The organism is Brachybacterium hainanense (genome assembly GCF_042434575.1).
GTDB lineage: Bacteria > Actinomycetota > Actinomycetes > Actinomycetales > Dermabacteraceae > Brachybacterium > Brachybacterium hainanense.
In genome coordinates this window covers 1-56,719 of sequence record NZ_JBHLSV010000019.1, presented here as the reverse complement: position 1 = coordinate 56,719, position 56,719 = coordinate 1, and the positions used below count along the sequence as shown (strand labels likewise).

Here is a 56,719-nt window from a genome sequence, read left to right as displayed (position 1 = left end):
ACTCGCGCACCGCATCCGAGGCCCCGGCTTCCTGCGCGTAGGCGAAGATCTGGTCGTCGTCCAGGCCCGCCGACCCCTCCGCCGGCTGATTCGCGAACATGAGCTGCAGGAAGGGGATCGCATTGTCCGGGTTCTCGTCGTACACGCAGGCGAGCGCGTTCGCGCTGCGCGAGGAGTAGTCGCCGGTCGTGGACTGGGCATCCAGCAGCCGGCGCGGCACCAGGTGCAGGGTGATCTCGTCGTCGGCGACCATCTGCGCGACGTCTTCGCCGTTGATCTCCTCGAACTGGCCGCAGAACGGGCACATGAAGTCGAGGTGCACCTCGAGCACCGGCTTGCCCGAGTCATCCGGGGCCCCCAGCAGCAGGTGGGGCTGGTCCTGGGCGACGCCCTCCGGGGTCGCCACCGGTCCGTCGGGCTGCACGCTGCGGTAGATCACGTAGCCGAGCCCTCCCGCGAGCGCGACCGCGATGATCACGATGACGGTGATGACCAGGGTCCGCACGGACCGCTGCCGCTTGAGCTCGGCCTGCCGCTGCTTGCGCAGGGCTTCTCGCTGGGCCTCGCGGCGCTCCTGCGCCGACTTCGACGAACCGGACGTCGCCATGGATCCTCCTGGCCGCCGAGGGGCAGCGGTCTCGAAACAAGCAGTTTTCGCTGGGAGTGTAACGGCGGAACCTTCACGAACCCGGAGGCCGCGGGCCCGGGCCCCGGAGTCCTCTCAGCCCCGCCAGGGCAGGAGGTCGCCCAGCCGCCACTGGCCGAAGGGGAAGTAGTCGACCTCGCCGCCGCGCACGAGGATCGTCGCGCCCACCGCGATCCCGATCAGCAGCAGCAGGCCCAGCACGACCGCGCTCCACAGGCGGTCCGGGGCGGCCGCGTCGACCATCCGGTGGGCGCCGTCGCGGGTGGTGCGCGAGCCCAGGCCCACCCACACCAGCAGCAGCGTGATCGCGAAGGCGGTCGCGAAGAGGACGCCGTCGGGCAGGGTCGTGCCCGCGAGCGCGGCCGCGCCATCGACCGCGACCCCGATCAACAGCCCCAGGACCAGCGGGAAGATCCCCTGCAGTGCGATCTCGAGCAGCCCGGCCAGGAAGCGGAACGGGCCGGCGGTGCCGACGGCGATGCTGCTCCCGGCCCCCGTGGACCCGCGGGCGCGCCGTGTCTCGAGGGCCCGATGCGACCTCTCCCAGGTCCGCGCGGACGCCCCCAGCAGGAGCATCATCGCCAGAGCCATGTAGGGCGCGATCGCGGACAGCCCGATGAGGATCGCGTGGCCCGCCCAGACGAGGACCGATCGGCGCGGCGCGAGGGGCCGCTGCCACGGCTGGGGCACGATCTGCTGCGGGGCCAGCTGCTGGGCGTACGGCGCGGGCTGCGGGGACGGCTGCGGATAGGGGGACGGCTGCGGGGTCGCGGAGCGCTGCGGGTACGGGGACGGCGCGGGCACCGCCCCGGTCAGAGGCGGCGCCGGCTGTCCCGGGGCCGCCCGCACGATCGGCATGACCTGGGTGGGAGCGGGCTCCGGGACGGGAGGCAGCACCTGCGTGGCAGGCTCTGCGACCACGGGGATCAGCTCGGTCGCGTCCTCGGTCCGGGCGGGCGTCGCCGCACCGGGCGAGGCGAGGGCCGGCAGCACCGCGGTGGAGTCGGCGGATCCACGGGGGCCGATGCCGAGCGCCTCCGTCGGGGCCGGCGCGGCGCCGAGCAGCTCGGTCCGCTCCCCGGGCGCCCCGGCGGGCAGCACCTGGGTCCGCTCCCCGGGCGCCTCGGCGGGCAGCGCCTGGGTCCCTGCCGCGAGGAGCTCCGTCTCCCCCGGGTCGTCGTAGATGCTCAGGTCGAGCTCGTCGAGCCGGGCCAGCATCTCCGCGGGGTCGGGGCGGTCGGCGGTCTCGGCCTGCAGCGCGGCGCGCAGCCAGGCCGCGAGCTCGGTGGGGACGCCCTCGACGTCGAGCTCCCCGCGCTCGGCGCGCAGGAACACGAGGTCGGCGCGGCCCGTACCGAAGGGCGGCCTGCCCGTCGCGGCGAAGGCCAGCATCGCCGAGAGCGCCCACCAGTCCCCCGCCTTCCCGGAGTGGTTGGTGCGGACGACCTGCGGGTCGAGATAGCTCGCGGTGCCCATCACCAGGCCCGTCGAGGTCAGCCGCGACTCCTCGGCAGCCATCGCGATCCCGAAGTCGATGATGACCGGATCCAGGCCCGGTCCCTCGGGGTCGTAGCCGATCAGATCCTCGGCCTGCGCCCCGCGCAGCATGACGTTGGAGGGCTTGAGGTCGCGGTGGATGACCCCGGCCGCGTGGATCTCCTGCAGGGTCTCGCCGAGCACCAGCCCGATCTCCCGCACCGCCTCCGGGTGGAGACCGCCATGCTCGGTCGCCGCCTCCTCGAGGGTGGGCCCGGGGATGTACTCGGTGACGACGAAGGCGTCGGGCGAGTCGAGCTCGGCATCGAAGATCTTCACGATCGAGTCGCTGCGGACCCGCTGCTGCGCGGCGACCTCCCGGGCCAGGCGCTCGCGGGCCCGCGGATCGCCGGAGATGTCGTGGCGCAGCAGCTTGATGGCGACGGCGGCGCCGTCGGCGTCGTGGGCCCGGTAGACGATGCCCATCCCGCCGGAGCCGATCCGCTCATGGATCGTGTACCCGGACTCGGAGGCGAGCGCTGCCAGGCGCGGGTCCTGGAACGGAGCGCCTCGGGAGCCGTCTGCGCGGTCGGCTGCTGGATCGGACATGTCCGCCATGCTATCCACGCCCCGGCGTCGACCTGGCGATCGGCGGCGCTCGCGGGCTGACCTCCTCCGGACCTCCCCACACCGGACACGTCGCCCTGGGGACTTCTCCCCGTGGCTCCCCGCCCTCCGCCGTGGAATGATGCGGACGACTCCCCCGGGGACCCTCCCCGCATCACGAGAGGACACGCGCATGCGCAGCAACCTGTTCGACGCCTCCAACCACGAGCGCCAGACCACCGACCGCTGGACGCTCCAGTCCTCGAAGATGCTGCGCTGCTCGCTGCAGCCGCAGGCCCCGGAGATCATCTCCGCGCAGGGCGCCATGGTCGCCTACCAGGGCCAGATGGACTTCTCCTACCAGGGCTCGGGCGGGGGGATGAAGCTGCTGAAGAAGATGGCGACCGGTGAGGGCGGCAACATGATGCGCACCCGGGGCCACGGCGAGATCTTCTACGCGCGTGCCGCCGAGGAGATCTTCCTGCTGCAGCTCGAGGGCGATGCGATCACGCTGAACACCAAGAACATGCTCGCCTTCGACTCCTCGATCCAGTGGGACATCCGCTCGCTGGGCGGCGCGGGCTTCATGGCCGGCGGCCTGTTCAACCTGCTGCTGCAGGGTCACGGCATGGTCGCGGTGACCTCCGACGGTCCGCCCATGCTGCTGGACTGCTCGCAGCAGCCCACCTTCGTGGACCCGCAGGCGGCGGTGTGCTGGTCGGCGAACCTGCAGCCGCAGATCAAGAACGACTTCAAGATGGGCTCGCTGATCGGCCGCGGCTCCGGCGAGTCTTTCCAGCTGGGCTTCCACGGCCCGGGCTTCGTGGTGGTCCAGCCCTCCGAGGGCCGGCCCGTCGTCGCCGCAGGCTGACGGACCGCCCCGCACGGCCGGGGCCCTGCACCGAAGGTCCAGGTCGCAGGGCCCCGGCGGCGCCTGCGGCGATGTGAGGACCCCCACGCGACCCGGTCGGCCGCGATTATCGCGTATACGCTGGTTCGTAATTCATGTCCGGAGAAGAGACTCGAGGTCCGATGTCCCCCACCCAGCCGCTGCGCCTAGCCGTCGTCGGAGCCGGCCCCGCCGGCATCTACGCCGCCGAGACCCTCGCCCGCACCCCGCGCGTGAAGTCCGGCGAGCTGACCGTCCAGTGCGACATCTTCGACGCGATGCCGACGCCCTTCGGCCTGATCCGCTACGGCGTCGCCCCCGATCATCCGCGCATCAAGGGCATCATCACCGCCCTGCACCGGATCCTCGGACGCGGGGACATCCGTTTCATCGGCGATGTCGAGATCGGCACCGACCTGAGCTTCGAGGAGCTGCGCGAGCGCTACGACGCCGTCATCGTCGCGACCGGAGCCCTCAAGGACGCGCACCTGGACGTGCCGGGCGTCGACCTCGAGGGCTCCTTCGGCGCGGCGGACTTCGTCGCCTGGTACGACGGCAACCCGGACTACCCGCGCACCTGGCCGCTGACCGCGCAGCACGTCGCCATGATCGGCAACGGCAACGTCGCCCTGGACGCCGCCCGCATGCTCGTGAAGTCCGCCGACGAGCTGCTGCGCACCGAGATCCCCGCGAACGTGCATGCGGGCCTGCGGGACGCGGCGACCACGGACGTGCACGTCTTCGGACGGCGCGGACCGGCCCAGGCGAAGTTCTCGCCGCTGGAGACCCGCGAGCTCGCCCACCCCCACGGCGTGCAGATCGTCCTGGATCCGCGCGACTTCGAGCAGATCACCGAGGAGGAGTGGGAGGCGATCCGCGCGGACAAGCGCACCGACCAGATCGTCCAGACCTTCCTGGGCTGGCTCGAGGAGCAGCGACGCCGAGAGGCCGCCGGGGACGAGCCGACCGATGCCCACGGCGGCCCGGTGCGCCGGCGGCTCCACCTGCACTTCTGGCATCGGCCCGTCGAGATCCTCGGCGAGGACGGCCGCGTCGCCGGGATGCGCTTCGAGCGCACCGAGCTCGACGCGCAGGGGGTCCTGGTCGGCACCGGCGAGATGCTCGACTACGAGGTCGGGGCCGTGTACCGGGCGATCGGGTACTTCGGCTCCGAGGTCCCGGGCCTCCCCTACGACGAGCGCCGCGGCGTCATCACCAACGACGCAGGGCGTGTGGTCCGGGAGGGCGAGCCGATCCCAGGCGTCTACGCGAACGGCTGGATCAAGCGCGGCCCCGTGGGGCTGATCGGCGCGACCAAGTCCGATGCCGTCGAGACCATCGCCTGCCTGCTGGAGGACTACGACGCCGGCGCGCTCCCCGAGGCCCCGGACCGGGACGCCGACTCGATCCTCGCGCTGCTCGCGGCCAGGGGCGTCGAGTACACCACCTGGGACGGCTGGATGGGCCTGGACGCCCACGAGGTCGATCTGGGCGCCGCCGAGGTCGATGCCGAGGGCGCACCCCGCCCTCGCGTGAAGGTCGTCGACCGCGAGGAGATGGTCCGCGTGGCCCGGGAGGCCCAGTCCCGCGGCTGAGGGCGGCGAGGCCGGCGACGGCCCCGAGCACCCGCGACGTGAGCGTGGTGAGCCGAGCACCTGAGATCTCGGCTCGCCAGGCTCACGTCGCCTGGGCGGCGCCGCTCAGCGGCGGATGCCGGCGAGGAAGTCGGCGATGCGGTCGATCGCGTCCTCGAGCACCTCGACGCTCGGCAGCGTCACCAGGCGGAAGTGGTCCGGTTCCGGATAGTTGAAGCCCGTCCCCTGCGTGACGAGCAGCTTCTTGGCACGCAGCAGGTCGTAGGCGAACTGCTCGTCGTCCTCGATCCGGTACATCTCCCGGTCCAGCCTCGGGAACATGTACAGCGCGCCCTCCGCCTTCTGCACGCTCACGCCGGGGATGGCGCTGAGGCCCTCGTAGGCGGCGTCGCGCTGCTCGAGCAGACGCCCTCCAGGCAGGAGCAGCTCGGTGATGGACTGGTAGCCGCCGAGCGCGGTCGCGACCACGTGCTGGGCCGGGACGTTCGGGCACAGGCGCATGTTGGAGAGGACGTCGAGGCCCTCGATGAAGTTCTCGGCGTGGTCCTTGGGCCCGTACAGCGCCATCCACCCGGCGCGGAAGCCGGCGACCCGGTAGGCCTTGGACAGGCCGTTGAAGGTGATGGTCAGCAGGTCCGGGGCGAGGGAGCCGATGGGCGTGTGGGTCACGCCGTCGTAGGTGATCTTGTCGTAGATCTCGTCGGACAGGATCAGCAGGCCATGCTTGCGCGCGACCTCGATGATCTCCTTCAGCACCGACTCCGGGTAGACCGCTCCCGTGGGATTGTTCGGGTTGATGACGACGATCGCCTTGGTGCGCTCGGTGACCTTGTCCGCGATGTCCGTGACATCGGGCCACCAGTGGTTCTCCTCGTCGCAGCGGTAGTGCACGGCGGTGCCGCCGGCGAGGGAGACGGAGGCGGTCCACAGCGGGTAGTCGGGCATCGGGACGAGGACCTCGTCCCCGTTGTCCACGAGCGCCTGGCAGACCATCTGGATCAGCTCGGACACGCCGTTGCCGAGGTACACGTCCTCCAGCTCCATGCCCGGCATGCCGCGCACCTGGTAGTACTGCGCGACCGCGCGGCGCGCGGAGGGGATGCCCTTGGAGTCGGAGTAGCCCTGCGCGGTGGGGAGCTGGCGGATCATGTCGACGAGGATCTCGTCGGGCGCCTCGAAGCCGAAGGGCGCCGGGTTGCCGATGTTCAGCTTGATGACCTTGTGACCCTCGGCCTCCATGCGGGCTGCCTCGGCGGGGACCGGTCCTCGGATCTCATAGCAGACGTCGCGCAGCTTCGAGGACTGGTTGAGGATCATCGCGGCCTCCTGGCCTGGTCGGGAGCGGCCAGCATATCGCCGCCCCCCGGGCCTTCCGCGGGCCCTTCCGCGGCGTGGTCAGCCCTGCTCGAGGCGGGCGAGGATCTCGTCGATCCAGAGGTCGACCTCGTCCACGGAGTAGCCGGAGCGCAGGCGCGTGGTGGGGAACCGCGCATCGAGGGCCTCCTGGGCCGTCATCGGGGCGCGGCCCTCGAGAGCCGCGCGGACGCGGTCGACGAAGTCGTCCACCGCGGCCATGTCGTAGCCGGGGGCGAAGCGGACGGCGGTGAAGCGGGGATCTTCCATGGGGAACTCCTCGGAACGGGGGCGCGTCCACGCTATCGCGGAGCCGTCCGACATGTCCGTGCTGTGACCCACGTCGCTTCTCGGATTTACTTTCATGCTGTAATTTATTCGCAGCACCACTCCGCCCGCGCCTCAGGAAGAGAGCCCCATGCCCTCCCGCACCGCCGCCGCGCACCTCGCCGTCACCTCCCCCGCTCCGGGGCTCACGCACCGCCTGCACCTGCGGGCGGCCGGGGTCAGCGTCCTGCTGGACGTGACCGACGGCCGGGTCCCCGCGATCGTGCACTGGGGCGGCGACCTCGGACCGCTCTCCCCCGCGGAGATCGACGAGGTCGCCCTCGCCGGCATCCCCTCGACCCCGCTGAACGCCGTCGACGTGCCCGTGCGCATCGCGATCCTGCCCCAGTCCGCGGACGGCTGGATCGGCCGGCCCGGCATCATCGGCTCCCGCCTGGACGGCGCCGGCTTCGCCCCGCGCCTGGCGGTGACCGGGATCCGCCGCGCCGACGTCACCGGGCCCGGGACCTCGGAGCGGGCCGAGCTCGCCGGTCCGCCGGAGCCCCTTCGGGCGCGACAGCTCGAGGCCGGCCCCTCCCGCGTCGAGGTCGACCTGGCCGATGCCGAGCTGGGCCTCGCCGCGACCCTCGAGATCGAGCTGCTGCCCTCCGGGCTGCTGCGCCAGCGCGCGAGCCTCACCAACCGGGACGAGAGCCCCTACCAGCTGCAGGAGCTCACCGTGAGCGTGCCCGTGCCGGGCGACGCCGCCGAGCTGCTCGACTTCGCGGGACGCTGGGCCAAGGAGCGCACCCCGCAGCGCCGCGGCTTCGAGGTCGGCACGCATCTGCGGGAGAACCGCCGCGGCCGCACCGGCGCCGACTCCGCCTACGTCCTGCACGCCGGCACCCCCGGCTTCGGCTTCCAGGAGGGCGAGATCTGGGCGGTCCACACCGCCTTCTCCGGCAACCACCGCCACCTCGCCGAGCGCAGCAGCAGCGGGCATCAGATCCTCGGCGGCGGAGAGCTGCTGCTGCCGGGCGAGGCCGTGCTCGCGCGCGAGGAGTCCTACCGCGGGCCGTGGCTCTACGCCTCCCACGGGCACGGCCTCGACGCCGTCGCCGCCCGCTTCCACACGCACCTGCGCTCGCGCGCGCACCATGTGGACACTCGCCGTCCCGTGACCCTGAACGTGTGGGAGGCCGTGTACTTCGACCACGACCTCGACCGCTTGAGGGATCTCGCCGACCGGGCCGCCGCCCTCGGCGTCGAGCGCTATGTGCTCGACGACGGCTGGTTCGGCTCCCGGCGCGACGACACGAGCGGCCTCGGCGACTGGGTCGAGTCGGCCGATGTCTGGCCGATGCCCGAGGGCCTCGCCCCGCTCGTCGACCACGTCACCGGGCTCGGCATGCAGTTCGGCCTGTGGTTCGAGCCGGAGATGATCAGCGAGGACTCCGAGGTCGCCCGCGCCCACCCCGAGTGGATCATGGCGCCGTCCCCGGACCGGCTCCCGCTGCGCAGCCGCAGCCAGCAGGTCATGAACCTGAGCATCCCCGGCGCCTACGCCCACGTCCGCGGGCAGATGCAGGCGATCCTGGACCGCTACGACATCGCCTACCTCAAATGGGACCACAACCGCGACCTCATCGAGGCCGCGACCCGCGACAGCGGCATCCCCGCCGTGCACGCCCAGACGGAGGCCTTCTACCGCCTCGTCGACGAGCTGAAGCGCGACAACCCGGGCCTCGAGATCGAGTCCTGCTCCTCGGGCGGTGCCCGCATCGACCTCGAGGTCCTCGAGCGCACCGACCGCGTCTGGGTCTCCGACTGCATCGATCCCCTGGACCGGCAGCAGATGAACCGCTGGACCAGCCAGCTGGTCCCGCTCGAGCTGATGGGCAGCCACATCGCCTCGGGCCGCTCCCACACCACGGGGCGACTGCACAGCCTCGACTTCCGGGCCGCGACCGCGCTGCTGGGCCACCTCGGCATCGAATGGGATCTCGCGACCGCGACACCGGAGGAGACCGCCGCCCTGCGCCGCTGGATCACGCTCTACACGGAGCGGCGCGAGCTGCTGTTCACCGGGCGCCTGGTGCGCGTGGACCGGGGCGAGGACGTGCTGTGGGTCCACGGCGTCGTCTCCCCCGACCGCGAGCGCGCGCTGTTCGAGGCGGCGTCGATGACCCGCTCCGGCGAGGCCCAGCCCGCCCGGCTCCGCCTGGCCGGCCTGGACCCCGAGCGCCGCTACCGCGTGCAGGTGCTGCTGGGCGGCGACCGCCCCAGCGGCCTGCGCGCCCCCGCGTGGATGGAGCGCGCCCTGGCCGGCGAGGAGGTGGTGCTCCCCGGCGCCGCCCTGCTGCGCTCCGGCCTGGACGCTCCCGTCCTCGACCCCGAGCAGGCGTTCCTGCTCGAGCTCACCCCGCACGAGGCCTCGGCCTCCTGACACGAGGAGGGGCGAACCCCTCCGGACAAGGAAGTGCGCATGTCCACCGCGACGACGACGACGCGACGACGCAGGCGCGATGACACGGCCCTCGCGCTGCTGTTCATCGCCCCGGCGACCCTCGGGATGCTGGCGTTCCTGATCTGGCCCCTGCTGACCGGCCTCTACTACTCCTTCACCGAGTACACGACCCTGACCCCGCCCGTGTGGGTGGGTCTCGCGAACTACCGCGAGATGCTCGCCGACCCGATCTTCTGGAACTCGCTGAAGGTGACGATCCTGTACGTCGTCATCAACATCGGCGTGCAGACGATCGTGGCCCTCCTGATCGCCGTGCTCATGCAGCGCCTGACCCAGTCGACGCTGCTGCGCTCCCTGGTGCTGACCCCGTACCTCGTCTCCAACGTCGTCGCGGCCATCACCTTCCTCTGGCTGCTGGACACGCAGCTCGGCATCGTCAACCGCCTGATCGCGGCGATCGGCATGGAGCCGATCCAGTTCTGGTCCTCGGAGGCCTGGGTGATCCCCACGATCGCGCTCGTGAACGTGTGGCGCCACATGGGCTACACGGCGCTGCTGCTGTTCGCGGGCCTGCAGTCGATCCCGCAGGGCCTGTACGAGGCGGCGAGGACCGACGGCGCCGGCGAGATCGCGATGTTCCGGCGGATCACCCTGCCGCTGCTGCGCCCGATCCTCGCGCTCGTGCTGATCATGACGATCATCGGCTCGTTCCAGGTGTTCGACACCGTCTCGGTGACCACCCAGGGCGGCCCCGCCGACGCCTCCCGCGTGCTGCAGATGTACATCTACCAGAACGCCTTCGGGGAGTACGAGTTCGGGTACGCCTCCGCCCTGTCCGTGGCGCTGCTGATCATCCTCATGGTCATCACGTTCGCGCAGTACAAGCTCACCCGCGCCGGCCAGTCCGACCTGAACTGAGAGGAGAGCAGCCATGTCGGCCACGACCACGACCGCAGCGCCCGCGGCGCCTCCCGCGTCCCACGACGCCCGCCGTCGCCGCCCCGTCAGCTGGGGGCGGCTCATCGCCTGGATCGTGATGATCCTCGTCCTGATCATCACGCTGTTCCCCTTCTACTGGATCCTGCGGACCGCCCTGTCCTCGAACACGGCGCTCGGCACGGACCCCGGCAGCCTCCTGCCCGTGGGCTGGAACCTGGGCGGCTTCGAGCGGGTGTTCGGCCTGCAGGACGTCGAGACCGCGATCTCGCAGGGCGGCTCCGGCGCCTCCATCAACTTCTGGCGCTACCTGCTGAACTCGGTGATCGTCGCGACGACCATCACCGTCGTCCAGACCTTCTCCTGCGCGCTCGCGGCCTACGCCTTCAGCCGTCTGCGCTGGAAGGGCCGCGACACCGTCTTCCTGGTCTTCCTGGGATCGCTCATGATCCCGCAGATCTTCACCCTGCTGCCGAACTTCATCCTCATCAAGAACCTGGGCCTCGTCGACACCCTCGCCGGGATCATGCTGCCGGCCCTGTTCATCTCGAGCTTCGGCATCTTCTTCCTGCGCCAGTTCTTCAACAACATCTCGCACGAGGTCGAGGAGGCGGCGCTGCTGGACGGCGCCGGGAAGATCCGCGTGTTCTTCACGCTCATCCTGCCGATGGCCTCGGCCTCCCTCGCGACCCTCGCGCTGCTGACATACATGAGCTCGTGGAACGAGTACTTCTGGTCGCTGATGGTGTCCTACACCGACCAGTCCCGCGTGCTCACCGTCGCGCTCGGCGTCTTCCGCGCCCAGTCCCCGGGCACCGGGCCCGACTGGTCCGGTCTCATGGCCGCGACCCTCGTCGCCGCCGCCCCCATGCTCATCATCTTCGCGGTCTTCGCGAAGAAGATCGTCAACTCCATCGGCTTCAGCGGGATCAAGTGAGGAGCGCACGATGACCCAGCACCGCACGCATGCAGCGCACAGGACCGCGGCGTCGCGGATCGGACGGCCCCGGATCCCCCGCCGCACCGTCCTCGCCGGGGGCGCCGTCCTCGCCGCCGGGGCGACGGGCACGGCGCTCGCCGGCTGCGCGAGCGGCCCTGCCGCCGACGGCGCCACCGAGATCGACTACTGGCTGTGGGACGCCAACCAGCTGCCCGCCTACTCCGCCGCGATCGACCTCTTCATGCAGAAGAACCCCGACATCCGCGTGCGGATCACGCAGCTGGGGTGGGACGACTACTGGACCAAGCTCACCGCGAGCTTCGTCGCCGAGTCCGGGCCCGACGCCTTCACCGACCATCTCGGCAAGTACCCGGAGTTCGTGAAGCTCGGGGTGATCACCCCGCTGGACGGGCTCGGCGACCTCGACGCGATCCCGGGCAGCCACTTCCAGGAGGGTCTGCAGGAGCTGTGGACCGGCCCCGGCGGGGAGCGCTACGGCATCCCCAAGGACTACGACACGATCGCGATCATGTACGACCGCACGCGCCTGTCCGAGGCCGGGCTGACCGAGGAGGACCTCACCGGGCTGACCTGGAACCCGCAGGACGGCGGCACCTTCGAGAAGGTCCTCGCCCACCTGAGCGTCGACGAGAACGGCGTGCGCGGCGACGAGGACGGCTTCGACCCGAAGAACGTCGCGACCTACGGGATGGCCGCCGGCGCCGGCATCGACTACACCGGGCAGTCGGCATGGTCCGCCTTCGCCCTGTCGACCGGCTGGACCTTCACCGACAAGGCCACCTGGGGCCGACGCTTCAACTACGACGACGAGCGCTTCCAGGCCACCATGGACTGGTACTTCGGCCTCGTCGACAAGGGCTTCTTCCCGCCCCACGGCACCTTCGGCGACTCCACCCCCGAGCAGGTCCAGATCCAGTCCGGAGCCAGCGCGCTCGCGCTGGCGGGGTCCTGGATGATCGGCACCTACAAGAACCTCGACGGCGTGGACCTCGGCATCGCCCCGCTGCCCGCGGGCCCGGTCGGCACCCCGATCTCGATGTTCAACGGCCTCGGCGACTCGATCTCCTCGCAGTCGGAGAACAAGGAGGCGGCGGCCCGGCTGATCGGCTTCCTCGCCTCCGACGAGGCGCAGGAGATCATCGGCTCCTACGCCGCGTTCTTCCCGGCGACGGACGTCGGCACGGACGCGGCGATCGCCGCGCACGAGGCCTCCGGGCTGGACGTGTCGCCGTTCACGGACCGCGTCGCCGAGGGCGAGACGGGGCTCTACCCGCTGGTCGAGAACTCCGCGGCGATCAGCGCGATCATGCAGTCCGCCTTCGACAAGCTGTGGATGCGGCAGATCACGGCCGCCGACTTCACCGCCTACAACGACCGCGTCAACGCCCTCTTCGCCTGACCGGCCCCGTCCCCTCGAGCCGGCGCCGCCCGACCGGGACCCCGCCCCAGGCAGCCCACGCGGCCCTCTCTTCCCGCCCCGGTCGATCGGCCCGGGACGATGAGCGGGACGAACCGAGAATGCTGCTCTCTGGTTCTCCCCGCTCATCGGCCTGGGCGGTCCATGGGCCGTGGTGGGGCGGGGGCGGATCGCCGGCCCGTCCTCCCCATCGATCAGCACCCGCTGCGCGGCGTGCCTCGCGTCGACCGCTCGGCGGCTCTCCACCGTCGGAGCGCCTGCGCCCCCGCGCGCCCCTCAGCACCGGCGCGCGTCCCCGCTGCGGCTGCGACAGCACGCCGACGAGCCGCGACGGACGATACCCCCGGCTGCCCGCCAATGAGGCAGAACAGACCACAGCCCTCACGACTGCCCGGCAATGAGCCAGAACACGCCACCACTGACACAAACACGGGCACCCCCGGCGGCGCGCCCCACGCCCCTGCCCGCCGGTGAGCTGCTCAGCCGGGTTCGCGGCCGGTGATGAAGCGGCGCACCGCGATGACGGCAGCGCCGCGGGCCCAGTCGTCGAAGTCCGCGGGAAGGAAGCGGATGACCACGTCGCGCTGGGCGGCGGTGAGCCGGGCGCGCAGGAAGTCGGGGAAGTCCCCGTCGATCCGCAGCAGGTCCACCGCCTCGCCGCCCAGGATGAGCGCCTCCGGGTCCAGGACCCCGACCAGGCCCGCGCTCGCCACGGCCACGGCATGGGCCACGTCGTGCACCGTCTCGAGCGCCGACCCCTCCCCCGCCCGCGCCCGGTCCACGAGCACCTCGAGGCCGTCGCCGTCCCCGATCGCGCCCCGGCGCCGGGCGGAGCGCAGCACGTGCGCGGTGCTCGCGGCCTCGCGCAGCGGCACGCCGCGCCCGTCGCGGGTGATCGTGGGGAGGCTCCCGGTAAGCCCCGCCAGATGGAGCCGGCCGCGGTGCACCGCCTCCCCCTCGACGCTGCCCACGCCCACGCCCGCGCCGATCGTGACGACCGCGAAGCTGCGGTGGCGCCGGCCCACCCCGAACCACGCGAGCCCCTCGAGCAGGGCGTGGAAGTCGTTGCTCACGCTGACCGGCAGGCCCAGCCGCTCCTCGAGCACGGCACGCAGCGCGAAGGGCTCGTGCCAGTCGAGCATCGCCGAGGCCCGGATCGTGCCCTGCCCGTCGACCTGGGCGCCGATCCCGACACCGACCCCCGCGACCCGTGGATGCGCCGCGACCAGCGGGGCGCACAGCGCGACGGTCTGCTCGAGCACGGCCTCCGGGGTGACGGGGCCGAGCGTCGCGCTCAGCTCCTCGAGGGCGACGCCGCGGACGGTGACGACGGCGGCGTAGACCCGCTGCGCGGTGATCTTCACACCGATGAAGCGGGCGTGATCCTCGGCGACATCGAGGGGCTGCTGGGGACGGCCCTTGATCTGCGGCTGCGGCGGGAGCTCCCGCAGCAGCCCCAGCTCGAGCAGCTCACGGGTGAGACGGGTCAGCGTCGGCGAGGACAGGCCGAGCCGCCGGGCCAGGTCGGTGCGAGCGTGCGGACCCCATCGGACCAGGTGCTCGTACACCTCGCCGGCGCTCGCCGACGGGGGCTGCGCGGGGACGGCGGGCCGGGGATCCATCGGGCCATTATCCGTGATCGCCCGCCTGTGCGAGGGCTGGCCGGGAGAGAGCGCGGAGGGGAGCAGCGGTGCGTCCCCGGCGCGCAGCCGCCGGCGCAGCCGAGGCCGCCCGATGGGCGGGGGCGCGGTGGATAGGCTGGGGCCATGGTCACCGTCGGCTCCCCCGCTCCCGTCCCAGGTCCCTCCGGCGCGGAGGCGGGCCTGGACGGGAACCCCTTCGCCCGCGCCTCGACGCTGCCCTACGGCATGCCGGACTTCGCGGCGATCCGCACCGCGCACTTCCGTCCCGCCTTCGCGGCGGGCATCGCGGAGCAGCGCGCCCTGATCGCCTCCCTCGCCGCGAGCACGCAGGAGCCGACCTTCGCGACCCTGCTCGAGCCCCTCGAGCACGGCAGCGCGATCCTCCGTCGCGTCTCGCGCGTGTTCTTCCACCTCGTCGGCGCCGACGGCACCCCTGAGCTGCTCGAGATCGAGAAGGAGATCTCCCCGCAGCTCGCCGCGCTGGAGGACCTGCAGCACCTGGACGCCGCCCTGTTCGCGCGGCTGGACGCGCTGCATCGGGCGGCCGTGGCGGGCACGGCGGAGCTGACCGCGGAGCAGCGGCACATCCTCGAGCGCACCCACCAGAGATTCCTGCTGCGCGGGGCACGTCTGGACGCGGTGCGACGGGAGGAGCTCGCGGCGCTGAACCAGGAGATCTCGCAGGCGCAGACCGCGTTCTCGCAGGCCGTGAAGGCCGATCTGAAGGCCGCGGCCGTGCACGTGGAGGACGAGGCGCAGCTCGCCGGGCTCGACGCGGGGCAGAAGGGCGCCGCCCGTGCCGCGGCGCAGGAGGCGGGCCGGGACGGATTCCTGCTGACCCTGATCCTCCCGACCGTGCAGCCGCTGCTGTCGGTCCTCGAGGACCGCTCCGTACGGGAGCGCCTGCACCGCGCCTCCGTCGAGCGGGGCGGACGGACCTGGGAGCTCGCCGCGCAGATCGCGGCGCTGCGGGCCCGCCGCGCCGAGATGCTGGGCTTCGAGGACTTCGCGGCCCTCGCCGTCGCGGACCGCACCGCCGCCCTCCCGGTCGCGGTCGAGGACCTGTTCGGCCACGCCATCGGCCCGGCGATGGCGAATCTCGAGCAGGAGCGGGAGCGCATCGCCGCCCGCGCCGCCGCCGACGGCATCACCGAGCTCGCCCCCTGGGACTGGCCCTTCTACGCCGAGCGGATCCGGCAGGAGGAGTACGCGGTCGACCGGGCGGAGCTCGCACCGTACTTCGTGCTGGACCGCGTGCTCGAGGACGGGGTCTTCCGCGCCGCCGGCGAGGTGTACGGCCTGCGCTTCCTCGAGCGCGAGGATCTGGTACCCCCGCATCCGCAGGCGCGGATCTGGGAGGTCCGCGAGGCCGATGGCACGGGGATCGGCCTGTTCATCGGCGACTACTTCACGCGCGACACCAAGCGCGGAGGCGCCTGGATGACCTCGCTGTCGGTCCAGTCCCGCCGGGAGGGCACCTCCCCGATCGTGCTGAACACGATGAACGTGTCCGCGCCCGCTCCGGGAGAGCCGGCGCTCGTCAGCCTCGACGAGGTGCGCACCATGTTCCACGAGTTCGGGCACGCGCTGCACGGCCTGCTCAGCGACGTCGAGCACCCCTCCGTCTCCGGGACGGCGGTGCCGCGCGATGTCGTCGAGTTCCCCAGCCAGGTCAACGAGATGTGGGCGCTGCGACCGGAGATCCTCGAGCACTGCGCCCGTCATGCGGTCACCGGGGAGAGCGTGCCCCCGCGGCTCGTGGCGAAGGTCGAGGCCGCCTCCCGCTGGGGCGAGGGCTTCGCGACCGTCGAGTACCTGGCCGCGGCGGTCCTGGACTGGCGCTGGCACCGGATGGGGGCCGATGTCGTGGTCACGGATCCGCGTGCCTTCGAGGCAGAGCAGCTGGAGGCCGCAGGGCTCGCGCATCCGCTGGTCGCTCCCCGCTACCGCACCGGGTACTTCGACCACACCTTCTCCGGCGGGTACGCGGCGGGCTACTACTCGTACCTCTGGGCGGAGGCCTTCGACGCGGACTCGGTCGCCTGGTTCGAGGAGCAGCTCGCCGCGGGGGTCCCGCTGCGCGAGGCGGGCGAGGCCTTCCGGGCCGGGGTGCTCGGCATCGGCGGCTCCCGCGACCTGCTCGAGGCATACCGGGAGTTCCGGGGCCGGGACCGCGACGTGCGCTTCCTCCTCGAGCGCCGCGGGCTGCTCTGACGTCCCGGCGCGGGGCGGGGCGCCGATGGGGAGAACTCCCCATGGGTCCCGGATGCGCGTCCCCGTCATCTCTGCCATGCTCGGGAGGGACTTCCGACCATCGCGCGCCCCGGCGCGCCGACCCCCTGGGGTGAGACATGACCGAGGCCGCCGCGCCCGTCGCCGAGGACACGCAGACGATCTACACCGCCTACGAGATCGATTTCATGCTCGGGCTGCGCAGCACCGAGTCCTCGCGGATCACCCGCGAGCAGATCAGCCTGCGCAGCGCCCCCGAGGCCGCGGCCGAGTACGTCTCCGCCGCCGTGGCCGCGGGCCTGCGCGCCCGCGGGAAGGTCGAGCAGGCGCCCGACGGCCAGTGGCTGCTGGGCCGGGAGGGACAGATCATCGCCGGCACGCTCACGAGCGCGGACCGCTGGCTGGGGGTGGCGCTCGCGCAGGACGGGGCGATGCGGATGGCGTTCATCGTCGCCGCCGAGGAGTCGGTGCTGCTGCTGACCCAGGACGAGCTGGACACCTTCCAGATCACGGCGCTCGCCTCCCGCGAGCACGTCCCGGACGCGGTCGCCGACATCTCCCGCGCCTTCCTCTCGCAGGGCGCCGGGACCTCCGTGTCGATGCGTCGCTGCGACCTCGCCGATCCCGCCACGACCGTGCCGCTCATGCTGCATGCGGAGGCGGACGGCCGCTGGCAGGCCGGGCATGAGCCGGTGACGGACGAGGACGTCCTCACCGTCTCCGAGATCCAGCCCGCGCAGGTCCTGGGCCTGGTCACGCGGCTGTGGGAGGACGGGGTGAGCGCCGCTCCCGCCTCCTGAGCCGCCTGTCCGGGCCCGCGGCGGCCCCGTCAGTCGGAGCCCGCGGCGGCCCCGGCGGGGCGGCGGCGGCCGCGCAGGCCGCGGTAGACCCGATGCAGCCGGATGATCAGGAGGATGCCCAGGGCGAGCAGGGCCAGGGCGAGCAGCCCCGCGATCGCCGGCAACGCGATCGCGAGCACGCCCATCACGAGGACGGCGACGTCCTCTCCCGCGGAGACGAGGGTGTTGGAGACCGGCTCGGGCGACATGTTCACGGCGGCCCGGGTGGTGGTCTTGGCGGCGTGCGCCCCGAACGCGGCGGCCGCTCCGATCACGGCCATGACGATCGCGGTGGTCGTGCTCGTCTCCCCGCCCAGCAGGTAGCCGATCGCGCCGCCCGCGACGGGGCGCACCACGGTGTGGATCGCGTCCCACAGCGAGTCGAGGTAGGCGATCTTGTCCGCAGCGAGGTCCACCAGCAGCAGGATCCCGGTGATGACGAGCAGGTCGGTGCGCTGCAGGACCGCGGGCACCTCCTCGAGTCCGAGGATCCGCCCGGACAGGCCCAGCAGGAAGATCATGAAATACGGCCGCACCCCGCTCACCCAGCCCGAGCCGAGGGTCATCATCAGCGCTTCCATCAGCGGTCTCCTGTCGGGTCGTGCCGGGCGGCGCGGGCCCGGAGGTCGCGGATCGTCCGGTCGGAGGGCCGATGGTACGTCCACAGCGGCCGGTCGAACAGCGGCATGATCACCCGGCCGCCGCCGCGCAGGCGCAGCGCCGAGGTCAGCCCGTGCACAGGATGCAGCACCCGGCTGTCCACGGCGACGATCTCCGTCCACGGCACGCGGCGGGAGCCGAAGGGGCCGAACACCGTCACAGCCTGCGCATCCCGCTCGAGCCGGGAGCGGACGGCGGCGAGCGCGAGCACGGCCCAGCGCGCTCCCGCGGCCAGCAGCGCGAGCGCGCCGAGGATCAGCACCGTCAGGATCAGGAGCAGCTCCACGCGCGGCGAGCGTCCGGCGGGGATGCGCAGGATCAGCGCGGTCGCGAGCACCGCGGGGGTGAGCCCGGCCCACAGCAGGAGCCCGGCGACGACCGCGCGCAGCAGCGCCGTGCGCGCGGCCCGCGAGGAGGAGATCACGCGCACCCCTGCGGCATCGGCGCTGCCCGGGGCGGCGCTGGCGACCGGGCGCGTCTCGAGCGCGGGGCCGTCGTCCAGGGAGCGCAGCATCCGCTCGATGGTCGCGGCCGAGCGGCGGAAGTCCGGCAGGACGCGGCGCGGGCCGCTCTCCGGCTCCAGCCGGCGGGGGATGCTCATGGCCACACCGTAATGGCCGAGAGGTCAGCGCGCGTACCATCTCCTGCATGACTCCCGCCCCGTCCTTCCGCCGCCCCGCATCGCTGTTCCCCTCCACGGCGGAGACGATCCCGGGCGCCCCCGATCCCGCGCAGACCGCGGATCTCGCCCATGACAGCGCCGAGGCGCTGCTGCACGGGGTGTTCCACAGCTCCGATCAGGAGGTCGTCCAGCGGATCCTGACCCTCGTCGAGCGCGAGGGGCTCGGGGACCTGGCGACCCTGTGGTCCTCGGCGCCGGCGACCTCGCTGCCCGGGGCGCTCTGGCGCCTCTACGTCCTGCACACCTGGGTGCAGCGGCAGACCGAGGAGGTCGCCCTGCGGTATCGGGAGGGGTCGCGGACGGTCCCGGGTCTGCGCTATCTGGCGGGGTTCGAGGAGCCGCCGAGCCTCGAGCAGACCCGGCGGACGATGGACCAGATCCTGCGCGGAGCCTTCACAGGGGATCTGTCGATCGCGCTCGCACGGGCGGGAGCCGTTGCGGTGATCACGGCGCACGGCACCGCTCACCTGGCCGATGCGGAGACCACCGAGGCCGCCCAGCACGCCCTCACGGTCCAGGCGGAGCGCCTGCTCTCGACCGGGGAGGAGCTCGCCGCCGCCGGCCGCGCCGCGCGGGAGGGACGGCTCGACTGACATGCAGGTCGTCGGGTCGCGCGAAAGGGGTGGAGCGGCGGCCGGGGCGCGAAGCAGGGCAGGGCGCATCGGGGACGGACACAGCACGGACGGACGCAGCGGGGGCGGACGCAGCTGAAACGGACACAACAAGGGCGGACACAACAGGGGCGGACACCGCGGGGGCGGACGCAGCAGGGGCGGGCCCATCCGGCACAAGACCACGCAGCGGAAAGACCGCTGACCGTGTCTGTGCCACCTCCCCACGGTTCTGACACAGACACGGTCACCCGCCGCGCCCTTCCCGCGGATCTGGCACAGATACGGTCACCCGCCGCGCCCTTCCCCCGATCTGACACAAACACGGTCACCCGCTGCACCCCTCCCCGCGGATCTGACACGGACACGGTCACCCGCCGCACCCCTCCCCGCGAATCTGACACAGACACGGTCACCCGCTACGGCCTTACCCCGCTCTGACACATACACGGTCACCCGCTACGGCCTTCCCCCGGCTCTGACACAGTCACGGTCACCCGCTGCACCTTTCTCCCGCTCCGACACCGGCACGGTCACCCGTCCGGGCCGGTGCGGTGCTGAGAGGCCGATCCCGACGCGAGGGGGCGCATCGGACCTGTTCGCGGGCCGCCGCGGCTCCGACGTGGTCGATCCCGAGGCGCGGGCATCGTCTCCGCTCGGTTCGAGGAATCCCACATCGGCGGTGCCCGGATCTCCAGCGCGGGCCCGATGTGCTCTACGATGGTCCATGCGCCGGGCCGCGGTTGCCCCGGGCTCCAACATTTGCCGCTTCGAGCGGCCTTCGCGCCGACAGGCGCATCCCGGTCCGGCGCGTCCGCTTCCTTCTCGCCCTGCGGCTCCGCCGCCGTCCATCCGGGCGGCCGCCGTCCCCGGGCCCCGCATTCGGAGGGCTGGTGCGTCTCTTCCCACGGCAGTTCGAGCGACCGCTGTACAGCCTGCTGAACGATCTCGCGCAGCTGCTGACCGGAAGCGCGGAGCTCGTCTCGCGCACCCTCGGCCAGCCCGCCCGCGACCGCTCGCGCGCCCTGCCGGCCCTGCACGAGAACGCCACCCGTGCCACCGAGCTGACCGGCCGCATCGGCAATCGGCTGGCGGAATCGCTGATCACGCCGTTCGAGGCGGAGGTGCTGTACGAGCTGGCCCTGTCGATGGGGGACGCGGTCGACGCGATGGAGCGGATCGCCGAGCTCACCGTGTCCTTCCGCCTGGGCCGCATCTCCACGTCGATGCTCGAGGCCGCGCAGGTCCTCGAGCGCGCCTGCGATCTCACGGTCGAGGCCTGCTGGGGCCTTCCCGCGGTCGCGCAGCTCGGCGCGTATCACCGGGAGCTGCGGCGTCTGCGCCGGCACGGGACGCGCCTGGTCGAGCAGTCGATCGCGGAGCTGTACAGCACCGGGGGCGCCGCCGCGGATCTGCTGCGCGGACGCGATGTGGCCCAGGCGATGCTGGACGCGCTCGCCCTGCTGGATCGGGCGGGACGGCAGGCGGATCTGCTGCGCATCAAGGACACCTGAGGATGGTCCCCGAGCCGCTCGTCGGAGCGATCCTGCTGCTGACCGTCGTGCTCGCCTACGTCAACGGGTTCCATGACGCCTCCAACGCCGTCTCGACCACGATCACGACGGGCACGCTGCGGGAGCGGACGGCTCTCGGCATGGCCGCGCTCCTGAACCTGCTGGGCGCCCTGCTGGGCATGGGACTGGTGACGATGAGCGGGGCGTGGGCGTTCTCGAAGATCCCGCTGGGCGGACTCGCCGACGACGGCGGCTCCCCGCCGCACCTCGTGCTGTGGGTCCTGCTGGCCGCCGTCGCGACGACCGTCCTGTGGGATCTGGCGACGTGGTGGCGGGGCATGCCGTCCTCGAGCTGGCATGCGCTGTACGGCGCGATCGGCGGCGCCTCGCTCGTGCTGGGCTGGCACGCGGACTGGTCCGCCTTCCTGGGCGACGCCCTCATGCCGACGGCCTTCGTCCCGCTCCTGGGAGCACTGGCCGCCTATCTCCTGATGCACGGGATCACCCGACTTCTGGCGAAGGACCGCCTGGTCAGCGGGCATGTGCGGTTCGCGCAGACGGTCTCGGCGGGCGCGGTCGCGACGGCGCACGGCCTGCAGGACGTCCTCATCCCGATGGCGGTCGTGGTCGCCGTCTCCGCGACGGCGCCGGTGCCGCCGGCGATGCTCGCGGCCGCTCCGTTCGTGATCGCCCTCGCGCTCGCGACCGGCACCTACATGGGCGGGCACCGGATCATCCGGACCCTGGGGACTCGGCTGACGGATCTGAGCTCCCCGCAGGGCTTCGCCGCGGAGGCGTCGACGGCGGCGCTCATGGGCGTGGTCACCCTCGGCTTCGGGATGCCGGTCTCGTCCTCCCACGCGATCGCGGCCGGGGTGATGGGAGCCGGTCTCGCACGGGGGCGGCGCGCCCTGCGGCTCCCGGTCGTGTGGAGCATCCTCGTCACCTGGATCGCGACGCCGGTGGCCTGCCTGCTGCTGGGCATGACCATCGCGCGCCTCGCCCAGACCCTGCTCGGGGCCTGAGCCTCCCCGCCGCCCGCGCCCCGCTCGGGAACCATCGCCGTCGCGGCCCGCATCGTCTCCCCGCCCCGCGCCGCCCACGCCCCGGGAAGCTCCGCCGCGACCGGCCCGCCGGCCCGTTCCCGGGCCTGCCTGGGACCCGCCTCCGGGTCCGCTCGATATCCTGGCCAGGCAGACGGGCTCCCACGCCGCCCGTCCTGCGCGCCTCACCCCCGGCGCCCGCCGCCGTCAAGGAGATCCGATGTCCGAGCAGGATGGCCGCCCGCCCCGCTCCCGCCCCGTCTACGGCCTGCCCGCCGAGCAGGCCCCCGCGCCTCCCGCCCCCGGCGGTCCGGGCCCCTTCGGGCAGCCCGGCCCCGCTGCCGAGGAGCCGGCCTGGCGGCCTCTGGAGCAGCCCTCCGGCGCCGCCCCCGTCCAGCACGGCGCGCCCTCGCAGCCACTGCCCGGCCCGACCGGCGCCCCCGGCCGCCGGAGCCGCAGACCGGGCGTGATCTGTCTGGTCCTAGGGCTCGTCTCGCTCGTGGTCCTGTCCCCGGCGGCCCTCGTGCTCGGCTTCGTCTTCGGCATGGGCGGGCTCGTGGGCGATGCCGCCGAGGGCCCCACCCCGTTCCCGGGGGAGAGCGTGTCCCTCGAGACGCCGGCGAACTCGATGGTGATCGTGTACGTCGCCCAGGCCGATGCCGCGACCGCGAGCTGCACCGCCGAGTCCGACGGCTCCGCCGCCCTCACCCCGGTCCCCCAGTCCGGCACGGTCACCTTCGGCGACGGCAGCACCTACCAGCAGGTCCTCGGCGTGGCGGCGCATGGCGACACGACCATGACGATCACCTGCGAGGGCACGACCTCGCCGCCGGCCTACCTCGGCCCCTACGGCATGGCCGCCTTCATGGGGCCGCTCGCGGCCGGGATCATCGGCGGGCTCCTGCTGGGCCTGATCGGCCTGATCCTGACGATCATCGGCATCGTGATCCTGGTGCGACGCCGCCGCAGCTGAGCCCCGCGCGGCCCGCGCCGAGGACGAGGCCCCGCGACCGACCGGCACGGGCATCGGCCCCCTCCCTCGCCCGGGAAGGGGGCCGTCTCATCTCCCGGCGAGCTGTCCGATTCGCCGGGACGAGCACCTAGAGTGACGGCATCATCGACCCCCGTGGAAGGGAGCGACCCGCATGCATCCTCGTGCAGGCAAGAAGGCCCAGTCCGAGGACCTCATCGACGTCGACGAGGTCCTGTCCGCGTATTACGACCTCCACCCGGATCCGGCGATCCCCGACCAGGCCGTCTCCTTCGGCACCTCGGGGCATCGCGGCTCCTCCCTCGACACCGCGTTCAACGAGGACCACATCGCCGCGACGACGCAGGCGATCGTCGAGTACCGCGCGGCGCAGGGGATCCGCGGCCCCCTGTTCATCGGCCGGGACACCCACGCCCTGTCCCATCCGGCCTTCGACACGGCGCTCGAGGTCCTGGCGGGCAACGACGTGACGGTGCTCGTGGACGCGATGGACTCGTACACGCCGACCCCCGCGGTCTCCCATGCGATCCTCACCCACAACCGCGGCCGGAGCCCCGAGGACCCGGCCCGGGCGGACGGCATCGTCGTCACCCCCAGCCACAACCCACCGCGCGACGGCGGCTTCAAGTACAACCCGCCCCACGGCGGTCCCGCGGGCTCCGAGGCGACGACCTGGATCGCGGACCGGGCCAACGCCCTGCTCGCCTCGGGCCTGCGGGAGGTCCGCCGCGTCGACCGCGCCAAGGCGGCCGGCCACGCGCAGCGCTACGACTACCTGCACACCTACGTCGAGGACCTTCCGAACGTCGTCGACATCGCGGCGATCCGACGGGCCGGCGTGCGGATCGGCGCGGATCCGCTGGGCGGCGCGGCCGTCGACTACTGGGCGATGATCGGCGAGATGCATGATCTGGACCTCACGGTCGTGAACCCCGCGGTCGACCCGCAGTGGTCGTTCATGACCCTGGACCGCGACGGGAAGATCCGCATGGACTGCTCGAGCCCGTGGGCGATGGCCTCGCTGCTCGAGCAGAAGGACGTCTACGACATCGCCACCGGCAACGACGCGGACTCCGACCGCCACGGCATCGTCACCCCCGACGGCGGCCTCATGAACCCCAACCACTACCTCGCGGTCGCCATCCGGTACCTGTTCTCGCACCGCCCGCAGTGGCCCGCCTCCGCGAAGGTCGGCAAGACGGTCGTGTCCTCGAGCCTGATCGACAAGGTCACGGCGTCGCTGGGCCGGGAGCTGTACGAGGTGCCGGTGGGCTTCAAGTACTTCGTGCCGGGGCTGATCGATTCCTCGGTCGGCTTCGGCGGCGAGGAGAGCGCAGGCGCCTCCTTCCTGCGCCATGACGGCTCGGTATGGACGACCGACAAGGACGGGATCATCCTGGCGCTGCTGGCCTCGGAGATCCTCGCGGTCACGGGACGCACGCCCAGCCAGCTGCACGGCGAGCTCGTCGCGGAGTTCGGGGCGAGCGCCTACGACCGCATCGACGCCCCCGCGGGCCGCGAGCAGAAGGCCCGGCTGAAGGCGCTCAGCGCGGAGGAGGTCACGGCCACCGAGCTCGCGGGCGAGGCGATCACCCAGAAGATGACGGTCGCCCCGAACGGCGAGGCCATCGGAGGGCTCAAGGTCTCCACGGAGTCCGCATGGTTCGCCGCCCGTCCCTCCGGCACGGAGGACGTGTACAAGATCTATGCGGAGTCCTTCCGCGGGCCCGAGCACCTGCAGGCGGTGCAGGAGGAGGCCAAGAAGGTCGTCGATACGGCGCTGACCAGCTGATCCTTCCCGCCTTCCCCACCCGGGCCCCCACGGCGATACGGCCTCCGCTATCGTGGTGGGGGCCCGGGGCGTCCTGCCGCGGGATCTCGCACGGTGGGGGATGATCCCCCACCCCCAGGGTGGGATCGTTCACGGGAGCTTGAGTATGCTCCGATGACACGCCACCCTGAGACGCGGACCAGCCGTCGGGAGCGTGCTCCCGGACCGTACGGGACAGACCGTCGGACGTGATCAGCAGGAGAGGGGGCCGTATGCGGAGCTCTGCGCATGCGCGCGCGGCCGTGGCCGTGGTCCTCGCCGCGAGCATCGTCCCCTTCGCCCCCGCGACCGCCGAGTCCCCCTCCCCCGCCCCTGAGGACTCCGGGATCGTCGAGCCCCTGCTCCGTCCCGCCGAGGATCCTCCGCCCGAGGACGAGGGCCACGCGGAGGAGGACGGCGCAGACCGCACGGACGACGACGAGCCCCTGCTCGAGATCGAGGTGCCGCGACCGGACGCCCCCTCCGCACCGGGGTCGGCGACGCCGACCGGCACGAGGACCGAGGAGCCGGAGGAGACCCCGACGCAGATCCCCTCCGAGGAGCCGTCGTCGGAGCATCCCGAGCCTTCCGATGCCCGGCAGTCCTCGCGCCCCCCGAAGGACCCGGCCGCCTCCCCGAAGGCCCCGGTCGCCTCCCCGAAAGATCCGGTCGCCTCCCCGGTGGAGACGCCGACCTCCGAGCCCCGACCATCCGAGTCGGCGGACCGCCCGTCCTCCTCCGCCCCGAGCACCCCCGCCTCCGAGGCTCCTATCACCGATCCGACCACCTCCCCGGTGGAGCAGCCCTCGCGACGGCCGGGCGCCGCCGTCCCGCCCCCGACGTCCGCGAGCGCCTCCCCCTCGACCACCCCGGGCACCGGCACCCCGAGCACGCCCGCCGCAAGCCCCTCGACCTCGCCCGGCGCAACCCCCACCGCCTCGCCCAGCGGGACTCCCACGACCACGCCCAGCGAGACTCCCACGACCGCCTCCCCGTCCCCCGAGGAGCCGTCGACCTGCGCGACGACATCCCCGGCGCCCACGGAATCTCCCGAGGCCACCGAATCTCCCGCGCCCAGCACAGCGCCCACGCCTTCGGCTCCCCCGGTCGGCGACGGCTGCGAGCCGACCCTCTCCCCGCCGCCGAGCACGGGCACGCCGCCTACGGAGACCACCGCGCCGCCCGAGACCACGGAGCCGCCCGAGACCACGGAGCCCGCGCCGCCCACCGGCGGGACGCCTTCGACCCCGGCGCCCACCCCGACGGAGCCGTCCACGAGCGCGCCCCCGGAGCCGACGCCGACCACCGCGCCGTCCACACCTCCTGAGGAGCCCTCCTCCGAGGGGAGCGCCTCGGACGAGGCCGCGGAGGACACGGCCGCGCAGACCGAGGCGCCCAGCACACCGGCCGAGCCCTCGACCGCTCCGGTCCCGCCGACCCCGAGCCCGTCCTCGCAGGCCCAGGCGCCCTCGACGCAGGCACCCAGCACGCCCGCGGACGTCTTCTCCCCCGATGCGCTGCCCAGCCGCTCCTCCGACCCGTCGGCCAGCGGGGAGAGCACGGCGACGAGCGCTCCCGCCGGGGAGGACGCCGCGGAAGCGCCCGATCAGGAGGAGACCTCCACGGCTCCTGTCGTCCCCGTCGACAACGAGGACGACGATCCTCTGGTGAACCTGCTGAACACCTTCACCCGCAACTCCGACACGACGGCCGGGCGACTGCGTCAGATCATGGTCATCACCCTCGGCGTCGGCTTCCTCACCGCTGCCGGGTTCGTCGGGGCGACCTGGCACGGCCGCCGCAAGACCGCGATCGCGGAGCGTCGCGCGGCCCGCCGGGCCGCGCGCGGCCCGCAGTGACCCGCCGCCGCGGCGCCGGGCCCCCGCCTCAGGCCTGAGCCGGCTCCTCGTCCCGAGGACGGCCGGCGAGCAGGGACACCAGATGCTCTCGCAGACCCGGCAGCGCGGCCCGCATCCGGGCGACGGTCCGGTCGAACTCCTCCTGGCCCTCGTACCACGGATCCGGGACCGAGCGCTCCTCGTCGGAGGCGTCGCCGGGAACGGCGGGATCGAAGGCGAGCCACAGCGCGATCTGCGGGACGGCCTGTTCTGCGGGGACCTGGTCGGCCTTGCGCCGCAGAGCGGCCTCGTGATCGGTCGTCATCGGCAGCAGCAGATCCCAGCCGGGGAGCTCGGACTGGTGGATGCTGCGGGCGGTGTGCTCGAAGGGCTGGGTGTAGCCGGCGTGCTCGAGCGCGAGGACGGTGCGGGAGTCCATCGGCTCCCCCTCCGCCTCCCAGCTGAGCCCCGCGGACTGGACCTCGACCTGCCCGGCGAGCCGCGCATCCGCGCGCACCTCTTCTCGCAGCATCACCGCGGCGGCAGGTGAGCGGCACACATTTCCCGTGCAGACGGTGAGGACGCGCAGAGCAGGCACAGGCCCATTCTGACAGCTCCACCGAGCGGGGAGGACCACTTCGCCTCCGCGGAGGTCTCGCTTCCATATCCTTTCGGGATCGGTCGGCTCCTTGCGGGAGCGATCCGCGCGAGGGGTCGGGGACCCGCGGGAGCGGACCGGGGAGGCGATCGCCGGGGCGAGGTAGGCGATCGGGTCCCGGCTGTGGCACAGTGAAGGGGCCCCTCGTCCCCGTATGATGGCAGGGGACACGTTCCATGCCATCCGCGGCAGGGTCCGTGGCACCCGACCTGCATAGGAGGACAGCCTTGGCCGAGATCATCCGCGCGAGCAGCGAGAACTGGCACCTTGTCCGGGAGATCCGTCTGCGCTCCCTGAGCTCGGACCCGTCGGCCTTCGGACAGAGCTGGGAGAAGGAGTCCACCTACGACGATCGCGCCTGGAAGCGCCGCGTCGACGAGGCCGCCTGGTTCCTCGCCCTCGACGGGGACTCCCCCATCGCCGTGGTCGCCTCCCGTCACGAATCCGACTCCCCCGCCAACGAGCGCGAGCTCCAGGCCATGTGGGTCTCGCCCTCCTCGCGCAAGGGCGGGCTCGCCCAGGCTCTCGCCGAGGCCGTCTTCGCCTGGGCGAAGGAGGACGGCGCCGACACGGTGACCCTGTACGTGGGACCGAACAACGCCCCGGCCCGCAAGCTCTACGAGGCCCTGGGCTTCTCCGACACCGGCGAGCGCTGGCAGGTCGTCGAGGACGACCCGGAGTCGTCCTGGATCAAGATGGCGCGCGCGATCTGAGCCGGACCTCGGGTCTCCCCGCGCAGCATGTCCGCTGAGCCGAGCTCGTCCCCGATCGTGCGCGACCGCCCCCACTGGGCGGCACGCACCGAGAACACAAAGAACCGCCTGGTGGGCAGGGCGCTGCGTCAGGTGGGGTGGGACGTGCGCCTCCAGCCCTTCCACGGCTACGGCACGCCCGGACGGATCCGCGTGCTCGCGAAGGTTCTGTACGCCTCCCCGACGTCCCCCGCGGACTACCACGACCAGCCCGTGCACGACATGCGCACGATGGCGGTGCGCGGCTGGCGCAGCTTCGCCTCCCAGGTGGCTCCCTTCGCCCTCGTGACGGTGCGGGCCGGCGACGAGGAGTTCCTCGTGCGGGCCGACCGATCGGGCATCATCGACGCGGACCTCGCGGTGGACCTGTCCCCGGGCCTGCACGAGGTGGTGCTGTCCACGCATCCGGGCAACGCCGTCACCGCCGAGGTCAGCGTCTTCGGCCCCGAGCCGCAGGTGGGCCTGGTCAGCGACATCGACGACACGGTCATGATCACCTGGCTGCCACGGCCGCTGCTCGCCTTCTGGAACGCCTTCGTCGTCCATCAGTCCTCGCGGCGGGTGGTCCGCGGCATGCCTGCGCTCTACCAGGAGATCCTGCGTGCGCATCCGGGGATGCCGGTGCTGTACCTGTCCACGGGCGCCTGGAACGTGTTCCCGGTGCTGCGGCGGTTCCTGTTCAAGAACGGGTACCCCGACGGGCCGATGCTGCTGACCGACTGGGGGCCCACCAACACCGGCTTCTTCCGCTCGGGCCGCCAGCACAAGATCCGCACGCTCGCCCGTCTCGCCGAGGAGCTGCCGCAGGTGCGATGGATCCTGGTGGGCGATGACGGGCAGCACGACCCCGACACGTACCGGTCCTTCGAGGCCGCCCATCCCCGCTGCGTCGAGGCGATCGCGATCCGCCAGCTCACCGAGCCCGAGCAGGTCCTCGCCCACGGCAGCCGTCGTCCTCTCCCCGATCCGATGGGCCGCCTGGAGGGTGACTCCGAGCGCACCGTCCGCGCCCCCGACGGGCACGGCCTGGCCCGGGCGCTGCGCCGTCTGGGGGTGCTCGCATGAGCCCGCGCCGGATCCGGGAGGCGGGCGCGGCGGACGTGCCCCGCATCGTCGAGATCGTCGAGGCCGCCTACCGCGGCCGCGGCGGCTGGACGACCGAGGAGGGGCTGGTGCGCGGCGACCGCACCTCGGCGGACGAGGTCGCGGCCATGCTCGCGGAGCCCGCGGTGCTGCTGCTCGTCGCCGCGGACGAGACGGGACGCGTTCTGGGCTGCTGCTACACGCGCCGCGCCGGCGAGCGGGCCGAGTTCGGGCTCTTCGCCGTCGACCCTGCCGCGCAGGCGGGAGGCATCGGCCGCGCCCTCGTGGAGGAGCAGGTGCGCAGGCTGCAGGAGGCAGGCGTGGTCGAGCTCGAGCTGCACGTGCTGCAGGGGCGCACCGAGCTGATCGCCTGGTACGAACGCCGCGGCTTTTCGCCGACCGGGGAGACGGCCCCGTTCCCCCTGGACACGGCGCTGCTCGCCGATCCGTCCACCCGGTTCGACGTGCTGGTGCGCGATCTGCGCAGTCACTAGGCTTCGGCCATGAGCGAGGACGCCTACACCCCTGACCCGCATCGCTACGACACCACGGCCTTCCGCCGTGCAGGACGCTCCGGCGTGCTGCTGCCGCCGGTCTCGCTGGGCTTCTGGCAGAACTTCGGCGAGGACCGCGACCCGGCGACGCTGCAGCGGATCGTCCGCCGCGCCTTCGATCTGGGCGTGACCCACTTCGACCTCGCGAACAACTACGGGCCGCCTCCGGGCAGCGCGGAGACCCACCTGGGCCGGATCCTCGCCCGGGACTTCTCCCGCCACCGCGACGAGCTGATCATCTCCACCAAGGCCGGATACGAGATGTGGCCGGGTCCGTACGGCGACGGCGGATCCCGCAAGTATCTGCTGTCCTCGCTCGACCAGTCTCTGGCACGGCTGGGCCTGGACCATGTCGATGTCTTCTACCATCATCGGCAGGATCCGCAGACCCCGCTCGAGGAGACGATGGGCGCCCTCGCCCAGGCGGTCCGCTCCGGGAAGGCCCTGTACGCGGGGGTGTCCAACTACTCGCCGGAGGCGACGCGGGAGGCCGCGGAGATCCTCGCGGGCCACGGCGTGCCGCTGCTGCTGCATCAGCCCTCGTACTCGATGTTCAACCGGCATGTGGAGACGGGCCTGCTGGAGACGGTCGAGGAGCTCGGGATCGGGATCGCGGCCTTCTCGCCGCTGCAGCAGGGGCTGCTGACCAGCCGGTACCTGCGCGGGGTGCCCGCGGATTCACGGGCCGCCGGCAGGAGCCGCTTCCTGTCGGAGACCCAGGTCCAGGACCCGGTCTATCTCGAGCGGGCACGGGGCCTCGCGACGATCGCGGAGCAGCGCGGGCAGAGCCTCGCCCAGCTCGCCCTCGCCTGGGTCCTGCGGCATCCGGTGGTGACGACCGTGCTCGTGGGCGCCTCGACCGTGCGCCAGCTCGAGCAGAACGTCGAGGCTCTGCAGGCGCCGCCGCTGAGCGAGCAGGAGCTTGCCGCGATCGAGGTCTTCGCGGTCGACGGCACGGGACGCTGAGGCCCCGGACGCCGGGGGCCGTGCCCGCCACGGACCCCGCGCTCCCCCGTCAGCTCTCCAGGGGCAGCGAGGGGGCGAGGGTCCGCAGGCGCGCGTTCGCGGGGGCGAGGGCGTCGTAGAGCTGGTCGAAGACGGGCAGCAGCGTCGCGTACACGCTCGCGGAGGCCGGATGCGGAGCGACCCGCGTGGCCAGGGGGATCCTCTGCTCCGCCACGTCGATCGAGGCGATGAGGCCCAGCGCCTCCATGCCGAGCAGGGCGGCGCCGAACCCGGAGCCCTCGTGCTGCGCGGGCAGGCCGATCTCCAGGGCGAAGGCGTCGGCGAGGACCTGCCGCCACAGCGGATGCCGCATGACGCCGCCGGTCGCCCGGATCTGGTGGATCTCCAGCCCCGCCGCTCTCAGCGACTGCAGCACGAGGGACAGCTGCAGCCCCACGCCCTCCACCGCGGCCCGCACCAGATGCTCGCGTCGGTGTGCCCGGGTCAGCCCCACGTAGGCACCGCGGGCGAGGCTGCTCCAGTGCGGGGCACGCTCGGAGAGCAGATAGGGGAGCATGAGCAGGCCGCCGGAGCCGGCCGGCACCTGCTGCGCGAGGTCCAGCAGGGCGGCGACGTCCTGCGGCGCATCGGCCGCGATCTCGGAGCGGACCCAGTCCAGGGTGACGCCGCCGTTGTTGATGGCCCCGCCGATCACCCAGCGCTCCTCGGTCAGGGCATAGCAGAACACGCCGCCGCGCGGGTCGACGGCGGGGGCGTCCACGGTGACCCGCAGCGCGCCGCTGGTCCCGATCGAGCAGGCCGCCATGCCCGGCCGCACCGCGCCGACGCCCAGGTTCGCGAGCGGCCCGTCGCCCGCGCCGACGACGACGGGCGTGCCCCCGGGCAGTCCCAGCCGCGCGGCGGCCTCCGGGGTGAGGCCCTCGAGCACGCGCGTGGTCGGGACCAGCTCGGGCAGCTGCTCGGCCCGGATCCCGGCGAGAACCAGCGCCTCCTCGTCCCAGGCGAGCTGGTGGATGTCCATCATGCCCATCGCCGAGGCGATGGAGTGGTCCACGACGAGCGCCCCGCACAGCCTCCACAGCACCCAGTCCTTGATACCGCCCCATACGGCGGCGCGACGGAACACCTCGGGCTCCTGCTCGCGGAACCACATGAGCTTGGGCAGCGGGGACATGGGGTGCACGGGCGTTCCTGTGCGGCGGTGCAGCGCCAGTCCCCCGGCGCTCGCCCGCACCCGCTCGGCCTGCACGGCGGCGCGCGTGTCCGCCCAGGTGACGACCGGGGTCATGGGCACGAGCTCCTCGTCCAGGGCGAGCAGGCTGTGCATCGCGGAGGAGAAGCACAGCCCGGCCACGCGCTCGGGGCCGATGCTCGCGGCGACCTCGGCGGTCGTCGCGAGGACGGCCTCGAGGATCTCCTCCGGTTCCTGCACGGCGTGCCCGGGATACGGCTCGTGCAGCGGGTATCCGCGGGAGGCGGAGGCCAGCTGGGTGCCGTCCGTGCCGTAGGCGACGGCCTTGGTCGCGGTCGTGCCCATGTCGACGCCGATCACGATGTCCGCTCGAGAGGTCCCCATGTGCGGTGCTCCTTCCTCAGACGACGGCCGTGATGCCGCCGTCGACGACGATGTTCTGTCCCGAGACGAAGTCGGAGGCGGATGAGGCCAGGAACAGCAGCGCCCCCGTGAGCTCGTGCACCTCTCCCCAGCGCCCTGCCGGGGTGCGCTGGGCGAGCCAGGTGCTGAACTCCTCGTCCTGCACGAGGGTCTGGTTCATCTCCGTCGCGAAGTACCCCGGAGACAGGGCGTTGACCTGCACGTTGTGGCGGGCGAGGTCCGCGGCCATGCCCTGGGTCAGCAGCACGATCCCGCCCTTGGAGGCGGAGTACGGGGCGATGGTCTGCCGGGCGAGGCGCGACTGGACCGAGGCGATGTTCACGATCTTCCCGGAGCCGCGGCGGACCATCTCGGGGACGAGGAAGCGGGAGACGTAGAAGGCGCTCGACAGGTTCGTCGCGATCACCGCGTCCCAGTCCTCGACGGGGAACTCCGGCATCGGGGCGCGGCGCTGGATGCCGGCGTTGTTCACGAGGATGTCCGGCGCCCCGTGCTCGGCGAGGAGCTGCCGGGAGCCCGCCTCGACGGCCTCGGCATCGGCCACGTCGAAGCGGACCGCGGCGGGACGCCGACCGGTGCGCTCCTCGAGCAGGTCCTGCGCGGCGGCGAGGGCGGCCTCGTCGCGGCCGTGGAGGAGGACGCGTGCTCCGGCCTCGGCGAGGGCGCCGGCGAGGGCGAGCCCCAGGCCGCGGGAGGAGCCGGTGACCAGGGCGAGGCGATCGGCGACGTCGAAGAGGGATGCGGGAGAGGTCATCAGAACACCAGGTAGACGACGAGGACCAGCACGAAGGCGAGGACCGACTCGAGCGCCTGCTGGACGGTCCAGGTCTTGAGGGTCGTCTTCACGTCCATGCCCATCAGGCGGCCCACGAGCCAGAAGCCCGAGTCGTTGACATGGCCCGCGAAGACGGAGCCCGCAGCCGCGGCCAGGGTGATCGCCGCGGTGTCCACGACGCCGAAGCTCCCCGAGAGGACGGCCGGGGAGAGCAGTCCGGCGGTGGTCACGAGGGCGACGGTCGCCGAGCCCTGGGCCACACGCAGCACGAGGGCGATGACATAGGCGGCGACGATCACCGGGAGGCCCCAGCCGTCGAGGGTCTCGGCGAGCGCATCGCCGATGCCGCTGGCGCGCAGGACGCCGCCGAACATGCCGCCGGCGCCGGTGATGAGGATGACGGAGGCGACCTGGCCGAGGGTCCCGTCGACGAGCTTCTCCAGGGCGGAGCCGTTCTCCCCGCGGAAGCGGCCCAGCACCAGCAGCGCCACGAGCACGGTGATCAGCAGGGCGACCGGGGAGTTGCCCAGCAGCTGGAGGGCCTGGACCCAAGTCTGCTCGGCGTCGACGACGCCGGCGGAGCCGAGGGCGGACAGCCCGGTGTTCATGAGGATGAGCACGAGCGGCAGCGCGACGATCAGCAGGATGGTGCGGGCCGCGGGCGGGTTCGCGGGCTGATCCTCGTCCTCGCCGAACAGGTTCGGGACGAGCATCGGGATGCGGCTGTTCACGACCTTCGACCACAGGTAGCCGGCCCCGTACCAGACGGGGAAGGCGATGATCAGGCCGATCAGCATGACCACGCCGAGGTTCGCGCCGAAGAACTCGGAGGCGGCGACGGGTCCGGGATGCGGGGGCACGAACACGTGCATGACGGAGAAGGCGGCGGCGGAGCTGATGCCGTACAGCAGCATGTTCTTCCCGCCGATCCTCCGGGCGACGGCGAAGATGATCGGCAGCATGACGATCAGGCCGGCGTCGAAGAAGATCGGGAAGCCCAGCAGCAGCGAGGTCACGCCGAGGGCGAAGGCGGCGCGCTTCTCGCCGAAGGTGCTGACCATCATCTCCGCGACGACCTTGGCGCCGCCGCTGGATTCGATGAGGCGACCCAGCACGGCGCCGAAGCCGATCAGCAGGGCGACCGAGCCGAGGGTCCCGCCGAACCCGTCGACGAGAGTCTCGACGACGGCGGAGATCGGGATGCCGGTCGCGATCGCGGTGAGGAGCGAGACGATCACGAGCACGAGGAAGGCGTGCAGCCTGATCTTGATGACGAGGAACAGGATGAGGGCCACGGCCACGGCGGCGATGCCGAGGAGCGGTCCTGCACCCAGCGTCTGGGTCCAGTCTTCCATGGGATTCTCCGTTGAATGCGGGATGGATCGGGGGCGGTGGCTCCCGGAGCTGATCGAAAGGTACTACTTTTTAGGCCTGTAAGGTAGCACTATTGAGCCATGAGGTGGGTCACTCGCCCGGGCTCGCACCGTCCGGCACCCGCCGGAGGACACATCGACGGGGCCGAGGGCGCCCCCGCAGGAGGCCGCAGCGATGACCCTGGGCATGCACCGCGACGTGCTCGACGACCTGGGCGGCCGCATCGCCGCCGGCGATCCCCCGCCCGGGAGCGTGCTGACCCTGTCCGGGCTCGAGCAGCGCACGGGGGCATCCCGCACCGTCGTGCGAGAGGCCGTCCGCGTCCTCGAGTCCCTCGGCATGGTGACCTCCCGTCGTCGGGTGGGCATCACCGTACAGCCTCGCGAGCACTGGGACGCCTTCTCCCCCCAGCTCATCGGCTGGAATCTCCACGGCCCCTTCCGGCAGCAGCAGCTCGAGGCCCTCGCCGAGCTGCGCGTCGCCGCCGAGCCGATGGCCGCCCACCTCGCCGCCCGCCGCGCCACCGCTGCCCAGCGCGCCGAGCTGCGCCGCCTCGCGGACGTGCTCGTCGACCTCGGCGAGCGCGGACTCGGCGACACCGAGCCCTATCTCGCAGCCGATGTCCGCTTCCACGCGCTCCTGCTCGCCGCCTCCGGGAACCCCCAGCTCGCAGCCCTCGCGCGTCCCGTGCAGGCCGTCCTCGAGGGGCGCACCCGGCTCGGCATGACCCCCGGCGTGCCGGCCCCCGGCACCCTCGAGGAGCACCTGCAGCTCGCCCTCGCCATCGGCGAGGGAGACGCCGAATCCGCCGAGCAGCACTCCCGCACCCACATGCGCACCGTCTGGGGCGAGCTCGCGGGCCAGTGACCCCGCCGCCCGACCGCGGTGCCGGAAAGCGTCGCCTCGTGGTTCGCGGGGCGACGATCTCCGCCACCGAGCCCCGGCGGGCATCCGGGGGTGATCGCCGGTGGCCCATCGGCCCCGCAGCGCGCCGTGCGCGGAGCGGCTTCAGAGCACCGAGGCCAGGAAGCCCTTCAGCCGCTCCGAGCGGGGACGCTCGATGACCTCGGCCGGCGGCCCCTGCTCGATGATCCGGCCCTCGTCCATGAACACGACCGTGTCCGCGACCTCCCGGGCGAAGCCCATCTCATGGGTCACCACGACCATCGTCATGCCCTCGCGGGCCAGATCCTGCAGCACCGCGAGGACCTCGGCCACGAGCTCCGGATCCAGAGCGCTCGTCGGCTCGTCGAACAGCATGAGCTCGGGCTTCATCGCGAGCGCACGGGCGATCGCGACCCGCTGCTGCTGACCGCCCGACAGCTCCGCCGGATAGTGGTCCGCGCGATCGGCCAGGCCCACCCGGGCGAGCAGCTCACGGGCGGTGGCCTCCGCCTGCGCCTTCGGCTCGCCGAGCACGTGCACCGGCGCCTCCATGACGTTCGCGAGCGCGGTCATGTGCGGGAACAGCTGGAAGCGCTGGAACACCATGCCGATGCGCGAGCGCTGGGCCGCGATCTGCTTCGGCGACAGGCGCTGCCACCGGCCATCGGGCAGGGGCTGCTCCGCATAGCCCTGGGTCACGCCCTCGACCCGGATCCGACCGGCGGTCGCGTCCTCGAGCTGGTTGATGCAGCGCAGCAGCGTCGACTTGCCGGAGCCGGAGGGCCCCACGAGCACGGCGACCTCGCCGGGCCGGACGGTCAGATCGCAGCCCTTCAGGACGTGCAGGTCGCCGAAGGACTTGTGGAGGCCCTCGATCTGGATCGCGGGGACCTCGGCGTCGGGATTCTGGGCGGCGGGATTCTGGCTCATCACAGCTCCACCTCGGGGAGCGGGTTCTTCGGGGTCGTGCCGGCGCTGTTCACTGCGCTCTGACGGGAGCGGCGGCCGCCGCGGGCGCCCGGCGCCCGGTCGTCGAAGCCGCGGCCGAAGTAGCGCTCCAGGTAGTGCTGGCCCACCATGAGCACGCTCGTGATCGCGAGGTACCACAGGGCGGCGACGATGAGCAGCGGGATCGGCGTGAACAGCTTGTTGGCGATGCCGTTGGTCGCGAAGGTGAGGTCCAGCGTGAACGGCACCGCGAGCACGAGCGAGGTCGTCTTCAGCATGCCGATGGTCTCGTTGCCCAGCGGCGGCACGATCACGCGCATCGCCTGCGGGACGATGATCCGCCGCAGGATCAGCGAATCGCTCATCCCCAGCGCCCGGCTCGCCTCGGTCTGCCCGCGGTCCACGCTGTTCAGGCCCGAGCGGATGATCTCCGCGAGGTAGGCGCCCTCGTTCAGGCCCAGACCGATCACGGCCGCCCAGAACGCGGTGAACAGGTCGCGGGTCGAGAAGGACAGCAGCTCCGGCCCGAACGGCACGCCGATCACGATCTTCGGGACGATCACGGTGAACAGGCCCCAGAACACGAGCTGCGTGTACACCGGGGTGCCGCGGAAGACGAAGATGTACGCCCAGGCCACGCCGCGCAGGACCGGGTTGTCGCTGCGGCGCATGATCGCGGCGAGCAGCGCCATGATCGTGCCGACCACCATCGACAGCACGGTCAGCAGCAGCGTCCAGCCCACGCCCTGGACGACCTTCACATCGAGGATGTAGGTCGCGACCGTGCCCCAGTCCAGGACGGGATTGGTGAGCAGGAAGTTGATCAGGGCGAGGACGAGCAACCCCACGATCACGGCCGCGATCCAGGTCCCCGGGCGCGGGGCGGAGCGGGCGCGGATCGGGGTGAAGGCGTCGGCGTGCGCGGTCGGGCCCGCGGGAGAGGTCGAGGTGCTCACGGTTCGGGGTTCACTTCCGCGGTCGGGATCATGCCGGATTCGTTGCCCCAGGCGGCGAGGATGCGCTCCATGTCGCCCGAGTCGATGAGGTGCTGGACGGCAGCGCGGATCGCCTCGGCGAGCTCCGGCTGATCCTTCGCGACGACGATGCCGTTCAGGGCGGACTCCTCCACCTCGCCGATCGCCTCGAGCGTCCCGCGCGAGCGGATGATCGCGTAGGCGGTGACGGGCGAGTCGGCCATGAGGATGTCCGCCTTGCCGCCCGCGACGTTCGTCGCGGCGTCCGAGTTCGAGGCGTAGGCGAGGATGTCGAAGGCGCGCCGACCGTCCTCCCGGCACTGCGCGGACCGCTCGATCGCGAGCTCCTCCTGGAAGGTGCCGACCTGCAGCGCCACCCGCGCCCCGCACAGCTGCGCGGGATCGATGTCATAGGGGTTTCCGGTCTTCACGGCGTAGGAGATGCCGGCCTGGAAGTAGGACACCATGGTCACGGCCTCGAGCCGCTCGGCGTTGATCGTGAAGCTGGACATGCCCACGTCATAGGTCGTGCCGATGGCCGGGATGATCTGGGCGAACACGGCCGCCTCCGTGCGGGTCGCGAGACCCAGCACACGGCCGATCGCGGCGAGGATGTCGATGTCGTAGCCGATGGCCGTGCCGTCGTCGCCGATGAACTCCCCCGGCGCATAGTTCAGCGCGGCGCCGTTGACGAGCTCCCCGCGCGCCCGGATGTCCTCGGGGACGAGGGCCGCGATCTCGGGGACCTTCTCGATGCCGGACAGATCTACCTGAGGGACGGCGTTCGACTCCGCGTCCAGGCGTTCGCTCGCATGGGTGCAGGCGCTGAGCGCGCCGATGCCGAGCACCGCGGCGGGCAGGGCGCGCAGCAGGGTGCGCCGCGGCGGGCCGGAGGTGCGGCCTGCTCGGGGCCGGGCGGGGTCGACGATCACACCTGAATAGTATTCAAACCAGTGCATACTCCCCAAATCGGAACAGGGAGAGAAGCGCCACCCACGCCCGGTCTCGGACGGCTCGGCCGGGCGGGCCGGGTCAACGGTCCCGGACGTCGGAATCGGCGCAGGCCGGATCGGCAGGACGGACCGAGTCAGCGGCGCAGGCCGCGGGAGTCGGCGTAGGCCTCGACCGCGCGCTTGGCCTCTGCCAGGCCGGTCCCGGTCGCGGTGCGGTACTCCTTGATCGCGGCGATGAGGTTGCCCCGCTCGAGCTCGGTGCGGACGGCGGAGGGCATCGAGGCCTCCTCCGCCTGAACGGCGAGGGGGCCGAGGTCCACGCCGGCCCGCTGCGCGAGGAGCTGCAGCATCTGCTCCTGCTGGGACAGCCGACGCTGCAGCTGGGCGATCTGGGACTCGAGGCGCGCGGTGCTTCCGAACATGCCGTTCACCCTATCGGCCCGCACCCGCTGCCCGCCCCGCCGGCCGGCACCCGCTGCCCGGCGCACCTCCCCTCGACTGCCCGGCGACCCTTCGACTGCCCGGCGACCCTTCGCCGTCGGTACGCCTGCGCCCTCACCCGTCCCCACAGCACCGTCGCGCTCCGTGCTGCAGCTGCGACGGCTCGCCGACGAGCCGCAACCGGCCATGTTCCACACCTGCCCGCCGATGAGCCAGAACACCCGACCACCCCGACGACTGACCGCCGATGAGGCAGAACGCCCAACCACTGACACGAACACGGGCACCCCCGGCCGTGCACCCCACACCCCTGCCCGCCGATGAGGCAGGACACACCACCACCCCCACAACTGCCCGCCGACGAGGCGGAACGCCCAACCACTGACACGAACACGGGCACCCCAACGGCGCAGTCCGCCCCCTGCCCACCGATGAGGCTGCATCGGCGTCCACCGCCTCAGCCGCGGGGAGACCGGCGGTGCCCCTGCCCGCGCCTCCGTGCGCACGCCTCGACGGCGGAGCGGGACGGCCGCCGCGCCGCGAGGCGACGCCGTGCCCCGGCACAGAACAGCGTGAGCGCGGCGGACCGGAATCCCTGGGATCGGTCCGCCGCGCTCGTGACGTGGTCTGCGGGGCAGCGCTCACATGCCCGGCATCATGCCTCCTCCGCCCCCGCCGGCGACGGCGGCATCCGCTGCGGCCTCGGCCTCGGCCGCCTCCTCGGCGTCGATGTCCGCTGCCGCCCCCTCGAACTGCGAGCGGTACAGGGCGGCGTAGGCGCCGTCCGCGGCGAGCAGCTCCTCGTGCGTGCCCTGCTCGACGATGTCGCCCGCCTCCATGACGAGGATCAGGTCCGCGTCCCGGATCGTCGAGAGGCGATGCGCGATCACGAAGGAGGTGCGCCCCTCGCGCAGCCGGTTCATCGCCGCCTGCACGAGCACCTCGGTGCGGGTGTCCACGCTCGAGGTCGCCTCGTCCAGGATCAGCAGGTTCGGCTGGGCGAGGAAGGCGCGGGCGATGGTCAGCAGCTGCTTCTCGCCGGCGGAGATGCTGCCGCCCTCATCGTCCAGGACCGTCTCGTAGCCCTCCGGCAGGTGTCGCACGAAGTCGTCGACGTGCGTGGCGACCGCGGCCGCGCGGACCTCCTCGTCGGTCGCGTCGAGGCGGCCGTAGCGGATGTTCTCCATGATCGTGCCCTCGAAGAGCCACGTGTCCTGGAGGACCATGCCGGTCCGCGCGCGCAGCTGCTGGCGGGTGAGGTCGCGGATGTCGACGCCGTCGATCGTGATCCGGCCGCCGTCGATCTCGTAGAAGCGCATCACGAGGTTGACGAGGGTGGTCTTGCCCGCCCCCGTGGGTCCCACGATCGCGACCGTGTGGCCGGGATCGGCGACGAGCGACAGATCCCGGATCAGCTCTCGGTCCGGGGAGTAGGAGAAGCGGACGTGGTCGAACTCGACCCGGCCCCCGCGGATGCGCTGGACGGCGCCGGCGACCTCCTGCTCCTCCTCCTGCTCCTCGGCGTCCAACAGCTCGAAGACCCGCTCCGCGCTCGCGACGCCGGACTGCAGCATCGTGGCCATCGAGGCGATCTCCGACAGCGGCTGGGTGAACTGGCGCGAGTACTGGATGAAGGCCTGCACGTCGCCGAGGGTCATCTGTCCCGAGACGATCCGCAGACCGCCGACGATGGCGATCGCGACGTAGCTGAGGTTCCCGACGAACATCATGAGCGGCATGATCAGCGAGGACACGAACTGGGCACCGAAGGATGCCCGGTACATCTCGTCGTTCTTCTGGGCGAAGCGGCGCCCCACCTCGGCGCGGCGGCCGAAGGCGGTCACCAGCGTGTGACCGCTGAAGGCCTCCTCGACCTCCGCGTTGACCACGCCGGTGGCATCCCACTGCTGGGCGAACAGCTTCTGCGAGCGGGAGCCCACGACCGCGGTGATCACGAGGACCACCGGGATCACCAGCAGCGCGATGATCGAGAGCTGCCACGACAGCATGAGCATCATGACGATCACGCCGATCGCCATGAGGAACGAGTTCACCAGTCCTGTGATCGTGTTGATCAGCGTGTTCTGGATGTTGTCGATGTCGTTGGTGACGCGGGAGAGGATCTCGCCGCGCTTGGTGCGGTCGAAGTAGGACAGCGGCAGGCGATGCAGCTTCTCCTCCACCTTGCGACGCAGGCGGTACACCATGCGGAAGATGATCCGGTTCAGCAGCAGACCCTGCAGCCACATGAGCAGCGCCGCCCCGACGTACAGGCCCAGCGCCAGCAGCAGCACCTGGTGCAGTGCGGGGAAGTCGATGCCCTGACCCGGTGTGAAGTCCATGCCGCTGAGCATGTCCGCGAAGGTGTCCTGGCCCTGTGCGCGCAGACCGGCGATGACGTCCTCGCGGCTGGTCCCCGCGGGCAGACGCTTCGCGATCAGGCCGGAGAAGATGAGGTCCGTGGCCCGTCCCAGGATGCGCGGCCCCACGACGGACAGGATCACGGAGATCACGCCCAGCAGGATCGCGCCGACCATGTACTTGCCCTCGGGGCCCATCTCGCGGACCAGCCGCTTCGTGCTGGGCCAGAAGTTCTTCGACCGCTGGCCGGGGCGCAGGCCGCGGCCCGCGTCCTTCTCCGCCGCGATCTGCGCGGCTTCGCCCGCCTCGTCCCCGGCGAGGGTGGGATGCTTCTCCTCGGTCATGCGACCTCCTCCTCGGCGCCCTGGGAGCGGATGATCTCCAGGTAGGTCTCGGAGCTCTCGAGGAGCTCCTCATGGGTGCCCGAGGCGACGACCTCGCCATGGTCCAGGACCAGGATCAGGTCCGCGGTGACGACGGTCGAGACGCGCTGGGCGACGATCAGCACGAGTGCATCGCGGGTCTCGGGGGCGAGCGCGGCTCGCAGCTTCGCATCGGTCGTGAGGTCGAGCGCGCTGAAGGAGTCGTCGAACAGGTAGATCTCCGGCTTGGCGACGAGGGCCCGGGCGATGCACAGCCGCTGACGCTGGCCGCCGGAGACGTTCGTGCCGCCCTGGGCGATGGCGGAGTCGAGGCCGTCGGGCATGGCGGCCACGAAGTCCCGGCCCTGGGCGATGGTCAGCGCGTGCCAGAGCTCCTCATCGGTCGCCTCCGGGTTGCCGAAGCGCAGGTTGGAGGCGATGGTGCCGGAGAACAGGTACGGCTTCTGGGGGACGAGGCCGGTGCTCCGCGCGAGCAGCTGCGGGTGCAGCTCCTCGACGGGGACGCCGCCCAGGAGGACCTCGCCCTCGGTCGCGTCCAGCAGGCGCGGCACCAGGTTCAGCAGGGTCGACTTGCCCGAACCGGTGCCGCCGATGATCGCGACGGTCTGCCCGGCGCGGGCGCTCAGGTCGATGCCGTGCAGGACGGGGCGCTCGGCTCCGGGGTAGGTGAAGCTGACGCCCCGCAGGTCCAGACGGGTGGGGCCGGGGATCTCCGCGATCGTGGCGCGCGCGTCGCGGCCCGAGTCGTCGACGTCGAGGACCTCGCGGATGCGCTCGGCGGAGACCATGGCGCGCGGGATCATCATCGTCATGAAGGACGCCATCATGACGGCGATGAGGATCTGGATCAGGTAGGCGATGAAGGCGGTGATCGAGCCGACCTCCATCTCGCCGGAGTCCACGCGCGGCGCGGCGAACCAGAGCACGAGCACGCTGGAGACGTTGAGCATGAACATGATCAGCGGCTGGATGATGATCATCAGCAGGCCGACCTTGCGGTTGAGGTCCGTCAGCTCGGCGTTGATGTCCTCGTAGCGCTCGCGCTCGAGGTCCTCCCGGGTGAAGGCGCGCAGCACGCGGATGCCGGTGATCTGCTCGCGCAGCACCCTGTTGATGACATCGATGCGGGACTGCATCTTCCGGAACAGCGGGGAGGCGAGCGCCACGAGGATGCCGACCGCGACCAGCATGATCGGCACCATGACGGCGATCAGCCAGGCCAGGCCCGGCTCGACCCGGAGCGCCAGCACGATGCCGCCGATGCCCGTGATCGGCGCCTGGACCAGGAAGTTCATGCCGAAGAAGATCAGCATCTGCACCTGCTGCACGTCATTCGTGGAGCGGGTGATGAGCGACGGGGCGCCGAACTCGTGCATGCGCTGGGTGGTGAAGCCCTGCACGCGCTCGAAGACCTCCGCGCGCATGTCGCGGCCCGCCCCCATCGCGGAGCGGGCGGCGAAGTAGTTCGCGGCGATCACCGCGAGGATGTTGCCGAAGGCGACCAGCAGCATGAAGCTGCCCAGGCGCCAGATCGCGTCGATGTCGCCCTGGGCGACGCCGTCGTCGATGATGTCGGCGTTCAGCGTGGGCAGGTACAGCGAGGCGATCACGCCGATGATCTGGAAGACGACCACCGCCGCGACGGCGAGCCGGTACCGTCTCAGGGAAGACAGGATGAGCCGTAGGAGCGTCACAGGATTCCTCTCGTAGATCGCGGGCGCGGAAGCGGCGGGGCTCGGCCGATGACTCCCGGTCGATGGCATCGACCGCGAGGCTCCGACGCGCGCGACCCACGAAGCCTACCGAGAGGCGCCGACGGAGCACAGCTCCTTATCGGCTCCGGCCCCGGGAATCGACCTCCGTCGACGCCGCCCTCCGCCGGAAGTCGGAGCCGCGCCGTCCAGCCCGGTGCTCTACCGTGTCGGGGTGAGCAAGCGGATGCAGAGAATCGTGATCCTGGTGGTCGCCGTCGCCATGCTGACCTCCCTGGGCGCGGTCGGGGTGGGCTCCCTGCTGGGCGGCGGCCCCCAGGACCCCACCACCTGGAGCTCCGCGGAGCATCCGCGGCCCGAGATCGCGAAGCCGGAGCTGCCCGCGCCCGTGCATGAGCAGACCACGACCGGCGCGACGGAGACCGTCCACGCGCTGCTGGGCTCCTACACGTACATGATGACCACGGGCGACACCTCGGTCTGGTCGGAGCTGGTGGATCCGGCCTGCTCGGTGTGCGTGCAGTTCATGTCGAATGCGCAGCAGCTCAACTCCCAGGGCGGATACCTGCTGGGCGGAGAGTTCGAGGTGGGCGAGGTGAGCTTCGACGGCACCGGCGACCCGCCGGCCACCGGCATCGCGGTCGCCGAGTTCGCGCAGGCCCCGAGCGCGATCATCGAGGAGGTCGACGCGGAGCCTCTGGGGCTGGACGCCGTCACCGGCACCCTCGAGCTCTCCCTCGCCTGGGACGGGAAGGTCTGGCGCGTCACGGACATGACGCTGCGGCCCGACGAGGCGGTCGCCTCCGACGGCGGCGGGGCCTCCGACGCCGGGCAGGGCTGATCCGGCGGTCCCTCACTCCCCCGCGGTCGGCGCGAAGAGGAACAGGTCCGTCCGGTAGGGCAGGCCGATGATGCTGCCCGGGGCATGCCCCAGGTGCTCGTGCAGATACCAGTCGAGGTTGGCGAGGACCTTCTCGCGCTGCGCCGGCTCCGCCGTGATGACGTAGCTGCGGGTGCGGGCGAGGTCGATGACGTCCTGGGTCGGCATCGGGTCCTCCCAGCTGTGCACGGACCGCTCGCGCAGGGTGAACGGGGCGGCGACCTCCGGCACGAAGTCCTCGCGATGGATGTCGCCGGCGTGCATGATCCGCGAGAGCCGGTGCACCCACGGGATCGTCACGTCGAGCATGTTCCAGACGAGGGCGAGGACGCCGCTCCCGCCCAGCAGGCGGGCCGCCTCGGCGGATGCCGCGGGTGCGTCGAACCAGTGCCAGGCCTGCGCCGCCGTGACCAGATCCGCCGCCCCGTCCGGGAGCCCCGTCGTCTCGGCTGAGGCGACGCGCGTGGTGATCGGCGACCCCGCTGCGGCATCCCGCCCGTCGACGCCGCGCGGCGCCCCGGCCCGCCGCGCGGTCTCGAGCATCTCCGCGCTCGGATCGACCGCGGTGACCTGCACCCCCTGCGCGGCGAGCGCCCAGGACAGCTTGCCGGTCCCCGCCCCCAGGTCCACGGCGCGGACCGGCGCGGACGGCGGCCCGGAGGGCGCATCGGCGCCTGCGGATGCCGCCCCGGGCAGCTGCGCGAGGATCGCCGCCACGACCTGCGGCGGATACCCCGGGCGCAGCCGGTCGTAGTCCTCGCCCTGGCTCCGGAAGGCCGCGGCGAGCGCCTGCTTGCGCGCCTGGCTGCCGAAACGGGGCGCATCCTTCGCGGAGATCGGCGGCACCGGCGGATGCTGCGGGGCGTGGGCGTCGGTGCGGGCAGGATGCGAGGAGGGCATGCCCTGGATCCTAGCGACCGGGCAGCAGCAGCTCCGCCCGCCCGTCCTCCACGCGCCAGAGCTCGTCCCCGTCCTCGAATCCGATCTCCTTGTGGGTGATGACGACGACGAAGCGCTCGGCCCCCGTCTCGCGCAGCAGCGCCAGGAAGTCGGCGTCTCCGGCGACGTCGATCGCGCTGGTGGGCTCGTCGAGCACCCACATCGGCCGATCCTGGAGCAGCAGGCGAGCCAGGCACAGGCGCTGGAACTGGCCGCCCGAGAAGGCGGCCCCGCCCTCGTAGGCCTCTCCCATCCGCTGGTCCAGCAGGCGGGGAGCCGCCTCGAGCAGCGAGCCGAGCCCGGTGCGCCGCAGAGCCGCGCGGATCTGCGGATCCGAGGCCTCCGTCCCCATCCGGACGAAGTCGCGCACGCTCAGCGGGAGCATCGCCTCGTCCTGGTGGAGCACGCTCACGTCCTGCCAGGACGGCGGAGCGGAGGTGCCGTCGGCCCGTTGCCAGCGGACGATGCCGCGATCGGGACGGAGCGCCCCGGAGGCGAGCTTCGCCAGGGTGCTCTTGCCCGCGCCGTTGGGCCCGGTCAGGATCACCAGGCCCGATGCGGCGAGGCGGAGGGAGGCTCCGCCGATCGCGGCGGCGGCGCGGCCGCGGTAGGTGAGGCTCGCGTCCTCCAGCACGACGGCCTGAAGAGGGGACGGGGCCGCGCCCTCCCGGGACGGAGCACCGAGGGCCCGCTGCACGAGCGGCGCATCGAGGTCGCCGACGAACTGCGCGACCTCCGCGCAGCCCGAGGCCCAGACCACCAGCTGGTTCAGGGTCGCGAGGGCTGCGACGGAGCTGGCGACGATCGCCATGTCGCCGACGGAGACATCCCCTCGGCGCAGCAGGACCAGGAGCGCGGCGGTGACGAAGACTGTGGTCAGGAGCGCGCAGACCACGCACAGCAGCGCCTCCGTCCGCTGCGCGCCGAGGATGAGCCCGCGCACGGCCCGCCACATGCGCATCGACTCCCCGCGCACGCGGCCTCCGCCGCCGTGCTGGAGGATCGCGTCGAACGCGCGGGGCTGCGCGCCCAGGTGGAACAGGTCATCGTGCACGCGCTGCGGCGCGGCGGCGTCCTCCTGGGCGCGCTGCCAGGCGCGCCGGATCCGGTGCATGACCACCAGCGGGGAGACCGCCCCGGCGCACATGAGCAGCGCCACGATCGGGGAGACCGAGAACAGCACGCCCCCGACGCCGAGCGAGGTGGCCGCGGCGACGAAGACGTTCAGGAGCGTGTCCAGCAGGCCGCGGCTGCGGCTGTCGGCGCTCTCGCGGCGGATCCGCAGCTGGTCCTGGACCTCGGGGTCGGAGAGGTCCCCGGGGGCGGCGTCGACGAAGATCCCGAGCTCCTTCTCGAGCAGATCCCCGGAGACGTCGGTGTACAGCTGTTCCCGGAAGGGGATCTGGATGCTGTTGACGACCGTCGAGAGGCCCAGCGTGAGCCCCAGCAGGACGATGGGCACGAGGCTGATCCGGTCCTGCTGCCCGACGCCGTCGACGAGCAGGCCGAGCACCCGCAGCTGCACCGCCGGCATCAGGGCGAGAACGAGCGCCATCACGACGACCAGCACCGTCAGCCCCGGATGGTTGCGCAGCGCGGTCCCGATGACGATCCGGATGCCCCGGCGGACACGCCCCCGGGTCCGCGGCGCGTCCGTCCCCGCAGCTGATCCCATGATTCCCCCGTGCTCGCCGTCGCGTCCGCGTCGGGACCCGGCTCGTCCGCATCGACCTCCGGCCACCATCCGTCGCACCAGACATCCTATCTTTCAGCCGGCATCCGGGAGTCGATTCGCGCCGAGACCCTCACGTGCCCGGAGGACGGGGCGCGCATCGGACGGAGCATCGCTGCTCCTCCCCATCCTGGGTCCCGCGCTGCGACGCCGGCCCGACGACGATCCGGTGCCGCCCCTGCTGACGGTGCTCGAGCATGGTGCCCGCTGTCTGCCGATCCCGGAGGCAGCGGGCATCGTGGAATCCGCTCTCGAGAAGGGTCTGCTCTCCGGGAGCGGGCTCGAGCAGCTGCTCGCACGCCTCCCCCGCGACGTGCGGCGCGCCCTGTCGCGGGTCCGCGGCGATGCGGGCTCGGGAACCGAGACGACGGTGCGATGGTGGTTCAAGTCGCGCCGCATCCCGGTCCGCGCCCAGGTGACGGTGCCCGGGGCCGGCCGCGTGGATCTGCTGGTGGGCGAGAGCTGGGTGATCGAGTGCGACAGCCATCGTTTTCACGAGATCCCCGGGCAGTACGCCGAGGACCGCCGCCGCGACCTCGTCCTGCGCGCCCTCGGCTTCACCGTCACCCGCCTCACCGGGGAGCAGGTCTTCCTCAGCTGGCCGCAGACGGCCCGGATGCTCGAGGCGGTCTACCGCCGCGGGGATCACCGCCGCCCCGTCGCCGACCCGGCCCTGCGCACCGCGTGAGGACGGGATCCGGCGAGAGTCGGGATCCGCGGGACCAATACGGGGACACAACCCCGAAATCGAGCTCATGTCCCCGTATTGGTCCCGTGGATGCGCGGCGCCGCTCGCGCCCTACCGCTCCTGACGGTGCGCGACCCACGAGCCGTGCAGGCCCGCGTAGATGCCGCCGATCTCGACGAGCTGCGCATGCGTGCCGTGCTCGACCAGCGCACCCCGGTCCAGGACGAGGATCTGGTCGGCGCGCTCCGCGGTCGAGAGGCGGTGCGCGATCGTCACGGTGGTGCGGCCGCGGGCGAGGCCCTCGATCGCGTGCTGGAGACGCACGTCCGCGGCCGGGTCGACGGCGCTGGTCGCCTCGTCCAGGACGATCACGTCGGGGTCGGCGAGATACGCGCGGGCGAGGGACACCAGCTGCCGCTCCCCTGCGCTCAGGGCCTCGCCGCGCTGGCCGACCGGCGTGTCCAGGCCGCGGGGAAGCCCCGCGAGCCATCCGCCCAGGCCCAGCTCGTGGATCGCGGCGCGCATCTGCTCGGAGCTCGCCCCGGGGCGTCCGTACTGCAGGTTCTCGCCGACGGTCGCATCGAACAGGAAGCCGTCCTGCGGCACCATGACGACGCGGCTGCGCAGGGACGCGAAGGGCACCCGGTCGACCTCGACGCCGCCGATGAGGACTGCGCCGTCCGCCGGATCCATCATGCGGGTCAGGAGCTTGGCGAAGGTGGTCTTGCCGGAGCCGGTCTCCCCGACGATCGCGGTGTGCGAGCCGGCCGGGAGCAGCACGTCGATGCCGTGCAGCACCTCCGGACCCGTCGGGTACCGGTAGCGCAGTCCTCGCGTCTCGAGCGCGAGCGGTCCCTCGGGGAGGACCTGCGCATCCGGACGAGGGGCGCCCCGACGACCGGTGCGGGGGTCCATGCCGCCCGCGGGATCGGAGACGTCGGCCGGGGTGTCCAGGACGCCGAGCACCCGGCGCCAGCCGGCGACGGCGTTCTGCGCCTCCGACAGCATCTCCGCGCCCATGCGGACGGGCTGGTTGAACAGGGACACCAGGAAGATGAAGGCGACCAGCTGGCCGGCGGTGATCATGTCCTCGCCGATGCCGAAGAATCCCGTGCCCAGGTAGATGCCGACCACGATCACGACCGCGGTGGAGATCCCGTCGAACAGCTCCGAGAGCACGAAGGACCACGACATGGGCTTCAGCACCGAGTACTGGTTGTCCCGGACCTCGAGCATCCGCTCCGCGTTGCCGTCGTGGGCGCGGTCGGTGATGCCGTAGGCGCGCAGGGTGGCAGCGCCGACGAGGGACTCGGAGACGGAGCCGAGCATCCCGCCGACAGCCTTGCGGACGCCCTGGTAGCGGGCGCGGATCCGCTTCTGCAGCAGGCCCATCATCCAGAACATCGGGATGTAGGCGATCCAGACGACCAGGGCCAGCGGCCACGAGTAGGCGAGCATGACGCCGGTGGCGAGCACCAGCTGCAGCGACATGACCACGAGCATGATGCCGCCGAAGCTCATGAACTGGCTGACCGTGTCGACATCGCTGGTGACGCGGGAGACCAGGGCCCCGCGCTGCTCGGTGCCCTGGGTCAGCAGGGACAGGTCGTGGATGTGGCGGAAGGCGCGTTCGCGCAGGGTCGCGAGCGCCGTCTCCGAGGTCCGGAACAGGCGCCGGTTCATGATCACGTTGGAGACCGCGGTGACCAGCAGCACCAGAGCCGCGAGCGCCGTGGTCCCGGCGATGACGCCCATGTCCGGCTGCGGGGGCGCGATGATGCCGTCGTCCAGGACCCGCTGCACGGCGATCGGCACGACGATCTTCCCGGCCGTCGCGATGACCGCGAGCAGCAGGGTGATCCAGATGCCGCGCAGGGCGTCGGGGGTCAGGGACAGACCGCGGCGGATCGTCGAGATCGCGCCCTCGTCGGCGGCGGCGCCGCTCTGCAGGCTCGCCGAGGCGCGCGTCCTCTCCTCCTGCTGCGCGGTCGCGGCGTTCATGCGTCCTCCCCTGCCTCGAGCAGACTGTGCGAGATGGCGGCCTCGTCGTACGCGTCCACGAGCGCCCGGTATGCGGCGTGGGTCCTGCGCAGCTCGGCATGCGTGGCGGCGCCCGCGACGCGGCCGTCCTCGAGGAACACGACCCGATCGGCGATCGAGATGGTCGACTTTCGGTAGGCGACCAGCAGCAGGGTCGAGTCCGTCATGTGGGTGCGGATCCCGGCGAGGATCGCCTCCTCGACGCTGGGGTCGCAGGCGCTCGTGGCATCGTCGAGGATCAGCAGCCGAGGCCGGCGCACGAGCGCGCGGGCCAGCGCGATCCGCTGCCGCTGGCCGCCGGAGAGCGAGCCGCCCCGCTCTCCGAGGACCGTGTCCAGGCCCTCCGGGAGGGCGTCGACGAACTCCTCCGCCTGCGCGATGCGCAGGGCCCGGCGGATCTCCTCCTCGCCGAAGTCCTCCCCGAGGGCGACGTTGTAGCGGACGGACTCGTCGAAGAGGAAGGCCTGCTGCAGGACGAGGGCCACGTCTCCGGTCAGCGCCTCGCCGGTGAGGGTGCGCAGGTCCGCGCCGTCGAGGGAGACGGTCCCGGAGCCGGGGTCCACGAGCCGCGCCGCGAGCAGAGCGAGGGTCGACTTCCCGGAACCGGTCGCACCGACGATCGCGAGGACCCGGGAGCCCTCCGCGGGATCGGCCACGAGGCTCACGTGGTGCAGCGCGGTCGTCTCGATCAGCTCGGCATCGGCCCGACCCTCCGCGGTGCGGGGCGCGAGCACGGCGATCTCGTCGTCGCGGTAGGCGAAGGACACGTCCGCGAGCTCGAGGCGGCCCCGGCCGTCCGCGGGCAGGACCTGGGTGCCATAGGTCTGGCGGCCGCGCACGTTCAGCACCGTCGAGATCCGCGACCAGCCGACGACCGTGCGGGACAGGTCCCCGAGCACCCAGCCGAAGGAGCGGATGGGCAGGGCCATGAGGCTGAACAGGTACGCCATCTGCACCACTTCTCCCGTGGTGACGTCCCCGGCGGTGATCCGCCAGGCACCCAGGAGGACCACCAGCAGGATGCCGATGTTGGGCAGCACGTCGATCATCGGGTCGAACCAGGCGCGCACATAGCCGAAGCGGATGCCGTTGCGGCGCAGCTGCTCCGCCGCCTCGGTGAAGCGGGCCTCCTCCTCGTCCTCGCGGCCCAGCGACTTGACCACGCCTGCGCCGTCGAAGGACTCGTGCGCGATCTCCGCGACCTTGGCGCGCAGACGCTGGGACTCCATCGCGATCGGCGCCGCATACGACTGGAGCAGCACGTTCAGCGCCAGCAGCAGCACCACCATCCCGACCATGACCAGCAGGATCAGCGGCGAGACCTGGGCCGCGACGACCGCCGCGTAGGCCAGCATGACCAGCGTCGACAGCGCGAACGGGAACGGCATGAGGGAGAAGAACGTCGCCTCCACGTCCGCGTACACCGAGCTCAGCAGCGTGCCGGTGGACTGGCGCCGATGCCACAGCAGCGGCACGTCCGCGAAGACCTGCGACAGCTTCTGGCGGTACTCGCGCTGCAGGTCGTACTGGCCGACGTTCGTGAGCACCCGCCGGGTCGCGACGGTGACCGCGCGCAGCACCGCGATGCCCACGATCGCGAGCGCCCCGATCGCGACCGCGCCGTGCATCGGCCGCCCCTGCGCGAAGGCGGGGACGATGACCTGCTCGGTCACGGAGCCGATCACGGCGCTCGTGCCGATCTGCAGCAGTGCGAAGGCGATGCCGCCCAGGATCGCGATCGCGAACAGCAGCTTCCGCTCCCAGACGGCGCGGAACAGGCGGGCCAGCCCCGGGAGCAGGACGCGCGGATGCTGCGGAGGGGGCGCGGTGGCGGGACGGGCGGATCTGTCAGGGGACGGGAGGATGCCCGGGGCGTCGTCGCCGGAGCCGGGGTTGGGGGACGTCGTGGTCATGGCGAGAGGGTCGGGACTCCTCGGGTCGTGGCGGGCGCAGCACGGGCGCGGGAACGGGTCGCGCGCGGCTACAGGGTGACGAAGTGGACGGTGGCGGCGACCGCGAAGGCGATGGTCGCGCAGAAGGCGAGGCCCAGCTCGATCATGATGCCGATGCCGAGCGCCTTGACCGCCACCCAGGTCGAGGACAGGCCGTTCCTCCAGTCCTTCAGGCGCAGGGACTCGCTCACGTACAGGCCGATGAGGAAGCCGATGGGCAGGCCCAGGAACGGGATCACGAAGATCCCGACGATGCCGGCGGCGATGCCGACGAGGATCGGCCAGGTGGGGACCTCGTGCGCCTTCAGCTTCCGTCCCGTGAGGACGTAGCTCGTGGCCATGCCTGCCGCGCCGAACAGGAGCACGAGGCCGAAGGCGATCCATGCCTCCGGCCCGCCGATGACGATCGCCCAGATGAGCGTGGCGATGACATACGTGATGGTCCCCGGCAGGACGGGGACGATGATGCCCGTCAGCGCGACGATGTACGCGAGGGCGGCGAGCACGGTCACGATGATGTCCACGGCCATGGGGGCCTCCTGTCGAGCGCGGGCGGGAGTCCCCGGAGCCGCGAGGTCCACCGCGCTCCCCAGGACCGGTCCATCGTATCCGGGAACGTTCACGGAAGGACATCGCGGTCCATCGGGGGCCGGCGGCGCTGCCCGAGGAGGGCCGGGGTCCGCCGGATCGCGGCAGGGGTCAGGGGCGCCGTCGGATCAGACGACGTTGACCAGGACGATGTAGGTCGCGGTCCCGAGCCCGACGCTGAGCAGCGTGCGGCGCCCTCCCAGCAGATGTGCGAGGACGGTGACGAGCACGGCGACCGCGGCCGGGAGGATCCGTCCGGGATCGCCGCCTGCCGAGGAGCGCAGGGTCGCCGCGGCGAGGATCGCGAGGATCCCGACCGGCATCCACACGGACATGGCGCCCACGAAGCGGGACTCCCGCAGGGGTCGCAGCACCAGGAACGGCACCGCCCGCAGGGAGAACGTGATCGCGAAGCCGATCGCGAGGACGGCGATCAGGTAGCCCGTCTCAGGCATGGGTGCTCTCGATCGTCGTCCCGGCGGCCGTCCCGGCGACGGGCAGGGTCCCGCGCCGACGCGCCACGAGGAAGCGCACGGCGAGCAGCACGACGAAGCCCAGCAGGCCCGCGAAGAGGGCGTCCTCGGGCACGATCACGAGGGCGAGCGCGAAGGACAGCCCGGCCAGCAGCAGGGAGGGGATCTCGCGGCGGCTGCGGCAGGCGTCCAGGGTCAGGGTGATGAACAGGGCGCACAGCGCGAAGTCGAGGCCCTCGATCCGGGTGGGGATCACGGCGCCGATCGCGACGCCCACCAGTCCCCCGCCCACCCAGTAGGTCTGGAAGGCGATCTGCAGGGCGATCAGGCGAGGCCCGGTCCAGGTGCCGGGGCGGGAGGCGGTGACGGCATACGCCTCGTCGATCAGGGCGTACACGGAGTAGAGGCGGGCCAGCGGGTGGCGGACCACGCGCAGCGGGAACGAGAAGGCATAGAAGGCGTGGCGGAAGTTCACCAGCAGGGTGGTCAGCGCGATCGTCGCGAGCGGCATCGAGGCGGCCATGAGCCCCACCAGCAGCAGCTCCGCGGACCCGGCGAGCACCGCGGTCGACAGCGCCGGGGCGATCCACCAGGGCAGGCCCGTCTGGACGACCAGCAGGCCGAAGGCGACGCCGATCGGGAACATGCCGAGACCCGCGGCGAGGGAGAGGCGCAGGCCGGCGAGGAGCTCGGCGCGCGGCGACGGCGGTTCCGGCGGGAGAGGCGGCTCGGACGCGGGCGCGCCGGCCGGCGCGCAGGCGGACGGGGCGGGCGATGGTTCCACACCGCAATCCTCGCATCGACACCCCGCAGGTCGGCTGCCGAGCATGCGCATGCGGACGGGCCTCACACACCACATCGCCGCGATGCGCCGACCCTCGACGGCCGGAGGTCCCCGGACTGCCCGGCCGTCACCGTCAGGTGAGCCCGAGCAGCTCCTCACGGGTCGCGACCTGCGGCAGGTCGTCCCCGCCGCCGGTGGGGTGCTCGTGCGCAGGATGGAGGTACGCGCCGTCCGGGCTGTCGGGATCACGCCGGTAGAGGCCCGCCCAGATGCCCGTCGGGCTGAGGACGATCGTCTGCGCCGCGGGGTCCAGGAGGCAGAGGAACAGGATGTAGGTCTGGCCCGCTCGCAGGATCTCGACCTCGCTCGAGGACGTCCCCGGTCCGCCGTGCTGGGAGATCCACACCCGGTCGCCCTCGTCCACGAGGGCGACGAGATCGCTGTCCTCCCGCATCTCCTCGAGGCTCCGGTACAGGCGGGCCCGCGATGCGCCCTCCGCCGTGACGGGGGACCGCCCGCATCCCGTCATGAGCAGGAACGAGGGGATTGCGAGCAGCGGCGCGCAGCGGAGCAGGACGCGTCTGTCGCATCGGATCCGCTGCCGCGCCATCGCCGTGCCTCCGTCCAGGGAGGCCTCTGCCCGGGCCGTGGACCCGCCGCCGCCTCTCCCCTCGCCCCTTCCCTGCATGAGCACTCCCATGCTCCCCGGTGGCGGCGCCCGGCACCAGACGCGTGACCGGATCTCCGCCCATCCGTGACCCGGTCGTGCCCTCCGCGACCGGGCCGTGCTCCGGCCTTGCCCTATCGGCCTCGCCCGGTCGAGCTCAGCGCCTGCCTCAGGCGTGTCAGCCCCGCCCTCCCGGGCGGTCCAGGCCGATGTTCGCGCGCATCCGCTGCTTGAGGTCGTGGGCCCGCGGCAGCCAGTCGCCCAGCAGCAGCGGTCCCAGCAGGGCGCCGATCAGGGTGCCGAGCGTGTTGGACAGGACGTCGTCGATGTCGGCGACGCGGATCCCACAGGAGTACAGGCCCCAGAAGCCCGTGTACTGGGTGGCCTCGAACAGGAGCGAGATGAGCATGCCGAGCAGAGTCGTGCCGAGGACCCCGCGGCCGAACAGTCCCCGGGCGAAGACCCCGAACGGGATGAACAGGGCGACGTTCATGGCCAGCTGCCAGGCGCCCCAGGAGACGAGGGCCCTCCACGTGCTCATGCCCTCGTGCTGCACGATGATCTCGGTGATCGAGTGGAGCGGGCGGAGCCGCAGCTTGCCGCCGATGCGGGTGCGGCACAGCTCGGCCATGTCCGGGGACGGCACGACCGTGTAGGCGAGCAGGGCGCTGGCGTAGATGCACAGCGCCGCGATGAGCAGCATCCGGGTGAGATGGATGCGGCCGAAGGACCGGCGCTGGACGACGACGATCACCGGCAGCAGCAGGAGGAACACCCCGCTGCCCGTCACGATCCCCGCACGAGCGGGCTCCAGCCACTGGCTCACGCCGCACAGCGTAGGCGGCGCGCCTGATGATGCGGGCGGGTCTGCGGGATCGGCCGCGCACCGGCCCGCCGGCCCCGCGCCTCCCCGGCGCCGGCGGTCGGAGCCCGTCCTCTCAGGCGGTGCAGGTCGCCGTGGAGCTGCCGTCCTCCCTGCGGCGGACGTGGATCTGCTCGCGGATCTGCTGCTTCATCTCGCCGACGTGGCTGACCAGGCCGATGGTCCGTCCGTGGGCGGCGAGCTGCCCGATCTCCGCGACGACGCGGTCCAGGGACTCGGGGTCGAGGCTGCCGAATCCCTCGTCGATGAACAGGGTCTCCATCGCCACTCCCCCGGCCTCCGCGGTGACGATGTCGGCGAGCCCGAGGGCGAGGGCGAGGGAGACGATGAACGTCTCCCCGCCGGAGAGGGTCTCCGGCACGCGGGCCTGGTCGGTGCGACGGTCGATGACCATCAGGTCCAGACCGGTCTTGCGGGCTCCGCGGGCCGAGTCGTCCCGCATCAGCTCGAGGTCGGAGCTCGAGAACAGGGCGAGCCGCGTGTTGGCGGCGGCGATCACGTCCTCGAAGCGGCGCATGAGCACGTAGGTGGACAGCTGGATGCGGCGGCCGTCGGCGGAGCGGCCGGTGGCGAGGTCCGCGACGCGCACGACGGTCGCGGCCTCCTCGCTGACGGCACGGACCCGGGCGACGGCCTCGCGCAGGCGGGTGAGGGCGCGCTCGCTCGCGGAGGCGACGGAGGAGAGATGCCCGGCGGTGCGCTCGGCCGCCGCGGCGGCGTCCTCCGCGCGGGCGAGCTGCTCCCGCGCGGTCGTGCCTGCGACCTCCGCCGCGGCACGCGCCTGATCGCCCGGGTCGGTCTCGCGGATGCCGTCCTCGGCGAGACCGTCCTCGAGCCGTGCCTGCTCGGTGCGGCGGGTCTGCAGGAGAGCCTCGAGCTCACCCCTGGCCTGCGGGGGCAGGAGGGCCGCGCGGACGGCGTCATCGCCCGAGAAGTCACCGAGCGCGACCTCGGCGGCGAGCTCGCGGGCACGCGCGGCGGCCTGGTCCGCGGCCAGGTGCGCCTCCCGGAGCTGCTGGGCGGCGCGGCCCGCGCGCTGATGCGCACGTCGCCGCTCGGCGACGGAGCCGGCCGGGCCGCGGGCCTCGTCGACACGGGCGGCGTCGGCGTCGAGGGCGGTGGTCTGCTCCGCGAGCGCGGTCTGGGCGGTGCCCAGGGCGAGGGCGAGCTCCTCCTTCCGGGAGGCGAGGGCCCGGCTGCGCTCATCGTGCTCCTCGATCTGCGTCTCGAGGGCGGCAGCGCGGGCCAGCTGCTCCTGCAGGGCGGCGACACGGGCCTTCGCCGTCCTCTGCGCCGCGAGCGCGGCCTCCGGGTCGAGACCCCCGGCCTGTTCCGCGGCGGCCTCGTATCGGCTGGTCGCGACGCTGAGCGCCTCGCGCGCGCTGCCGAGGGCCGCGTCCTTGTCCTGACGGGCCCGCTCGGCGGCATCCACGGCGTCGGCGTCGACGTGGCCGGCGCCGGGTTCGGCGGGGTGCGGGTGCTCGGTCGCACCGCAGACGGGGCATTCCTCCCCGCGGCTCAGCGAGAGGGCGAGCTCCGCTGCGAGGCCCTGGTTGCGGCGGCGCCTCAGGTCCTGTTCGGCGTCGATCGCGTTCTGGGAGGCGGACAGCGCCGCGGCGACCTGCTCGCGGGCGGTCTGGGCCACGGCGGCGAGCTTCTGCGCGCTGCGGGCGTGCGCGAGCTTCTGCTGCGCCGCCTCGAGGGCGAGGCGCGCATCGGCGAGGCCGGCGGCGGCGGTCTGGGCCTCTTGCCGCTGCACCTGCAGGACCTCGCGCTCGGCGGGTCGCGCGTCGATCTCGGCGGTGAGGCGGGTGAGATCCGCCTGCCGCCGATCGAGCTCCTCGGCCGTCCGGGAGAGAGCGTCCCGGCGCCCCGTGAGGCCTGTCTCGAGCTCGACGAGGGCCCCCAGCTCTCCCGCACGCACGGCCTCCTCCCGGATGCGGTCCTGGAGGGCGTCGAGCGCGTCCCCGCGCCCCTCCAGCGCCAGCAGGTCCGGCGCGTCGGCGTGCTTCTCACGCAGCTGTGCGAGGGTCCGCGCCGCCTCGTCGGCCGCAGCGAGGGCGCGGTCGCGACGGGCGATCGCCGTGGCGACGGGCTGCGCGGCGCTGTCGGCGTCCAGGCGCATCCGCGCCTGACCGGCGGCGGCCTCGCCGTCCCGGAGCCGGGAGGCGAGCTGGTCCAGG

At 72.4% G+C, this 56,719-nt stretch carries 48 protein-coding genes (1 of these 48 cut by a window edge); 21 read left to right on the top strand and 27 right to left on the bottom strand.

The genetic code is table 11. The features are described from left to right. Together ACFFF6_RS14330 and ACFFF6_RS14325 are read right to left on the bottom strand one after the other, a co-directional pair. A protein-coding gene (locus ACFFF6_RS14330; RefSeq protein ID WP_376981890.1) for a DsbA family protein crosses the window boundary here: on the bottom strand, positions 1 to 607 show its 5' portion. The gene continues 194 nt to the left of window position 1, outside the view; the window shows 607 of its 801 coding nt (coding positions 1-607); it begins with the start codon at positions 605 to 607; its stop codon lies beyond the left edge, outside the window. A gap of 114 nt (positions 608 to 721) precedes the next feature. Continuing rightward, positions 722 to 2,731 carry a serine/threonine-protein kinase gene (locus tag ACFFF6_RS14325; protein ID WP_376981888.1) on the bottom strand — a complete coding sequence of 670 codons (2,010 nt, stop codon included), beginning with the start codon at positions 2,729 to 2,731 and terminating at the stop codon, positions 722 to 724. A gap of 190 nt (positions 2,732 to 2,921) precedes the next feature. Here ACFFF6_RS14325 and ACFFF6_RS14320 point away from each other — a divergent pair, with 190 nt between their 5' ends. Continuing rightward, positions 2,922 to 3,599 (top strand): AIM24 family protein, encoded by a 678-nt coding sequence (locus ACFFF6_RS14320; RefSeq protein WP_376981886.1) that lies wholly within the window; start codon positions 2,922 to 2,924, stop codon positions 3,597 to 3,599. Between the two features lie 161 nt (positions 3,600 to 3,760). Then, positions 3,761 to 5,212: an FAD-dependent oxidoreductase gene (locus tag ACFFF6_RS14315; protein ID WP_376981884.1), complete on the top strand. Its 1,452-nt coding sequence runs from the start codon at positions 3,761 to 3,763 to the stop codon at positions 5,210 to 5,212. A gap of 105 nt (positions 5,213 to 5,317) precedes the next feature. Here the strand turns inward: ACFFF6_RS14315 and ACFFF6_RS14310 are convergent, their stop codons facing one another. Continuing rightward, complete coding sequence (locus ACFFF6_RS14310; protein ID WP_376981882.1) at positions 5,318 to 6,529, bottom strand: pyridoxal phosphate-dependent aminotransferase; 1,212 nt, start codon at positions 6,527 to 6,529, stop codon at positions 5,318 to 5,320. A gap of 78 nt (positions 6,530 to 6,607) precedes the next feature. Further along, the gene (locus ACFFF6_RS14305) at positions 6,608 to 6,835 is read right to left on the bottom strand and encodes a DivIVA domain-containing protein (protein ID WP_376981880.1); all 228 of its coding nucleotides are present in this window, start codon (positions 6,833 to 6,835) and stop codon (positions 6,608 to 6,610) included. 148 nt (positions 6,836 to 6,983) lie between these two features. Between ACFFF6_RS14305 and ACFFF6_RS14300 the strand changes: the two genes are divergently transcribed. Genes ACFFF6_RS14300 through ACFFF6_RS14285 form a run of 4 tightly spaced genes read left to right on the top strand, consistent with a single transcriptional unit; the run spans position 6,984 to position 12,595 of the window. Continuing rightward, a complete protein-coding gene (locus ACFFF6_RS14300) occupies positions 6,984 to 9,278 on the top strand; it encodes an alpha-galactosidase (protein WP_376981878.1) in 2,295 nt (764 codons plus the stop codon). Between the two features lie 39 nt (positions 9,279 to 9,317). Beyond that, positions 9,318 to 10,217 carry a carbohydrate ABC transporter permease gene (locus tag ACFFF6_RS14295; RefSeq protein ID WP_376981876.1) on the top strand — a complete coding sequence of 300 codons (900 nt, stop codon included), beginning with the start codon at positions 9,318 to 9,320 and terminating at the stop codon, positions 10,215 to 10,217. Positions 10,218 to 10,230: 13 nt separating this feature from the next. Further along, positions 10,231 to 11,172, top strand: coding sequence for a carbohydrate ABC transporter permease (locus tag ACFFF6_RS14290; protein WP_376981874.1), 942 nt, complete (start codon positions 10,231 to 10,233; stop codon positions 11,170 to 11,172). Between the two features lie 10 nt (positions 11,173 to 11,182). Continuing rightward, positions 11,183 to 12,595 (top strand): ABC transporter substrate-binding protein, encoded by a 1,413-nt coding sequence (locus ACFFF6_RS14285; protein WP_376981872.1) that lies wholly within the window; start codon positions 11,183 to 11,185, stop codon positions 12,593 to 12,595. A 497-nt stretch (positions 12,596 to 13,092) separates the two neighbouring features. On the opposite strand, the gene ACFFF6_RS14280 is transcribed toward ACFFF6_RS14285, so the two are convergent. Further along, complete coding sequence (locus ACFFF6_RS14280) at positions 13,093 to 14,235, bottom strand: ROK family protein (protein ID WP_376981870.1); 1,143 nt, start codon at positions 14,233 to 14,235, stop codon at positions 13,093 to 13,095. A 144-nt stretch (positions 14,236 to 14,379) separates the two neighbouring features. Here ACFFF6_RS14280 and ACFFF6_RS14275 point away from each other — a divergent pair, with 144 nt between their 5' ends. Next, positions 14,380 to 16,470, top strand: coding sequence for a M3 family metallopeptidase (locus ACFFF6_RS14275; protein ID WP_376981868.1), 2,091 nt, complete (start codon positions 14,380 to 14,382; stop codon positions 16,468 to 16,470). Positions 16,471 to 16,607: 137 nt separating this feature from the next. Then, entirely contained in the window at positions 16,608 to 17,288 is a 681-nt protein-coding gene (locus ACFFF6_RS14270) for a hypothetical protein (protein ID WP_376981866.1), read from the top strand. Positions 17,289 to 17,317: 29 nt separating this feature from the next. Here ACFFF6_RS14270 and ACFFF6_RS14265 read toward each other — a convergent pair whose 3' ends face one another. Together ACFFF6_RS14265 and ACFFF6_RS14260 are read right to left on the bottom strand one after the other, a co-directional pair. Then, positions 17,318 to 17,908 carry a DUF4126 domain-containing protein gene (locus ACFFF6_RS14265; protein ID WP_376981864.1) on the bottom strand — a complete coding sequence of 197 codons (591 nt, stop codon included), beginning with the start codon at positions 17,906 to 17,908 and terminating at the stop codon, positions 17,318 to 17,320. Then, positions 17,908 to 18,588 (bottom strand): PH domain-containing protein, encoded by a 681-nt coding sequence (locus tag ACFFF6_RS14260; RefSeq protein WP_376981862.1) that lies wholly within the window; start codon positions 18,586 to 18,588, stop codon positions 17,908 to 17,910. The genes ACFFF6_RS14265 and ACFFF6_RS14260 overlap by 1 nt, the downstream gene beginning before the upstream one ends. A 47-nt stretch (positions 18,589 to 18,635) precedes the next feature. On the opposite strand from ACFFF6_RS14260, the gene ACFFF6_RS14255 reads away from it, so the two are divergent. From ACFFF6_RS14255 to ACFFF6_RS14230, 6 genes are all read left to right on the top strand, one after another. Further along, positions 18,636 to 19,262, top strand: a complete 627-nt coding sequence (locus ACFFF6_RS14255; protein ID WP_376981861.1) for a hypothetical protein — start codon at positions 18,636 to 18,638, stop codon at positions 19,260 to 19,262. A gap of 911 nt (positions 19,263 to 20,173) precedes the next feature. Further along, positions 20,174 to 20,794, top strand: a complete 621-nt coding sequence (locus ACFFF6_RS14250) for a DUF47 domain-containing protein (RefSeq protein WP_376981859.1) — start codon at positions 20,174 to 20,176, stop codon at positions 20,792 to 20,794. A 2-nt stretch (positions 20,795 to 20,796) separates the two neighbouring features. Next, positions 20,797 to 21,819, top strand: coding sequence for an inorganic phosphate transporter (locus ACFFF6_RS14245; RefSeq protein WP_376981857.1), 1,023 nt, complete (start codon positions 20,797 to 20,799; stop codon positions 21,817 to 21,819). 238 nt (positions 21,820 to 22,057) lie between these two features. Then, positions 22,058 to 22,810 carry a hypothetical protein gene (locus tag ACFFF6_RS14240; protein ID WP_376981855.1) on the top strand — a complete coding sequence of 251 codons (753 nt, stop codon included), beginning with the start codon at positions 22,058 to 22,060 and terminating at the stop codon, positions 22,808 to 22,810. A 172-nt stretch (positions 22,811 to 22,982) separates the two neighbouring features. Next, positions 22,983 to 24,620, top strand: a complete 1,638-nt coding sequence (gene pgm, locus ACFFF6_RS14235; RefSeq protein WP_376981854.1) for a phosphoglucomutase (alpha-D-glucose-1,6-bisphosphate-dependent) — start codon at positions 22,983 to 22,985, stop codon at positions 24,618 to 24,620. Positions 24,621 to 24,871: 251 nt separating this feature from the next. Then, complete coding sequence (locus ACFFF6_RS14230; protein WP_376981852.1) at positions 24,872 to 26,497, top strand: hypothetical protein; 1,626 nt, start codon at positions 24,872 to 24,874, stop codon at positions 26,495 to 26,497. A 28-nt stretch (positions 26,498 to 26,525) separates the two neighbouring features. Here ACFFF6_RS14230 and ACFFF6_RS14225 read toward each other — a convergent pair whose 3' ends face one another. Further along, entirely contained in the window at positions 26,526 to 27,074 is a 549-nt protein-coding gene (locus ACFFF6_RS14225) for an arsenate reductase/protein-tyrosine-phosphatase family protein (protein ID WP_376981850.1), read from the bottom strand. Between the two features lie 287 nt (positions 27,075 to 27,361). Here ACFFF6_RS14225 and ACFFF6_RS14220 point away from each other — a divergent pair, with 287 nt between their 5' ends. From ACFFF6_RS14220 to ACFFF6_RS14205, 4 genes are read left to right on the top strand one after another with little or no spacing between them, the layout of a single operon-like run. Then, positions 27,362 to 27,847, top strand: coding sequence for a GNAT family N-acetyltransferase (locus ACFFF6_RS14220; protein ID WP_376981848.1), 486 nt, complete (start codon positions 27,362 to 27,364; stop codon positions 27,845 to 27,847). Between the two features lie 27 nt (positions 27,848 to 27,874). Next, complete coding sequence (locus tag ACFFF6_RS14215) at positions 27,875 to 28,951, top strand: App1 family protein phosphatidate phosphatase (protein WP_376981846.1); 1,077 nt, start codon at positions 27,875 to 27,877, stop codon at positions 28,949 to 28,951. After that, positions 28,948 to 29,463: a GNAT family N-acetyltransferase gene (locus tag ACFFF6_RS14210; protein ID WP_376981844.1), complete on the top strand. Its 516-nt coding sequence runs from the start codon at positions 28,948 to 28,950 to the stop codon at positions 29,461 to 29,463. The genes ACFFF6_RS14215 and ACFFF6_RS14210 overlap by 4 nt, the downstream gene beginning before the upstream one ends. A gap of 9 nt (positions 29,464 to 29,472) precedes the next feature. Next, entirely contained in the window at positions 29,473 to 30,489 is a 1,017-nt protein-coding gene (locus ACFFF6_RS14205; protein ID WP_376981841.1) for an aldo/keto reductase, read from the top strand. Between the two features lie 49 nt (positions 30,490 to 30,538). On the opposite strand, the gene ACFFF6_RS14200 is transcribed toward ACFFF6_RS14205, so the two are convergent. The 3 genes from ACFFF6_RS14200 to ACFFF6_RS14190 are packed head-to-tail and all read right to left on the bottom strand — an operon-like array spanning position 30,539 to position 34,234. After that, the gene (locus ACFFF6_RS14200) at positions 30,539 to 32,065 is read right to left on the bottom strand and encodes a gluconokinase (protein WP_376981839.1); all 1,527 of its coding nucleotides are present in this window, start codon (positions 32,063 to 32,065) and stop codon (positions 30,539 to 30,541) included. A 16-nt stretch (positions 32,066 to 32,081) separates the two neighbouring features. Next, on the bottom strand, positions 32,082 to 32,858 hold the full coding sequence (locus ACFFF6_RS14195; protein ID WP_376981837.1) for an SDR family oxidoreductase: 777 nt from the start codon (positions 32,856 to 32,858) through the stop codon (positions 32,082 to 32,084). Then, positions 32,858 to 34,234, bottom strand: a complete 1,377-nt coding sequence (locus ACFFF6_RS14190; RefSeq protein WP_376981835.1) for a GntP family permease — start codon at positions 34,232 to 34,234, stop codon at positions 32,858 to 32,860. Before ACFFF6_RS14190 ends, ACFFF6_RS14195 begins: the two co-directional genes overlap by 1 nt. A 193-nt stretch (positions 34,235 to 34,427) precedes the next feature. Between ACFFF6_RS14190 and ACFFF6_RS14185 the strand changes: the two genes are divergently transcribed. After that, a complete protein-coding gene (locus ACFFF6_RS14185; protein WP_376981833.1) occupies positions 34,428 to 35,120 on the top strand; it encodes a FadR/GntR family transcriptional regulator in 693 nt (230 codons plus the stop codon). Positions 35,121 to 35,261: 141 nt separating this feature from the next. On the opposite strand, the gene ACFFF6_RS14180 is transcribed toward ACFFF6_RS14185, so the two are convergent. The 6 genes from ACFFF6_RS14180 to ACFFF6_RS14155 form a co-directional block, all read right to left on the bottom strand. Then, positions 35,262 to 36,068 (bottom strand): amino acid ABC transporter ATP-binding protein, encoded by an 807-nt coding sequence (locus tag ACFFF6_RS14180; RefSeq protein WP_376981831.1) that lies wholly within the window; start codon positions 36,066 to 36,068, stop codon positions 35,262 to 35,264. After that, complete coding sequence (locus tag ACFFF6_RS14175) at positions 36,068 to 37,042, bottom strand: amino acid ABC transporter permease (RefSeq protein ID WP_376981829.1); 975 nt, start codon at positions 37,040 to 37,042, stop codon at positions 36,068 to 36,070. The genes ACFFF6_RS14180 and ACFFF6_RS14175 overlap by 1 nt, the downstream gene beginning before the upstream one ends. Next, positions 37,039 to 37,992 carry an ABC transporter substrate-binding protein gene (locus ACFFF6_RS14170; protein WP_376981827.1) on the bottom strand — a complete coding sequence of 318 codons (954 nt, stop codon included), beginning with the start codon at positions 37,990 to 37,992 and terminating at the stop codon, positions 37,039 to 37,041. Before ACFFF6_RS14170 ends, ACFFF6_RS14175 begins: the two co-directional genes overlap by 4 nt. A 155-nt stretch (positions 37,993 to 38,147) precedes the next feature. Next, the gene (locus ACFFF6_RS14165; protein WP_376981825.1) at positions 38,148 to 38,435 is read right to left on the bottom strand and encodes a hypothetical protein; all 288 of its coding nucleotides are present in this window, start codon (positions 38,433 to 38,435) and stop codon (positions 38,148 to 38,150) included. A gap of 660 nt (positions 38,436 to 39,095) precedes the next feature. Beyond that, positions 39,096 to 41,159 carry an ABC transporter ATP-binding protein gene (locus ACFFF6_RS14160; RefSeq protein ID WP_376981823.1) on the bottom strand — a complete coding sequence of 688 codons (2,064 nt, stop codon included), beginning with the start codon at positions 41,157 to 41,159 and terminating at the stop codon, positions 39,096 to 39,098. After that, positions 41,156 to 42,892, bottom strand: coding sequence for an ABC transporter ATP-binding protein (locus ACFFF6_RS14155; RefSeq protein WP_376981821.1), 1,737 nt, complete (start codon positions 42,890 to 42,892; stop codon positions 41,156 to 41,158). Before ACFFF6_RS14155 ends, ACFFF6_RS14160 begins: the two co-directional genes overlap by 4 nt. Positions 42,893 to 43,124: 232 nt before the next feature. Here ACFFF6_RS14155 and ACFFF6_RS14150 point away from each other — a divergent pair, with 232 nt between their 5' ends. Further along, on the top strand, positions 43,125 to 43,751 hold the full coding sequence (locus ACFFF6_RS14150; RefSeq protein ID WP_376981819.1) for a DUF6318 family protein: 627 nt from the start codon (positions 43,125 to 43,127) through the stop codon (positions 43,749 to 43,751). 12 nt (positions 43,752 to 43,763) lie between these two features. Here ACFFF6_RS14150 and ACFFF6_RS14145 read toward each other — a convergent pair whose 3' ends face one another. Both ACFFF6_RS14145 and ACFFF6_RS14140 read right to left on the bottom strand, forming a co-directional pair. Beyond that, the gene (locus tag ACFFF6_RS14145) at positions 43,764 to 44,690 is read right to left on the bottom strand and encodes a class I SAM-dependent methyltransferase (protein WP_376981817.1); all 927 of its coding nucleotides are present in this window, start codon (positions 44,688 to 44,690) and stop codon (positions 43,764 to 43,766) included. 10 nt (positions 44,691 to 44,700) lie between these two features. Further along, complete coding sequence (locus ACFFF6_RS14140) at positions 44,701 to 46,404, bottom strand: ATP-binding cassette domain-containing protein (protein ID WP_376981815.1); 1,704 nt, start codon at positions 46,402 to 46,404, stop codon at positions 44,701 to 44,703. Positions 46,405 to 46,630: 226 nt separating this feature from the next. Here ACFFF6_RS14140 and ACFFF6_RS14135 point away from each other — a divergent pair, with 226 nt between their 5' ends. Next, complete coding sequence (locus tag ACFFF6_RS14135; RefSeq protein WP_376981813.1) at positions 46,631 to 47,149, top strand: endonuclease domain-containing protein; 519 nt, start codon at positions 46,631 to 46,633, stop codon at positions 47,147 to 47,149. A gap of 111 nt (positions 47,150 to 47,260) precedes the next feature. Here ACFFF6_RS14135 and ACFFF6_RS14130 read toward each other — a convergent pair whose 3' ends face one another. From ACFFF6_RS14130 to ACFFF6_RS14095, 8 genes are all read right to left on the bottom strand, one after another. Beyond that, positions 47,261 to 49,150 (bottom strand): ABC transporter ATP-binding protein, encoded by a 1,890-nt coding sequence (locus ACFFF6_RS14130; RefSeq protein WP_376981811.1) that lies wholly within the window; start codon positions 49,148 to 49,150, stop codon positions 47,261 to 47,263. Beyond that, on the bottom strand, positions 49,147 to 51,102 hold the full coding sequence (locus ACFFF6_RS14125) for an ABC transporter ATP-binding protein (RefSeq protein ID WP_376981809.1): 1,956 nt from the start codon (positions 51,100 to 51,102) through the stop codon (positions 49,147 to 49,149). The genes ACFFF6_RS14130 and ACFFF6_RS14125 overlap by 4 nt, the downstream gene beginning before the upstream one ends. 68 nt (positions 51,103 to 51,170) lie before the next feature. Then, positions 51,171 to 51,671, bottom strand: coding sequence for a DUF456 domain-containing protein (locus ACFFF6_RS14120; RefSeq protein WP_376981807.1), 501 nt, complete (start codon positions 51,669 to 51,671; stop codon positions 51,171 to 51,173). 186 nt (positions 51,672 to 51,857) lie between these two features. Then, positions 51,858 to 52,184, bottom strand: a complete 327-nt coding sequence (locus ACFFF6_RS14115) for a branched-chain amino acid transport AzlD family protein (protein ID WP_376981805.1) — start codon at positions 52,182 to 52,184, stop codon at positions 51,858 to 51,860. Next, positions 52,177 to 52,986, bottom strand: coding sequence for an AzlC family ABC transporter permease (locus ACFFF6_RS14110; RefSeq protein ID WP_376981803.1), 810 nt, complete (start codon positions 52,984 to 52,986; stop codon positions 52,177 to 52,179). The genes ACFFF6_RS14115 and ACFFF6_RS14110 overlap by 8 nt, the downstream gene beginning before the upstream one ends. Positions 52,987 to 53,119: 133 nt before the next feature. Beyond that, a complete protein-coding gene (locus ACFFF6_RS14105; RefSeq protein ID WP_376981801.1) occupies positions 53,120 to 53,440 on the bottom strand; it encodes a hypothetical protein in 321 nt (106 codons plus the stop codon). Between the two features lie 391 nt (positions 53,441 to 53,831). Continuing rightward, positions 53,832 to 54,479 carry a VanZ family protein gene (locus tag ACFFF6_RS14100; RefSeq protein ID WP_376981799.1) on the bottom strand — a complete coding sequence of 216 codons (648 nt, stop codon included), beginning with the start codon at positions 54,477 to 54,479 and terminating at the stop codon, positions 53,832 to 53,834. A 112-nt stretch (positions 54,480 to 54,591) separates the two neighbouring features. Beyond that, the coding region (locus ACFFF6_RS14095) for an SbcC/MukB-like Walker B domain-containing protein (protein WP_376981797.1) at positions 54,592 to 56,719 on the bottom strand (2,128 nt) is incomplete at its 5' end.

Excerpts from the sequence above, each read along its gene's own strand:
- ACFFF6_RS14325 (WP_376981888.1), bottom strand. The coding sequence starts at position 2,731 with ATGTCCGATCCAGCAGCCGACCGCGCAGACGGCTCCCGAGGCGCTCCG.
- ACFFF6_RS14320 (WP_376981886.1), top strand. The coding sequence starts at position 2,922 with ATGCGCAGCAACCTGTTCGACGCCTCCAACCACGAGCGCCAGACCACC.
- ACFFF6_RS14315 (WP_376981884.1), top strand. The coding sequence starts at position 3,761 with ATGTCCCCCACCCAGCCGCTGCGCCTAGCCGTCGTCGGAGCCGGCCCC.
- ACFFF6_RS14310 (WP_376981882.1), bottom strand. The coding sequence starts at position 6,529 with ATGATCCTCAACCAGTCCTCGAAGCTGCGCGACGTCTGCTATGAGATC.
- ACFFF6_RS14305 (WP_376981880.1), bottom strand. The coding sequence starts at position 6,835 with ATGGAAGATCCCCGCTTCACCGCCGTCCGCTTCGCCCCCGGCTACGAC.
- ACFFF6_RS14300 (WP_376981878.1), top strand. The coding sequence starts at position 6,984 with ATGCCCTCCCGCACCGCCGCCGCGCACCTCGCCGTCACCTCCCCCGCT.
- ACFFF6_RS14295 (WP_376981876.1), top strand. The coding sequence starts at position 9,318 with ATGTCCACCGCGACGACGACGACGCGACGACGCAGGCGCGATGACACG.
- ACFFF6_RS14290 (WP_376981874.1), top strand. The coding sequence starts at position 10,231 with ATGTCGGCCACGACCACGACCGCAGCGCCCGCGGCGCCTCCCGCGTCC.
- ACFFF6_RS14285 (WP_376981872.1), top strand. The coding sequence starts at position 11,183 with ATGACCCAGCACCGCACGCATGCAGCGCACAGGACCGCGGCGTCGCGG.
- ACFFF6_RS14280 (WP_376981870.1), bottom strand. The coding sequence starts at position 14,235 with ATGGATCCCCGGCCCGCCGTCCCCGCGCAGCCCCCGTCGGCGAGCGCC.
- ACFFF6_RS14275 (WP_376981868.1), top strand. The coding sequence starts at position 14,380 with ATGGTCACCGTCGGCTCCCCCGCTCCCGTCCCAGGTCCCTCCGGCGCG.
- ACFFF6_RS14270 (WP_376981866.1), top strand. The coding sequence starts at position 16,608 with ATGACCGAGGCCGCCGCGCCCGTCGCCGAGGACACGCAGACGATCTAC.
- ACFFF6_RS14265 (WP_376981864.1), bottom strand. The coding sequence starts at position 17,908 with ATGGAAGCGCTGATGATGACCCTCGGCTCGGGCTGGGTGAGCGGGGTG.
- ACFFF6_RS14260 (WP_376981862.1), bottom strand. The coding sequence starts at position 18,588 with ATGAGCATCCCCCGCCGGCTGGAGCCGGAGAGCGGCCCGCGCCGCGTC.
- ACFFF6_RS14255 (WP_376981861.1), top strand. The coding sequence starts at position 18,636 with ATGACTCCCGCCCCGTCCTTCCGCCGCCCCGCATCGCTGTTCCCCTCC.
- ACFFF6_RS14245 (WP_376981857.1), top strand. The coding sequence starts at position 20,797 with ATGGTCCCCGAGCCGCTCGTCGGAGCGATCCTGCTGCTGACCGTCGTG.
- ACFFF6_RS14240 (WP_376981855.1), top strand. The coding sequence starts at position 22,058 with ATGTCCGAGCAGGATGGCCGCCCGCCCCGCTCCCGCCCCGTCTACGGC.
- pgm (WP_376981854.1), top strand. The coding sequence starts at position 22,983 with ATGCATCCTCGTGCAGGCAAGAAGGCCCAGTCCGAGGACCTCATCGAC.
- ACFFF6_RS14230 (WP_376981852.1), top strand. The coding sequence starts at position 24,872 with ATGCGGAGCTCTGCGCATGCGCGCGCGGCCGTGGCCGTGGTCCTCGCC.
- ACFFF6_RS14215 (WP_376981846.1), top strand. The coding sequence starts at position 27,875 with ATGTCCGCTGAGCCGAGCTCGTCCCCGATCGTGCGCGACCGCCCCCAC.
- ACFFF6_RS14210 (WP_376981844.1), top strand. The coding sequence starts at position 28,948 with ATGAGCCCGCGCCGGATCCGGGAGGCGGGCGCGGCGGACGTGCCCCGC.
- ACFFF6_RS14205 (WP_376981841.1), top strand. The coding sequence starts at position 29,473 with ATGAGCGAGGACGCCTACACCCCTGACCCGCATCGCTACGACACCACG.
- ACFFF6_RS14200 (WP_376981839.1), bottom strand. The coding sequence starts at position 32,065 with ATGGGGACCTCTCGAGCGGACATCGTGATCGGCGTCGACATGGGCACG.
- ACFFF6_RS14195 (WP_376981837.1), bottom strand. The coding sequence starts at position 32,858 with ATGACCTCTCCCGCATCCCTCTTCGACGTCGCCGATCGCCTCGCCCTG.
- ACFFF6_RS14190 (WP_376981835.1), bottom strand. The coding sequence starts at position 34,234 with ATGGAAGACTGGACCCAGACGCTGGGTGCAGGACCGCTCCTCGGCATC.
- ACFFF6_RS14185 (WP_376981833.1), top strand. The coding sequence starts at position 34,428 with ATGACCCTGGGCATGCACCGCGACGTGCTCGACGACCTGGGCGGCCGC.
- ACFFF6_RS14180 (WP_376981831.1), bottom strand. The coding sequence starts at position 36,068 with ATGAGCCAGAATCCCGCCGCCCAGAATCCCGACGCCGAGGTCCCCGCG.
- ACFFF6_RS14165 (WP_376981825.1), bottom strand. The coding sequence starts at position 38,435 with ATGTTCGGAAGCACCGCGCGCCTCGAGTCCCAGATCGCCCAGCTGCAG.
- ACFFF6_RS14160 (WP_376981823.1), bottom strand. The coding sequence starts at position 41,159 with ATGACCGAGGAGAAGCATCCCACCCTCGCCGGGGACGAGGCGGGCGAA.
- ACFFF6_RS14145 (WP_376981817.1), bottom strand. The coding sequence starts at position 44,690 with ATGCCCTCCTCGCATCCTGCCCGCACCGACGCCCACGCCCCGCAGCAT.
- ACFFF6_RS14140 (WP_376981815.1), bottom strand. The coding sequence starts at position 46,404 with ATGGGATCAGCTGCGGGGACGGACGCGCCGCGGACCCGGGGGCGTGTC.
- ACFFF6_RS14130 (WP_376981811.1), bottom strand. The coding sequence starts at position 49,150 with ATGAACGCCGCGACCGCGCAGCAGGAGGAGAGGACGCGCGCCTCGGCG.
- ACFFF6_RS14125 (WP_376981809.1), bottom strand. The coding sequence starts at position 51,102 with ATGACCACGACGTCCCCCAACCCCGGCTCCGGCGACGACGCCCCGGGC.
- ACFFF6_RS14120 (WP_376981807.1), bottom strand. The coding sequence starts at position 51,671 with ATGGCCGTGGACATCATCGTGACCGTGCTCGCCGCCCTCGCGTACATC.
- ACFFF6_RS14115 (WP_376981805.1), bottom strand. The coding sequence starts at position 52,184 with ATGCCTGAGACGGGCTACCTGATCGCCGTCCTCGCGATCGGCTTCGCG.
- ACFFF6_RS14105 (WP_376981801.1), bottom strand. The coding sequence starts at position 53,440 with ATGCGGGAGGACAGCGATCTCGTCGCCCTCGTGGACGAGGGCGACCGG.